Raw genomic sequence first — 57,325 nt, forward strand, 5'->3', positions numbered from 1 at the left:
CGGGAAGGATTCACCGAATGCGAGCGAACTCGCGATTCTGCTATTAAAGTGCTTCGCTTCAGGTTGGCATTCAAGGAAGCCGGTGACGTAATTTCATTACACCGACCTAAAAGAGGCCATTTAGCCGCCCGCTGGCGGCCCTGAACGCTATTTTGCCGTGCTCTTGCGGTAAACGCTGTTGAAGCGCACGTTCATCCCGCCGCAGTTGCTGTTATCGCGCACCACCAGATTGCCGTTAATCAACAGCATTTCACCGCCGCATTCGTAGCTCTGTGAATCCGGTTTGCCGAATGTCAGACGGTTGCCGTCCACCGTGGCGTCATCATCGATTTCACCGATATGCACCACTTGTTCACCATAGCTGTTGATGCCGCCGTGCCAGTTCGCAGTGCCGCTGACATGCAGTTTGTCGCCACTGCGTGAAAGGGTGATGGCATCGGATCCTTCTACCGGCAGCCACAGGCCCAGCCAGTCATCGGGCTGCACCGCGCGTGTCGGGATTGCGGTCAGGCTGGCTGTGGGAACCCAGCTGGTAAAGTCGCGTTTCTTAGCGAAGTACCAGACGCAGCTCCAGCCGGGTTTGGTCTGCGCCACCAGCACCTGGTTGCCAGGGACCAGATAGGCTTTACGTGCGCAGCTTGCCCCTTTTTCCGGGCAGCCGTTGTCGTCATCATAGAAATGCACATTACCTGCGCCAGCACCGATCGCTGCCTGGTGATACTCTCCCAGGAAGCTGGGGAAATAGCCGTTACGGCAGCTATCCTCTTCAGCGGCAAAGGCGTGGGTGCTGGTCAGCAGCGTGGTCAGTGTTAAGGCGAAGATCCCTGTTTTCAATGTCTTGTTCCCGGATGGTCAATATTGTCCTGATAATAACTGACTGCGGGCCTCCTCACGAACTTCCTTGCGTGATATTGACGACTTGAAATTTTTTAGCCAATCTATACCTCTTTGAAAATAAAGTTTCACACAGGCCGACTGAACGGCACAGGCTGTGCTGTAGGTTTCCCCAGGAGAAGTTTGCCATGTCCAGTTGCATTGATGAGACCCGGAAAGCGGGTACCCACGCTCTTGCACGTATTTCCTTCGCGGTATTTCTCACTTATCTGACGGCAGGCCTCGCGCTGCCGGTGATCCCGTTGTATGTCCACCAGGAGCTGGGGCTGAACAATGTCATGGTGGGAATTGCCGTCGGCATTCAGTTTTTTGCCACGCTGTTGACGCGCGGTTATGCCGGGCGGCTGGCGGATCAGCGCGGGGCAAAACGTTCAACGTTGCAGGGCATGATGGCGCTGGCACTGGTTGGCGTGGCCTATCTGCTGGCGGCGTTGCTGCCGCTGCCGATCATGGGGAAATTTGCCCTGCTGGTGGCGGGCAGGCTGCTGCTGGGCTTCGGTGAAAGTCAGCTGCTGACCGGAAATCTTACCTGGGGAATGGGGCTGGTCGGGCCGAAGCGCGGCGGGCAGGTGATGTCGTGGAACGGCATGGCGATTTATGGATCGCTGGCTGCCGGGGCACCGCTGGGCTTGTGGTTACACAGCCAGTGGGGATTTATGGCGCTGGGCGTGGCAACGATCCTGCTGCCGCTGGTGGCGCTGTTGTTCAATACCGGCATACGTCCGGTGCCGATCCACGGCGGCGAGCGCCCGTCGCTGTGGAAAGTGGTGGGGCAGATCACCCAGCCGGGCCTGGCGCTGGCGTTACAGGGCACCGGGTTTGCGGTGATCGGAACCTTTACGTCGCTCTACTTTGCCGATCGGCAGTGGGGCAATGCCGGGTTTGCGCTGACCGCATTCGGGCTGGCGTTTGTGCTGGTGCGCGTGTTGTTTGGCGGGCTGCCGGATCGGCTGGGAGGCGTTCGCGTGGCGCTGATTTCCCTGGGCGTGGAAGCCTGCGGGCTACTGCTGCTGGGGATGGCATCGAACGGCTGGGTGGCGCTGGCGGGCGCGGCGCTGACCGGCTGCGGCTGTTCGCTGGTGTTCCCGGCGCTGGGCGTGGAGGTGCTGAAGCGTGTCGCGCCGCAGGTGCGTGGCACGGCGCTCGGTGGTTTTTCGGCGTTTCAGGATATCGCTTATGGCGCCAGTGGCCCGCTGGCCGGGATCCTGGCGACCAGCCTTGGCTACGGTTCGGTGTTTGTCGCCGGGTCGATCTGTGCGCTGGCGGGGATTGCCGTGACTTTCGGCTTCTCGCGCAGTGCCGTCAGTAACTCAGACGGCTGAGTTTCAGTACCGCCTGCACAATCTCGGCGGGTTGCAGCGCAGAGAATCCCAGCAGCCAGCCTTCCTGTGCAGGCTGCCGCTGATACAACGGCGACAGGCGCGGCAGCAGCAGCCCATTCTGCGCCGCCTGCTGCGTCAGCCGTTGTTCACCGCCGGATGTCAGGCGTATCGTCAGCTGTAGCCCGCCCTGGTGAGGAAACAGCGTCAGCCGATCCGCCAGCTTGTCGTTTAACTCCGCGATCAGCAACTGACGGCGGCTGGCATAGAGCTGGCGCATCAGGCGCAGGTGGGCGGCAAAATGGCCGTGCCGGATAAAATCCGCCGTCACCGCCTGCATTAACTGGGCGCTGTGCCCATCCATCACGCTGCGCAACCGCCGCAGCGGTTCAATCAGTGCATCGGGCACCACCAGATATGCCAGCCGCAGCGAGGGGAACAGCACTTTGGAAAAGGTGCCGAGATACAGCACCCTTGCGCGATCTTCCAGCCCCTGCAACGCCGGTAGCGGGCGGCCGTCATAATGAAATTCACTGTCATAATCATCTTCAATCAGCCAGCTTTGATGGCGGCGCGCCCATGCCAGCCATGCCAGTCGCCGCTGGCCGCTCATCGTCACGCCGGTTGGATACTGATGCGCAGGCGTCAGATACACCAGGCGCGGAGCCGGGCCTGCGGGCGGTACGGCACCCTGCTCGTCAGTGGCGATGCTGCTGACCTGCGCCCCGGCATAGCGGAAAGCATGCCAGGCACCCCGGTAACCCGGATCTTCCATCCCGACCGGATCGCCTGCATCGCACAACAGCAGGGCGATCATTTGCAGCGCCTGCTGAGAACTGGTGAGGATCATTACCTGGTCTGCCGAACAGCGCACGCCGCGCGACTGCCCCAGGTAATGCGCCACCGCCTGACGCAGATCGGGCAGGCCGAGTGGATCGCCATACTGCATCAGGGAGGTGCTGTCGGCGCGCAGGCGCTGCTGGGTTAAACGCCGCCACAGCGGCTGCGGGAAGGCACGCAGATCGGGGGAACCTGCCGCAAAGGCATGGGGAAACAGCGGATCGTCACAGCCGCCTCCCGCGACCATCTGCCCGCCGCGTGCTGAAAGCTGTGGTGCCGCAGAAGCAGGACGATGGCGGCCTGGCGACCGCGTGGCACTGATGGCAACAAAAGTGCCGCGCCCGCTTTGACGTGAGAGATATCCCTCGCTTTCCAGCTGGCTGTAAGCGGCCTCAACGGTCACGCGAGACAGTGAGAGATCGCTGGCGAGCAGGCGGGAAGAGGGCAGCCGGGTATCTGCGGGTAACGTCGCGCTGGCTATCGCCTCCCGCAGCATGGCACACACTTTTTCCCGCAGGGTCGCCCCATTCTGGCGGGCAAACAGGGCGGAAAAGGGAACGGGAGTGGGGTGCATTGTGGTCTTATCACTGTCTGAGAATGGGTCTTATGATTAAGACCCATCCATTCTATGATGGCAATACCAATAATGATCGGGAGTGCATCATGAGTTCGTTTTCTGCGGTTTTACAATTTCCTCCGGCTGCACCTGAGCAGAGTGAAGCGTGGCTGCGCCAGAAGCTGTCACTCTATGCGGATGCCTGGGATGTAGCGCAGGATCTGGCGCACGGCGTGACGGAGATTGTGGTGATTGATACGCGCTCAGAGCCGCAGTATCACGCCGGGCATATCTGCGGTGCCGTCAGCTTTCCTCATCGTTTAATGAATGCCGATACGCTGGCGCAATGGGACCGGGAGAAAGTGTATATCACGTACTGTGACGGCATTGGCTGTAACGGCTCGACAAAAGGCGCGTGGAAGCTGGCGGCGGCGGGCTTCAGGGTGAAAGAGTTGATTGGCGGGCTGGATTTCTGGCGGCGCGATAACCACCCGGTCACGCAGGGTGACGAGCCGGGCAGCTGGCCGCAGGCAGAGACGTTACCTGACTGCGGATGCTAATTTACAGCAAAATCCACAACACAAATACTAGCGCAAACAGCACGGCAAACGCGGTAAATACCGGGCGATTAGCCAGCGGTTGCAGCACCGGCGGCAGTGCGCCCCACAGTGGCACGGTGATCGGACGTGGGTTGAGTTCGTTGTCGGCCAACTGCTGCTCTTGCAGGCGTTCGGCACGGCGGCTGAACAGCTGGTTCAGCAGATCCTGCGTCTGGGTTGGCGTCAGCAGCGTTTGTGGTGCGGCGTTAAAGCGCTGCTGGCTGTAATCCTCCAGCATCCGCTGTTCACCCGCATCCGGCGGCTGTTTCAGGGTGGCCGTTAACTGCGTCAGCGTCGGTGCAGCATGCTGGCTCAGGGTCTGGCTGGCCTGAAGATACTGGTTCATCAGCGGGAAGAAACGCGATGGGATTGGGTCACCGCTGTGCAGGTTAACCACTTTCAGCAGCGAGGCCCACAGTTTGGTCGGCTGCTCCCCGGTGGCGGCGGCAAGACGTGAGATCTGCTGATTCAGCGTCTGATGCTCGGCTGGCAGCAGAGAGCGATCGGTCACGCGGTTCTGCTGTGGCTGCGGAATGGCCATCTGACCATTTTGCAACATTGTCAGTACCTGGTGAAGCTGGTCAGGATTCAGCGAGCTAAGCACCGTATGACCAAACTGCTGACGAATGAAATCACTCACCGCCTGGCGGTTATTGCCGGTCGGTAACAGGTCGGTCAGCTGTTGCAGAAGCTGGCGTGTGGCGTGGGTATTTTGTACCTGCGACAGGCGGGTATTCAGAAACTGTTCCGCCGGGGGAAAGTGGCGCGCCTGAAGCCCTGCATCGTTTTTAACCCCCACTTCATGACGTAACCCGGCCCACAGCTCGGCAGATTTCAGCGAACTGAGCGACATGATCTTGACGATCAGGCGCTCCAGCGTGGTGCGCTGCGCGGGTGTCAGAGGCTGTTCGCCCGTCCCGGTGCTGGTGACCGGGCGTGTCGTGCCGGTTCGGGCATCGATCGCCGGGCGATCGCCGGGTAACGGCGCACCGGGGCCGCTTATAGGTTGCATGGCGAAGTCCTTCAGTCAGAGTCAACGTCCGGGGGGCGCCGGAACAGAATGGTCATCGCTATGATAACAATCCCGTCCGGTGATAGGTAGAGGAACGGGGAACAATCCTGATGCTTTCCCGCTTTTTTTTCATGGTGGAGAGTTAAAGGTAGTTAAGGGTCCAGGTCAGGGTGCTGTTGGCCTTACCGGGGGTGATGCGTTCCGCCGTCTGATAATAGCGCGCCAGAAATGAGACAGTGAGAATGCGGTCGGCCAGCGGATAGCTGGCGATTTGCCAGCGCTGGCCAATATTCACCGGCGTGCCGCTGTCAGCATGTACGATTTGCAGTGCCACACCAGTGGCGCTGTTTGTCTCGTCGCTGAGGGCAATTAAACTGGTATTGACCGAACCCGCCGGGGTTGTTCCATCAAGTTGCATCAGTACGGTGAAGTCCCCGGATACATCCGTATCGCAGAGAAAATTCAGTGAGAAGGTTTTACCTGTATTGGTTGAACCGATGCCAGAGCCCAGCCCCTGATCGCGACGTGTTCTCACCGGGCCAAGCGGGACATTAAACGAGGCAAGCCCCTGCACCTTGCAGCTCTGAGCGATAAACGTCAGTCCTGTCGTGGCATCCAGCATCACAAAATTCGCGTTCTTTATCCCGGTTTCCGACCCAACATGGAAAAGGGGAATACGTGAGTTGATTGGTGTGACCTGCTCAGGACGTTCAGGTGTCTTTGCCGTTTTGACGATTTCAACGCTGACATTGAGCGAAAAGCGCTGCCAGGTGCGTGACGGCAGACTGGCGGCGGCATTACGGTTATCAATGATCACCCCGGTACTGACCACGCTGTTTTCGCTGTCACGGTTGCCGTTAAAGGTGGTGAACAGGGTTAAGCCATTGCCCAGCGTGTGCCTACTGGTTTGGCGAATCAAAAACGCCATTTCGGCCTCCTGCTGGCCAGGATCGCTGATACTGCACCAGACATCAATGCTGTAACTCTGGTGGAAAACCGTCTTGCCAATCGGCAGGGAGGAGGAGAGTTTGATGCCGTTGCTGCCGTTGAACGCCACCAGAGGGAAAGCCTCGTTGGTGGCGGCGGCACATTTAAGAGAACCCGCCTGCGCGTTGAGGCTGAAAAATGACAGCGCCATGAGCATGGTTGATATCAATAAAATCAGAGGGCTAATCATGTTGTACGCTCATCATCAATGGGAGGAGGTGGGTAGGCAGGGTTGACTAAAACGTTCAAAACCGTTTTCCAGGGCTGCATCAGGCATGAGTTGCAGCGAGAGCGAACACACGGTGACCTCACCCGATCTGATCTTCAGGTGTGAACGGCCAGCGGGCAGGCGGACATAAATCAGATCGCCCTGCGCCACCAGCCCAAGGTGATTACCCTGTTCATCCTGCACGGCTGCGCCAAAGGGCAGGCTTTTTCCATTGGGCAGCGTTGAGTGAATCAGCACGGCCCGCCCGCGTGAGGTGGAAAAATTAACTTTGACCAGCGCCCCGGTATGAGGCGCGGTCTGCTGGCGTGTGCTTTTCAGTTCAACATCGGCGGGCATTCCTTGCGGATCGAGCATGATTTCATTCAGGCGATATGGGAGCAAATAAGGCACCAGCGCGCGTCCCTGTGGGTTCAGCGTCAGCCCAGAATGACCTTCAACTTTGGCACCTGAGGCGTGAGGTGCATCGACCAGAGCCATGGTTTCACTGTACCAGGGGCTGGTAACCACGCCGTCAGCAAGTGCGACCAATGAACCATTCAACCCACCAGACCATGACTGACTGTGTCCGCCTTGCTCTACACTTCCCTGTAATGAGGTGTAAGACGTGTGCCAGTTTGCCGCCAGATTCGCGCTGGTGCGTTGCTGGCTGTCATGACGCAGACCCAGGGCGTAATCAAACTGCTGTCTGGCACCCAATGTGCTGTTGAGACTGGCCTGGCTGGTCATACCCTCTGCATCGTGGCTCAGGTTCATATTCAAATGGGTATGGCGTTCGCCGCCGCCCAGTGGGACAGACAGGCCCAACGTATATTGTGTTTCGGCGCCATCAAGTGCATTGACCCGGTTTACGGAGAGAGACCAACTCAGGGAACCAAAGGCATTGCTGTAACCGGCCTGTAGCTGATTATTTTTACTTCGGTTCCCCCAGTAACTCTGCCGGATAGCGGTCAGGTAGAGTTGTCCCCATTTAGCGGGGAATCTCTGTGCCAGACTGGCGGAGAAGCGGCTGCGAGGCGACTGTAATATAAAGCCAGGAGAGCCCGATTCAGGGTGTCTGGCATTATCAATCGCATACATCGCGTCATTCAGGCCGAGATAACCTGAAGAGGAAAATCGCCAGGCGCTGATTGACATCGTACTGCTGCTGGCATTGAACTCTTTGCTGTAGGTGGCGCGGTAGCTCTGCCCGGAAAGATGACGCTGCTGAGTGACGGTCTGTGCCTGTGTTGCATCCAGTGCCAGCGCCCCCCATGAGCTGCCAATGGCCCCACCCAGCAGGAAAGCATGATAATCGCGTGTGGTTAATACGCCGCCGTAGCCAGTCAGCAGATTATTGATCCCCCGTTGTAGCGTGAGTTGTGTCACGGCGTCCTGTTTTGACCGGTTCATATTGCGCAACGTGCCTGCACTCAGGCTGTATCGGGTTATCCCGGGCCTTACCAGCTGTGGAACCGCAGCATAAGGCACCATAAATTGACTCTCCCGGCCGTCGGACTCGCGGATGGTCACGGTAAGATCGCCGCCGTAACCCGTGGGATAAAGGTCGTCAATACTGAAGGGGCCGGGGGAAACGGTGGTTTCATACAGCAGCACGTTATTTTGCCGTACGCTGACACGCGCATTGGTTTCGGCCACACCCCGGATCATCGGGGCATAACCACGCCGGGAATCTGGTAGCATATTATCGTCGCTGTAGAGCATGACGCCACGCAAAGAAAAACTGTCGAACATGTTGCCGCTGGTATCCGTATCGCCGACGATAATGCGCGATCGTAGCGTACTGATGCCATGTTCAATATAATTACGCAAACTCTGGTAGTGGGTTCCACTGTTATTCTGCCAGTTCATTGAGCCACGATGGCGGAACATAAATCCCCATAAATTCAGACCGATGTTATTTCCGTTATAGAACGAGCGATATACGTTACCTTCTTGTTTTGATTGATAATAATTCGTGTCGTACCCGAGGATTAGCGCGTTCACACCGTCATCCCACTGCGCGGGGTCAACTTCATTTTGGGCGCGCTGCATCAGCAAAACCTGAGGGACAGAAATGATCATCTGCAATGTCGAAACATCAATATAAGCTCGGGCGCTGGGGACCCAGTAATCCAGACTGCGGCAGCGGCCGCTATCATCAAGTTCTGCCATTTTTTTGCTCTCAATCTCACCCGCTTTCATGGGGATCAAATTGATCAGTGAGCGGGTGGTGCATACCACTGACTTATCATGGTTATTTTTAACCATCAGTCGTGTAAATCCGACGTATTTTTCGTTCAACATGACCCCGACATCATATGAGCCGGGAGGAAGGGCATGGCGGTGGTTGAACTGAGTGACATCGATTTTCTCATCCAATGGGTGGCGTAACATGTGGGCATCAAAGCTGGCGTATCCGTCAGCTGGGGTGGCGAAGGCACTCAGCTGAATATCACATCCCAACAGTCCGGCCAGCAGCAGTCCGGGCATTGAACAACGGGAAAAAGGAATGCGCCTTGTCCTGGGCATCTTAGATCTCCATATGAGATGTCATCTCACTCGCGACGATGCATCTGGCTTACTGTGTGTTTTTTATTGTGGTGACACTGCCGTAGTCATTAATGACTTCATAACGTAATGCGGCATCATCAATTTTTTCAGGAAGCGCAGTAAACCTGAACTCAGCGGAACTTTTCGGCGCAATCATTTCGCTTTTCAGGCTTTTTATCTCCTTATTACGCGTTTCAATTTTGATATTGGAAACATTAATAAAGTAGGCAGAGGGGTTATTCACCAGTAACACCGTACCTGGCGCGGAAGGGGAACGTTGCCACTGCAGATCGTGGAATGCCTGAATAGCGCCAGTGGCGCTAAGTGCGGGTGGACGGAAGAAAATTTTCAGGCGGCTGCGGATCGCCATTTGTAGTATATCGGCGTTGAGGGTGGTTGCACTTCTTGGCGGAATATCCAAAACATTCAGCCAGAATAGAGATTCTTTATCCTGTGGCAACGCGGTGCCTGTCCAGGTGATCCTCAGCGTTTGTCCACTATTCGGTTCAACACGTACGATGGGGGGTGTGAGGACGAAAGGAACGGATATTTTATCCAGCGAAGTGTTTTCATCGCCATCGTCAATCCAGGACTGAACCAGAGCAGGATCATCACCATCATTATTCAGTTGAATATTCACTTCATTTTTTTGTTGGGGATAGATAACACGTGTTCCATTAATAATGACATTGGCATTGACCTGGTGAGGAAGTAATAAAAATAGAAGGTAAAAAATCGGGTATTTCCCTGCTGACAGATGCATATCGCTTACAACAGACATGATGGTGGCTCGGCTTGGCAGTAAAAATAAAAGTGCAAGAGTGAACTCTTGCACTGGGAGATAAATTAGAAATAGCTTAACGAGTAATTGACAACCGTACTGACATCACCCGCATCCACTTTGTCTGTGGCGTAGTAGCGAGCGAAGTAACTCAGGGTCGCCATATCGTTGACGATGTTGAATGACGGGCCATTGACCTGTGAACCATCACCTAACCTAATCGGCTTACGGCTGTTATCCATAAGCTGTACCTGAACATTGGTGGCAGACCCTTTGTTTTTCAAATTGCCTGTAATACTGTCGGTTTCAGTGCTGTCAAAGAGGGCACGAACGTGTTCAGTTGGGTTCTGGCAATTAGTCAGCGACATGGTAACAGGAAGCTCATTGGCAACCTCACCGGCCTTAGAAAGTGCGGAGGCCGAGATGGGTTCAAATACGATGGTCGTGCTGCTATTACGCCCATTGACGCTAATGTTACAGGTGGTATTCGATATATCTCCTGTGAACGTAATCGTGCCGTTTGCAGCTATTGTTGACGTGGCAGAGAGGGCCAGGGCAGCGATTATTGAGTTTGCCAGTAGTCTTTTTTTCATCTGTATATCCTTATTGAGTAACGTGGTTTATTCCTGAAATACAAGGATTATTCCTTGTGTGGGCATTCCCGTTTAAAAAAACGGGGGTTTAACTGCAAGCAAGACAACTAAATCAAACTTTAGTGATAAATGGATAATGTCAATAAATAAAAATAAGGAGCCTGCTGACGGAATATTGCTCTTCGAGGATAGTCACTGATTACAGGTGTTTTGCTATCGGTGCAATAAAATTCAGACTCGTTACGTGTCTTGTTTTAATTTATATCACTGGTTTTTATTGTGGTTGTTCATGTAGAGAAGAGTAGCTTGTGAATAAAATTGGTAAATAGTAAATAAGCCAAAAGAAATTATATCTACTTATAAATTTAATCCTAAGTCTGTTTTTTTAATATGAATTAAGTGAGTTCAGGTTTGGAGTATTTGATTATTAGAATAATCTTAGCGGCTAAAAAATAGCCGCTGGGGGAAGGGGTGGACAATATTTACAGTTTGTAACTTTCTACTTTTTGTTCATCATCAATGGCTTGCGTAGATTTTGTGCGAGAGCAACGCCAGCGAGCGTGATACCCCCGCCGATGAAATGATAGCTGTGCAGGGATTCATGCAGAAATGTGACGGCAATAATTGCAGTAAATATCGGAGCCAGATTCATAAAAATACTGGCTGTGCTGGCTCCCATCCTCATCACGCCCTGCATCCAAAGGAAAGGCGCAATGATCGATGCAGGGATAGCGGCAAACAGAATGAGCGGTATATTGTGCGTGTTAAGTGATACGTCGGGCGCCATAAGAAAGTTGGGGGTCAGCAGCAGGACGCCAAAGAAGATCTGCATCCACAGGCTTTGCCAGATCGGTAGCGGGATGGCCCAGCGTTTGGTCAGTACGCCGTATAGCGCATAGGAAGCGGATGCGGCGAACATCATCATCTCACCTTTACCTAACCCGTGGGACAGCAGCTGCGCCGGGTTGCCTTCGCTGACCAGCCACACCAGGCCGGAAAAGGAGAGCAGGCTGCCCAGCAGGATGCCCAGCGTAGGGGCCAGCCGCATTATCACCACGCTTAATAACACCGTCAGTAAGGGGATCAGGGCATTAAGAATCCCCATAAACAGTGCGCTGACACTGTGTGCGGCGTAATACGCCAGGCTCTGATACAGCACCATACCGAGCAGGCCAAGCACCAGCAGTTTCCACCATGATTGCCTGATCTGCTGGCGGTGGCGCCAGACGCCAGGCAGGGAAAAGGGGGCCAGAATCAGCAGGGCCAGCAGCCAGCGATAGAAGGAGATCGCGGCAGGATCGATTGCTGCCGCCGACATTTTGCTGACAATCGCGTTGACTGACCAGATCAGTACGGCCAGCAGGGGAAACAGAAAACTCATCAGTATTCTCTTAAGGTTAGCGTGAGGGTTTCAGTGTAAACTTGTCCTGTTTAATACAGATAACGAAAATAAGACAAATGTACGCCGGAACCGGACAACATGATCCAGCAACTGACTTACCAGGCCCCTGAGGATGCCGAGCGGCTTCCCCTCTTTTTCCGTTATGAGCTGGCAAATGCCCGCACAGAATACCTGCCGCATCAGCATCCCTGGGGACAGGTGATTTTTGTGAAGTGCAATGTGCTGGAGATGCAGGTGGAGGGCGAACGCTTGCTGACACCGCCTAATCTGCCGATCTGGGTACCGCCCAACCATCAGCACGCCTGCTACAACCATAAAGCAGCATCTTTTCGCACGCTGAATATTACGGCGGATGCGTGCCAGGGCTTCCCCGATCGTGCCTGCCTGCTGCGCGTCAGCCCGGTGGTGCATGCGATTATCGAAGAGTGCGCCGCGCGCGACATGCGGGTGCCACAGACCGAGCAGGATCTCCGCCTGTGTGAGGTGCTAATCGATCAGCTACGGGTTGCAGAGCGCCAGCAAAGCTATCTGCCTTCCACCGATGATAAGACCCTTGCTCCGGTGCTTCAGGCGCTGGAGCAGAACCCCGCCGATAACACCACGCTGGCCCAGTGGGCGCAGCGGGTCTTCACCACCGAGCGCACGTTATCCCGACGCTGCCAGGCACTGTTGGGCATCTCGTTCAGCGAGTGGCGGCAGCGCCTGCGGTTTTTGCATGCGGTTTCTTTACTTGAGCGGGGAAAAAGCGTGCAGGATGTGGCGCTGGACTTAGGTTACAGTTCGGCTTCCGCGCTGATTGTGATGTTTCAGCAGCAGTCGGGCACCACGCCAGAACGCTATCGTCATCGCAGTGGGATATAGCAGGATGAAAGCGTTCGCGTTGATACCGTCCTGGTATCTCGTTAAAAAACTGCTGGCATAATGAACGTACAGGCATAGAGGTATCTCGTTGAATTGCTGGCACAATCAATAAGATCACAAAGCGCTATGCCTGTCTTGTTTTATGGGCATACCTCAGGGGCGACCACGACGTTTTTACCGCTGAGTGATGGGAATTATGACAGCTTGTCGCGCGCGATCAGGCGCTGACGACGCCAGCGTTTCCAGATGGGGGGCACCACTAAAACCCCAACAGCTAACACCAGCAGCAACTTGCAGATCAGGCTTTCCCACAGGATAGGCAGATTGCCATTGCTGATCGACAGCGCCCGGCGCAGGTTCTGTTCCAGCATACCGCCGAGCACAAACCCCAGAATGAGCGGGGACATCGGGAAATCCATTTTGCGCAGGATATAGCCGAAGATCCCGAGTCCCACCATCAGCAGTAAATCGAACGTAGTGCTGTGAACCGCATACACGCCGACAGCAGAGATGGCGGCAATTGCCGGAACGAGGAACCACAGCGGGATCGTCAGCATCCGCGCAAAGATATTGATCATCGGGATATTCATAATCAGCAGCATCACGTTGCCAATCAGCAGCGCTGCAATCAGCCCCCAGACAATATCCGGCTGTTCGGTAAACATCGCCGGGCCGGGAGTAATATTATACAGCGTCAGTGCGCCGACCATCACCGCCGTGGTGCCGGAACCGGGAATACCCAGAGTCAGCATCGGGATAAACGAGCCGCACGCTGAGGCATTATTGGCGGCTTCCGGTGCTGCCACACCGCGAATATCGCCTTTACCAAAGGTGTCTCCTCCTGCAATTTTCTTCTCACTCATATAGGCAATGGCGCTGGCAATGGTCGCCCCGGCCCCCGGAAGAACCCCCACAAAGAACCCCACCAGCGATGAACGCAGGGTGGCCCCGGTGCATTCGGCCGCTTCTTTCATATTGAACAGCATCCTTCCGCTGGCGCGCACGACTCGCTGTCCGGTGGTGGTGGACTCCAGCATCAGCAGAATTTCACTGACTGAGAACAGACCGATCACCACCACCACAAACTGAATGCCATCAGAGAGGTGAACGCTGTCGAAGGTAAAGCGGTAGACCCCGGTATTGGCATCCACCCCGACAGTGGCCATGCTGAGTCCAATCAGTGCCGAGAGGAAGGACTTCAACGGGTTCTGACTCATCATGCTACCGAGGCAGGCGATGGCAAACACCATCAGCGCAAAATATTCCGCCGGGCCAAAGGCCAGCGACCAGTTGGCGAGGATGGGTGCGAACAAAATAATCCCCAGGATAGCAATGGTAGAGCCGATAAATGAACTGACCGCAGAGATCGACAGCGCGACGCCCGCACGACCCTGCTTTGCCATCGGGTAGCCGTCGAGGGCGGTCATGATCGCCCCGGCATCCCCTGGAACGTTCAGCAGAATAGAGGAGATGCGTCCGCCATATTCACAGCCGATATAGACGGTTGCCAGCAGAATCAGTGCCGACTCTGCGGGCAGGTGCAGGGCAAAGGCCAGCGGCATTAAAATTGCCACGCCGTTGATCGGGCCAAGGCCTGGCAGCAGCCCGACAATGGTGCCGATAAAGCAGCCAATTAAGGCGATTAGCAGGTTTTCGGGCGTCATGGCGACGGCAAAACCCTGCATCAGAAAGGACCAGGTTTCCATTTCGTTCTCCGTTAGCTCAACCAGCTGCCGAGCGGTAAGGTCACATCAAGCAGGCGGTCGAAGGCGTAAAACAACGACATGCCCATCACTGCCCCAGATAAGGCGGCTGCCCACCAGGTCGCACCGAACAGCAGACCAATGACGAAGGTCAGCAGCGTGGTCGACAGCGGAAAGCCAAGGCTTTCAAACACCGCCCCGTACATGGCCAGGCTTACCATCAAAAGCAGCAGGCGTTGCAGGGTGCCCCGCGATGGCCACTGGATCATGTCGGGTTTGCGCAGCAGCAAACAGAGGGCACAGACAGCCATCAGTCCGAGTATTACCATCGGGAAAGGGCGTGGGCCCACCGGCTCATAACTGTACTCAGTCTGGATATCCCAGGCGATAAACAGGCCGCTGATGCACAGCAGCAGCCAGAACCCGGCAAAAATACGATCGCTCATTGTGGCCTCCGTTATTTTGCCAGGCCAAATGATTTGGCTTTTTCGCGGTAATCAGTGACCTGCTGCTTGACGTAACTGTCCAGCTCTTTGCCAAACAGATTGAATTCAAACAGACCACGTAGATCGCGCTGATGTTTAAATTCGTCGGTCTGCACCATCTTTTTAAAGGCCTCTTCCCACCACTGATATTCCGCCTCTGTCACTTTCGGACCCAGGTAGAAACCACGAATAATGGGCCATACCACATCCACGCCCTGTTCTTTTGCCGTCGGGACATCCGCCAGTACACCCGGCAGGCGCTTATCAGACATCACGGCCAGTACGCGGAGTTTGCCGGCCTGTAAGTGGGGAACCATTTCACTGATATCGCCGGAGACCACCTGAATATGGTTTCCCAAAAGAGCGGTGACCGGCTCGCCGCCGCCTTCAAAGGCGACATAGCGCATTTTGCGCGGGTCAACGCCGGCATTACGTGCCAGCAGGGCCGTCTTCATCCAGTCCTGACTGCCAATCGAGGCACCAGCGCCGATCACCACCTTGTCAGGATCGGCTTTCATGGCATCAAGCAGCGCTTTGAGGGTTGTGTAAGGTGAGTCGTTGCGCACGGCGATCATGCCGTAGTCGGTTCCCACAGCGGCGAGCCACTTCACATCGTCAACGGAGTAACGACCGAATTTGCCCTGGGACAGATTCAGCAGGGAGCCACCAGAAAACGCCACCACCGTTCCTGGTTCAGCCGGGCGCTGCGCCACGATGGCGTTATAGGCCACGGCGCCCACGCCGCCAGGCATATAGGTCACGCGCATCGGTGTTTCAATCTGGCGGGTGTCTTGCAGGCTGACCTGCAGCAGTTTACAGGTCAGGTCAAAGCCACCGCCGGGCTTGGCGGGGGCAATACATTCGGTACGGGCGGGGGCCTCAGCGGCGAAGGTAGCGGGCGAAGCCAGCATGAGCAGGGTGCAGGCTAAAGCGCTGCGGATCATTGTTTTCATTATTGCTCCGTTCTTATCGTTGAGTTTGTGAACCCCCCCATAAAAATGGGGTTGTGAAATTGTTAACGCAGCAACCTTTCATTTACCTTTCATCAGACGAAAAAAATAACAGGATGTGATATGCGTCTCTTACTGGTGGAAGATACGGCGGAACTGGCTTGCTGGCTGCAAAAGGCACTGACCTCAGCCGGGTTTGCTGTGGACTGGATGGCTGACGGACTGGCGGCCGATCATCTGTTACAAACTGAGCATTACGAGCTGGTGCTGCTGGATATTTCGCTGCCACGGCTGAGTGGTCTGGATCTGCTGGGGCGCATACGTAAGCGCGGCCAGACCCTGCCGGTGCTGTTGCTGACCGCGCGCAATGAGCTGACGGACAGGGTGCGTGGCCTGAATCAGGGCGCTGATGATTATCTCAGCAAGCCGTTTGAACTTGAGGAGCTGGAAGCCCGTATCCGGGCGCTGCTGCGCCGCAGCCAGGGACAGGTGCAGGAAGCACAGACCTTTGGTGAGCTGGTGTTCCACAATGAAGGTTATTTTGAGTTACAGCAAAAACCCCTGGCGCTGACGCCACGCGAATCCAGTGTGCTGAAAACCCTGATGCAGCGACGTGGCCGCCCGGTATCGCGCCAACAGCTTTATGAACAGATTTTTACCCTGGCGGATGACGCCAGCCCCGAAAGCATTGAGCTGTATGTGCACCGGGTGCGGAAAAAACTGTCTGGCAGCAATGTCTCAATTATCACGTTACGGGGACTGGGCTACAGCCTTGAACGTCACGGATGAAACTGGCATCGCTGCGCGCACACCTGCTGCTCTGGCTGGGGTTTCCACTGGTTATCCTCTGGGCGCTGTCGGTCTACACTCATTACGCCAGTGCGCTTCAGGCGGCCAATCAGGCTTATGACCGTTCACTGCTGGCCTCTGCGCGTACCGTGGCGGAGCGGCTACGCGTTCAGCATGGTCATCTGGAGGTTGATGTACCCTGGGTGGTGCTTGACAGTTTTGAACGCAATATGAATGACCAGCTTTATTATCAGGTTATCTCGCCGGAGGGTAAAACCCTCTCCGGCTATGATGATCTGCCGCCACTGCCGAAAAAGAGTGAACTGTCGCGCCACTATCCGGCGCTGGTCTATTTTTATGATGCTGACTATAACGGCCTGCCGATTCGTGTGGCGCAACTGTTGCAGCCAGTCAATGAAGACCATGTGGAAGGGATGGTTCGGGTGCTGGTGGCTGAAACCCTTACCTCGCGCCGCGATTTTGCCGGCCAGCTGCTCTATACCGCCATCCTCAGCCAGGGGGCACTGGTGCTGATCACGCTGCTGCTGGCGAGCTGGGTGCTGCATAAAGTCTTACGCCCGTTACGTCGGCTTTCCGGGGTGATGTTACTGCGCGATCCGGGCGATCTGACGCCATTACCCGCAGTGCTGCCCTGGTCTGAAATACAACCACTGATGGTGGCTGTGAACCGTTATATCGAGCGTCTGAGAGCCATGGGCTCGCGGCAGCAGCGTTTCAGTGCCGATGCCTCACATCAACTGCGCACGCCACTGACCATCTTGAAGATGCAGGTCAGCATGGCGCTGAAAAGTGATCATCCGGCAGTGTGGCAGGAGAGTTTGCAGGGAATGCGTCATACCCTTGACGACACTATCGTGCTGACCGACCGGTTGCTGCAACTGTCACGGATTAAAGCGATGCAGCAGAATCAGCCAATGCAAACGCTTGATCTGGCCGAGCTACTGCGTGAAGCCTGTCTGCTGCGCTATTCTCAGGCCCGGCGAAAGCAGATCGATCTGGGCTACGAAGGGGATGATCGCTGTCTGATCCGTGGCGATCACCATCTGCTGGGTGAACTCTGCGCTAACCTGCTGGACAATGCGATCAAATACACCCCGGAGGGCGGAGTCATTACTGCCAGCGTCCGTCAGGGCTGTTTATCCGTCGAAGACAGTGGGCCGGGGATCGCTGAATCTGAACGGCAGCAGGTGCTGCAACCTTTTTACCGGCTGGAACACAGCAGCCCGGTTTCAGGCACCGGCCTGGGGCTGGCGCTGGTGAAAGATATTACCCGCTGGCACGGCTGGTCGATCCACCTCATACACAGTACTGCCTTAGGCGGCCTGCATGTCACCATCCCTTTTGCTCCGGTTCCATCCGTGCGCTGAAGATGCCACTGTCCCCGGCTTTATGGCAGAATAGCGACCCTCACCGACCCGACTGGAAACCCATTGTGAAAATCCTCGTTGATGAAAATATGCCGTATGCGCGTGAACTGTTCAGCCGTACTGGCGATGTTGTGGCCGTGCCGGGCCGTCCGATCCCGCAGCAAGAGCTGGATGACGCCGACGGATTGATGGTGCGCTCAGTGACCAAAGTGAATGCAGAGCTGCTGAACGGCAAACCGGTGAAATTTGTCGGCACCGCCACCGCAGGCACCGATCATATCGACGAGAGCTGGCTCAACCAGCAGGGGATCGCGTTTTCAGCCGCACCCGGCTGTAACGCCATCGCGGTGGTGGAGTATGTGTTTTCCTCGCTGCTGTTACTGGCTGAACGTGACGGTTTCCAGTTAACCGATCGTACCGTCGGCATTGTGGGCGTGGGTAACGTCGGGGGCCGCCTGCAGGCGCGTCTTGAGGCGCTGGGGATCCGCACACTGCTGTGCGATCCGCCGCGTGCCGAACGCGGTGACGAGGGTGACTTCCTGCCGCTGGCGCAGATAGTGGCCGAAGCCGACGTGCTGACATTCCATACGCCGCTGTTTAAACAAGGGCCTTACCAGACGCTGCATATGGCCGATGAAGCCCTGCTGCTGGCGCTGAAGCCGGGCACCATTCTGATTAACGCCTGCCGTGGCCCGGTGGTGGACAATGCCGCGCTGCTGAAGGTGCTGGAACAGCGTGATGACCTCAGCGTGGTGCTGGACGTCTGGGAGCCAGAACCGGAACTCTCGCTGCCGCTGCTGGATAAAGTGGATATCGCCACGGCGCATATCGCGGGCTACACCCTGGAAGGGAAAGCGCGCGGCACCACGCAGGTTTTTGAAGCCTGGACACAGTTTATCGGCCAGCCGCAGCAGGTGGCGCTGGATACGCTGCTGCCCGCGCCGGAATTTGGCCGCATCACGCTGCGCGGTGAACTGGATCAGGCAACGCTGAAACGTCTGGTGCATCTGGTGTATGATGTGCGCCGCGATGATGCGCCGCTGCGCCATGTGGCAGCGATCCCGGGTGAATTTGACCGCCTGCGCAAGAATTATCAGGAGCGCCGCGAGTGGTCTTCGCTGCGGGTTGAGTGTGATAACGCCGACACCGCTGCGCTGCTGAACACGCTGGGCTTTAACGCGACCAGCCTTTAAGTCTTTATTAAGTAAACCTGTGTAGGGTGAATCCCATACCCAGGTTTATTCCCAAAATTCGGGCGGTGAACTCACCGCCTTCACTTTTTGTGTCATTGTCTGGAGTAAACCAACATGTCTGACGGCTGGAATATCGCAATCTTAGGTGCGACAGGCGCAGTAGGGGGAGCTTTACTGGAATTGCTGGCGGAACGCCAGTTCCCGGTTGGTGAGCTGTATGCGCTGTCAAGCGAGCGTAGCGCGGGTGAAGTGCTGCGTTATGAAGGTAAATCGGTACGCGTATCCGATGCGGCAGAGTTTGACTGGACGCAGGTGCAGTTGGCTTTCTTCGTTGCCGGGCGCGAAGCATCAGCACGTTACGCTGACGAAGCCGCTAACGGCGGTTGCCTGGTGATCGACAGCAGCGACCTGTTTGCGCTGGAGCCGGATGTGCCGCTAGTGGTGCCGGATGTGAATCCCCAGGTACTGGCCGATTACCGTAACCGCAATATCATCAGTGTGGCCGATGCGTTAACCAGCCAGCTGCTGTGCGCCATCAAACCGCTGGTTGATCAGGCGGGTCTGGGGCGTTTGCAGGTGACCAATCTGCTGGCGGCATCTTCCCACGGCAAAGCCGCGGTGGATTCGCTGGCCGGTGAAAGTGCGCGGCTGCTGAATGGCCTGCCTGCCGAAGACGGCTACTTTGGCCGCCAGCTGGCGTTCAACGTGTTGCCGCTGGTTGCTGATAAAGAAGGGAGCGTGGCGCAGGAACGTCGTCTGGTGGAGCAGGTGCGTAAAGTGTTGCAGGATGATGGATTGCCGATTGCGGTCAGCACCATTCAGGCGCCGGTGTTCTACGGTAATGCGCAGATTGTCTACATTGAAAACCTGCGCCCGCTCTCTTCGGAAGAAGCTCGTGACGCGCTGGGCCAGGTGGAAGATATCAACCTTACCGCAGAAGATGATTTCCCGACGCAGGTCGGCGATGCTTCCGGCAGCTCGCACCTGAGTATTGGTAGTGTGCGCAATGATTACGGTATTCCTGAGCTGTTGCAGTTCTGGTCCGTGGCCGACAACGTGCGTTTTGGCGGGGCATTAATGGCAGTCAAAACCGCTGAGAAGCTGGTGCAGGAGTACTTCTACTAATGTCCGACATCGCCGTGTCCCAGCCGACGTTAAAACTGGCGCTGGGCATTGAATATGATGGCAGCCGCTATTACGGATGGCAGCGGCAGCAGGAAGTCCGCAGCGTGCAGGAAAAACTGGAGATTGCGCTGACCAAAGTCGCCAATCATCCGGTGGAAGTGGTCTGCGCCGGACGTACCGATGCCGGGGTGCATGGTACGGGGCAGGTGGTGCATTTTGAGACCACCTCGCAGCGTAAAGATGCCGCATGGACGTTGGGCGTGAACACCCATCTGCCTGCGGATATTGCCGTGCGTTGGGTGAAAGCGGTGCCGGATGATTTTCATGCCCGCTTCAGCGCCACGGCCCGCCGCTACCGCTATATGATTTATAACCAGCGGCTGCGACCGGCGATCCTCGGCGGCGGTATCACGCATTTTTATCATCCGCTGGATGTGGAAAAAATGCAGCGTGCCGGGCAGTGCCTGCTGGGCGAGAACGACTTTACCTCGTTCCGTGCCGTGCAGTGCCAGTCACGCACGCCAATGCGCAATGTGATTCATCTGAACGTCAGCCGCTACGGTGCGTATGTGGTGGTGGATATTAAAGCCAATGCCTTTGTGCATCATATGGTGCGCAATATTGTTGGCAGCCTGATGGAAGTGGGTTGCGGAAATCAGTCTGAAGGCTGGATAGCCGAGCTGCTGGCGGCAAAAGACCGCAAACTGGCCGCCGCGACAGGGCGGGCAGAAGGCCTGTATCTGGTCGCCGTCGACTATCCCACACGTTTTGAAATACCCCGTCCACCGATGGGACCACTGTTCCTCGGGGATTAACCCTGGCCTGGAGTTTTAAAGGAAGCCCGTATGGAATTGATTCGTTTTGTTGTCGACTTCATTTTGCATATCGACGTCCACCTCGCGGAGCTGGTTGCCCAGTACGGTGTCTGGGTGTATGCCATTCTGTTTTTGATCCTGTTCTGTGAAACCGGTCTGGTGGTGACGCCATTCCTGCCAGGAGATTCCCTGCTGTTTGTTGCCGGTGCGCTGGCCGCACTGCCGGGCAATGACCTGAATGTGCATACGATGGTGGCACTGATGGTCGTGGCGGCTATTCTCGGGGATGCGGTGAACTACACCATCGGGCGGCTGTTTGGCGATAAGCTGTTCAGTAATCCCAATTCGAAAATCTTCCGTCGCAGCTATCTTGATAAAACCCATGCATTTTATGAGCGCCACGGCGGGAAAACCATTATTCTGGCGCGCTTCGTGCCAATCGTCCGTACTTTTGCCCCGTTTGTGGCGGGAATGGGTAAGATGTCCTATCGTCATTTTGCCCTTTACAACGTAGCGGGCGGGCTGCTGTGGGTGCTGCTGTTTACCTATGCGGGTTACCTGTTTGGTAATTTCCCGGTGGTGCAGGAAAACCTTAAGCTATTGATTGTGGCGATTATCCTGCTGTCCGTATTGCCTGGGGTGATTGAAGTCGTCCGTCATCGCCGTGCGGCACGTCAGCAGAAACAGCAATGAAATAAATCCTCAGGCCAGCGCCGTCCTACCAGATTTTTATCCACAGTGACGGGCGGTTATGGTTTAATGAGCGATAAATTATGGTTTGCGCTGCGGCTTCAGGTCGCTGCGTGGAAAAAGAAAAACTGGCGCGCCCCAGCAGGCGCGCCAGGTTCAAACAGAAAGGTCATCAATGAGCTGGATTGAACGAATTCTCAATAAGAGCACCATCACCCCATCGCGTAAAGCAAGCATTCCTGAAGGGGTCTGGACCAAATGTGACAGTTGCGGGCAGGTTCTTTACCGTGCCGAGCTGGAACGTAATCTGGAAGTCTGCCCGAAATGCGACCACCACATGCGTATGCATGGTCGCGATCGTCTGCACAGCGTGCTGGACGAAGGCTCACTGATTGAGCTGGGCAGCGAACTGGAACCAAAAGATGTGCTCAAGTTCCGGGATTCAAAAAAATACAAAGATCGTCTGGTCGCGGCTCAGAAAGAGACCAACGAAACCGACGCGCTGATTGTGATGAAAGGCACCCTGCACGGGATGCCGGTTGTTGCTGCCGCGTTTGAGTTCTCCTTTATGGGTGGCTCAATGGGTTCCGTGGTTGGCGCGCGCTTCGTGCGTGCGGTTGAGCAGGCGCTGGAAGATAACTGCCCGATGATCTGTTTCTCTGCATCAGGCGGTGCCCGTATGCAGGAAGCATTGATGTCGCTGATGCAGATGGCAAAAACCAGTGCAGCGCTGGCGAAGATGCAGGCACGTGGCCTGCCGTATATCTCCGTGCTGACCGACCCGACAATGGGCGGTGTTTCTGCCAGCTTTGCGATGCTGGGCGATCTGAACATTGCTGAACCTAAAGCCCTGATCGGCTTTGCGGGTCCACGCGTGATCGAGCAGACCGTGCGCGAAAAACTGCCGCCGGGCTTCCAGCGCAGTGAGTTCCTGATCGAAAAAGGCGCGATTGATATGATCGTCCGTCGCCCGGTGATGCGCTTTAAGCTGGCCAGCGTGCTGGCGAAAATGATGAATCTGCCTGCACCACAGGAAGATGACGTCAAAGAAGCGCCTGCTGACGCATCCCAGAGCCACGAGGCCTGACCGATGATGAGAAAGGGACCTTGCGTCCCTTTCACCAATGAACCGTAAGGTTGTGAACGGGACACATGGATAATCTTCCTCAAGCCACGTCGCCTCTTGCCTCGTGGCTTTATTATCTTGAGCATTTGCACGCTCAGGCTATCGAACTTGGGCTGGATCGTATCCGGCGCGTTGCCTCTTCTCTCGACCTTCTGACACCTGCCCCTGTGGTTTTCACCGTAGCCGGAACCAATGGTAAAGGCACCACCTGCCGAACCCTTGAAACTGTGCTGATGGCGGCGGGCTATCGCGTGGGCGTTTTCAGTTCGCCGCATCTGGTGCGTTACACCGAAAGAGTGCGCATTCAGGGTGAAGAGCTGGCTGAGTCAGCGCATACCGCCTCCTTTGCGGCCATTGAGGCGGGGCGGGGTGACACCACGCTGACCTACTTCGAGTACGGCACGCTATCGGCGCTGTGGCTGTTTGCTGAAGCGAAGCTGGATGTGGTGATCCTTGAAGTCGGGCTGGGCGGGCGTCTTGATGCCACCAATATTGTCGATGCTGATGTTGCCGTGGTGACCAGCATCGCGCTGGATCATACCGACTGGCTGGGGCCGGATCGCGAAAGCATTGGCCGTGAGAAAGCCGGGGTGTTCCGCCCAGGAAAACCTGCCGTGGTAGGCGAGCCGGATATGCCACATACCATCGCTGACGTGGCAGCAGAGAAGGGCGCACAGTTGTTGCAGCGCGACCGCGACTGGTCATATAGCGTAACCAATGACAGCTGGTCTTTCCGCGATGCCCACGGCACTGTGGAGCAGCTTCCGTTGCCACAGGTGCCGCTGCCGAATGCGGCTACCGCACTGGCGGCGCTGCGTGCATCACCGCTTAACGTCGATGAGGCAGTCATCCGCCGTTCACTACACCTGGCCATGTTGCCCGGTCGTTTTCAGACGGTAGCTGAATCACCAAGGGTGATCCTCGATGTGGCACACAACCCCCATGCAGCAGGCTATCTGGCGGGGCGACTGGCAGAGGTGCCACGCAACGGCAAGGTTCATGCGGTGGTAGGGATGCTGCACGATAAAGATATCAAAGGTACGCTGGCCTGCCTCGCGCCGCAGGTGGATTACTGGTACTGCGCGCCGCTTGACGGCCCGCGCGGTGCCACCGCTGAACAGCTGATGGCGCATCTTGCGGATGCGCAGGCGTTTGGCTCGGTTGAGCTTGCCTGGCGACAGGCACTGCAACAGGCAACCGAACAGGATATTGTGCTGGTGTGTGGTTCGTTCCACACCGTGGCACAGGTCATGGAAACGATGGAAACGGAGAACGGCAGTGGCAAGTAAGTTTCAAAACCGTTTAGTCGGAACCATCATCATTGTGGCGCTGGGTGTGATTGTGCTGCCCGGCTTACTCGATGGTAAAAAGAAGCACTACAAAGAAGAGTTTGCGGCTATTCCGCTGGTGCCGAAGCCGGAAGATCAACAGGAAACCGATCTGGTGCCGCCAGTGACGCAGACCTTACCGTCACAGCCGCCGGAAGGGGCAGGTGCGGCGATGAGCGCGGGCAGTAATGCGACTGAAAACTCCTCGCAGGCCGACAGCGGCTCCACTGCGCCGCAGTCCTATAGCCCGCCAACGGTGGTGACGTCGCCGCCGGTGAAGCCAGCGCAGCAGCCGCCACCGAAAGTGGTGGAAAAACCGAAGCCTAAGCCGGTCGAAAAACCGATCGAGAAACCGATCGAGAAACCGATCGAGAAGCCTAAGCCTGTTGAAAAACCGAAACCGGTTGAGCCGCAACCGCCGAAAGTAGAGGCGCCTGTTGAGAGTAAGCCAGCGGCAACGGAAACAGCACCTTCAGGGCAGGCCTGGGTCGTGCAGCTTGGCGCGTTGAAAAACGCGGCAAAAGTGAATGAAATCGTCGCACAGCTTCGCCTGTCAGGCTACCGTGCCTTTACCGTTCCAGCCACGCCGGTTCAGGGGCAGATAACCCGTATTTACGTCGGGCCGGATGCCTCGAAAGCGAAAATGCAGGCTGCCGTTGGCACGTTGCAGGGGATCTCGGGGCTGGGCGGGGTGGTTAAACCGTACAGTGTTAAATAAGCCGTTCTGGTCCGTTGTTTCTTTAAGCCGCGGGCTATTATTGCGATAGCGATGATCACCCCGCGCCCGGAGCCGACACCACGTCACTCCGGGCGTCCTGCGTGATGCTGCTGGCAAATCAAGGTATTGCGTGGCGTGTCCGGGCCGGTGAAAACGGTGTCCGAAAGCGGTTTTTTTAAGCGTTCTCGTTTATTTAAATCACGTCAGGAAAACGCTACGCAAACGTTTTCTTTTTCTGTTAGAATTCGCCCCGAACTGAGGCAGTATCCCCTTGCACCTGTGCTTACAGGGGGAAACAGGCTGATACAGGGGCATGGTCACTGGAAGCGTTCATGGTCTGGATAGATTACGTCATTATTGCGGTTATTGGTTTTTCGGCTCTTGTTAGCCTGATCCGAGGGTTTGTTCGGGAAGCTCTTTCTCTCGTCACCTGGGGTTGCGCATTTTTTGTCGCCAGTCATTACTACTCCTTCCTTGCCGTCTGGTTCACAGGATTTGAAGACGAACTGGTTCGAAATGGGATCGCCGTGGCGGTGTTATTCATTGCTACCCTGATTGTTGGGGCCATTGTTAACTACGTTATTGGTTCGCTGGTTGAAAAAACCGGCCTGTCGGGAACCGACAGAGTCCTTGGCGTGTGTTTTGGGGCATTACGCGGTGTGCTGATCGTTTCAGCCATGCTGTTTTTCCTCGACACATTCACCGGTTTTTCTAAAAGTCCGGACTGGCAGCAGTCCCAGCTAATCCCTCAGTTCAGTAGTATTATCAGGTGGTTTTTTGATTACCTGAAAAGCACGTCGAGTTTTTTGCCCCGGTAATCGCACCGGGGTTGCGGCTTATGAGGAAATGTCAATATGTGCGGTATTGTCGGGATCGCCGGTTTTGCACCGGTCAACCAGTCGATTTATGACGCGTTAACGGTGCTTCAGCACCGTGGGCAGGATGCCGCAGGCATCGTTACCATTGATGCATTGAATTGCTTCCGTCTGCGCAAAGCAAACGGCCTGGTTAGCGATGTATTTGAAGCCCGCCACATGCAGCGTATGCAAGGCAATATGGGGATCGGCCACGTTCGTTACCCAACGGCAGGAAGCTCAAGCGCTTCTGAAGCCCAGCCTTTCTACGTGAACTCCCCTTACGGTATTACTCTTGCCCATAACGGCAACCTGACCAACGCCCACGAACTGCGTAAAGAGCTGTTTGAAACCGGTCGTCGTCACGTGAATACCACCTCTGATTCTGAAATCCTGCTGAATATCTTTGCGCAGGAAGTGGATCGTTTCCAGCATGACCCGCTGGAAGCAGAGAACATCTTCTCCGCCGTTGCAGCAGTGCATCAGCGCGTACGCGGTGCTTATGCCTGCGTTGCGATGATCATCGGCCACGGTCTGGTGGCCTTCCGCGATCCTAACGGCATTCGTCCGCTGGTGATCGGCAAACGCGCGATGGCCGATGGCCGTATCGAGTATATGGTGGCTTCAGAGAGCGTGGCGCTGGATACCCTTGGGTATGAGTTCCTGCGCGATGTGGCACCGGGCGAAGCGGTCTATGTGACCGTCAATGGTCAGCTGTCTACCCGCCAGTGTGCTGAAAATCCAAAGTGGAATCCGTGCCTGTTCGAGTACGTTTACTTTGCACGCCCGGACTCGTTCCTCAACAAGATTTCGGTATACAGCGCCCGCGTGCGTATGGGAACCAAACTCGGTGCCAAGATTGCCCGAGAGTGGGAAGATCTGGATATCGATGTGGTCATTCCAATCCCTGAAACCTCCTGCGATATCGCACTGGAGATGGCGCGTATTCTTGACAAGCCCTACCGTCAGGGCTTTGTGAAAAACCGTTACGTTGGCCGTACCTTTATTATGCCAGGTCAGCACCTGCGTCGCAGCGCGGTTCGCCGTAAGCTGAACGCAAACCGTGCTGAGTTCCGGGGTAAAAACGTGCTGCTGGTGGATGACTCCATCGTGCGCGGTACCACCTCTGAGCAGATCATCGAAATGGCACGTGAAGCCGGAGCGAAGAAAGTGTATCTCGCTTCAGCGGCACCGGAAATTCGCTTCCCGAACGTGTATGGAATTGATATGCCAAGCGCCACTGAGCTGATTGCTCACGGCCGCGAAGTGGAAGAAATCCGCCAGCTGATCGGTGCCGATGCCCTGATTTTCCAGGATCTGAGCGACCTGATTGAAGCCGTGCGTGAAGAGAATCCGGATATTGCCCAGTTTGAGTGCTCTGTATTTGATGGTATCTACGTGACCAAAGACGTAGACCAGCAGTACCTCGAGTATCTGCAATCTCTGCGTAATGACGATGCGAAAGCGATGCAGCGTCAGAATGAAGTAGAGAATCTGGAAATGCACAACGAAGGCTGATTTTGCTCGTCATACTTCGAGCTGCCTGTGCGTTGGCTGCGTCTGTTCGCCCCGGTCACATAGTTAGCTATGCTCCCGGGGACTCTCAGTCTTGCCGCCTTCATGCACCAACAGTAGGCCCCATGAGGGGACTCGAATTATTTAGAGCAAATAGGCTGCTTTCGAGCTGACTTTGCGTTGATTGCATCTAACTCGAATGTATCAGGGCAAATAGGCTAAGATGGGCCGGAAGCAATTCCGGCCCATTTTTTTTGAAGGATTAAGTATGAAACGACTCATTATTGGCATCTCTGGCGCCAGCGGTGTGATTTATGGCATTCGCACCCTGCAAATTTTGCAGCAGGTTAGCGGTGTGGAAACCCATCTGATAATGAGCCAGGCAGCGCGGCAGACGCTGGCGCTGGAAAGTGACTATACGCTGCGTGAAGTACAGGCGCTGGCGGATGTGGTTCACGATGCGCGCGATATTGCGGCCAGTATCTCCTCCGGTTCCTATAAAACCGATGGCATGGCGATCCTTCCCTGCTCAATGAAAACCCTGTCGGGTATTGTTCACAGTTACAGTGATGGCCTGCTGACCCGTGCCGCTGATGTCGTGCTGAAAGAGCGGCGTCGACTGGTGCTGTGTGTGCGTGAAACCCCGTTGCATCTCGGCCATCTGCGTATGATGACCACCGCGTCAGAACTGGGGGCGATTATTATGCCGCCAGTGCCCGCTTTTTATCATCGCCCACAGACGGTGATGGATATTGTCGATCAGACCGTTAACCGGGTGCTCGACCAGTTTGATATTGAACTGGATAACGATCTGTTTACGCGCTGGCAAGGTGCATAACGGGGAATTTTCTGCACTGTTTTGGTGCGCTTATTGGTGCTGAATCGCTTTTCGTGCAAGTTGCGCACCAAAATGAAACATTGTTGCTTCGGTATGCCAACAAACCTGCTATAAATTTTCCTGCAAACTGAGTAATCACAGTGCCTGAGGCATCTTGCGGTATAAACAGCGATTTGCCACAAAATGTGGCACGGAACCTGCTAATTGTATTGTGTAAGTCACTGTGCAAACACATCACGAACCATTAAAAATAATATTTAAATTGGGGTAATGTATGAAAAAGCAGGTCCTGGCTCTCTCCCTGTTAATGTCAATTACAGCTGCAGGCAGCGCATTTGCTGCGGGTCCAAAAACGCTGCGTATTGGTACTGACCCAACGTATGCGCCGTTCGAAATGAAAAATGCTCAGGGGCAGCTGGTCGGTTTTGATATCGATCTGGCGACCGAAATTTGTAAGCGCATGGAAACCAAATGTACGTTTGTTGAAAGCGACTTCGATGCGTTGATCCCCTCTCTGAAAGCGAAGAAGATCGATGCGATCATCTCTTCCCTGTCGATCACCGAAAAACGCCAGCAGGAGATCGCCTTCTCTGAAAAACTGTATGCGGCTAACTCGCGTCTGATAGCACCAAAAGGTTCGAAAGTTAAACCAACGCTGGAAGCGCTGAAAGGCAAAACCATCGGTCTGTTGCAGGGCACCACTCAGGAAACTTATGCAAACGAAAACTGGCGTCCAAAAGGTGTGACCGTAACGCCATACGCGAACCAGGATCTGGTGTATCAGGATCTGACTGCGGGCCGTATTGATGCTGCATTCCAGGATGAAGTTGCTGCCAGCGAAGGCTTCCTCAAGCAGCCTGCGGGCAAAGAGTATGCGTTTGCCGGCTCTGCCGTTAAAGATGAAAAAATCTTTGGTGTCGGTACCGGGATTGGCCTGAGCAAAGAGAATCCTGAGCTGAAAGCCGCTATCGATAAAGCCTTCGATGAAATCCGCAAAGATGGTACTTACGACAAGTTAGCGAAAAAATACTTCGATTTTGATGTGTACGGCGGTTAAGTAAAACCCTGTCTGCAGGCCTCACTGTGCCATGCGGTGAGGCCGCGTTTTATGCTGCTGGCGTAAACGTGAAGTTAGAATCATAAGAACAGGATATTGCCTATGCTGTACGGCTACTCTGAAGTGATATTTAAAGGCGCAATGGTAACCCTGGAGCTGGCCCTCAGCTCAGTGGTGTTTGCCGTCGTGCTTGGATTGATTGGCGCCGGGGCCAAGCTTTCCAGCAACCGCCTGCTGGTGATTATTTTTGAAGGCTACACGACACTGATCCGCGGCGTGCCGGATCTGGTCCTGATGCTGCTGATCTTCTACGGTTTGCAAATTGCGCTGAATCAGGTGACCGACTTCTTCGGCCTCTCACAGTTTGATATTGATCCGATGGTGGCCGGGATAATCACCCTGGGCTTTATCTACGGAGCTTACTTCACCGAAACATTTCGCGGCGCCTATATGGCGGTGCCAAAAGGGCAGATTGAGGCCGCGACCGCCTTTGGTTTCACCCGTTCTCAAACCTTTCGCCGTGTGCTGTTCCCAGGGATGATGCGCTTCGCGCTACCGGGTATTGGCAACAACTGGCAGGTGATTCTGAAAGCCACGGCGCTGGTCTCGCTGCTGGGGCTGGAAGATGTGGTGAAAGCGACGCAGCTGGCAGGGAAATCGACCTGGGAACCCTTCTATTTCGCCATCGTCGCCGGTGTCATCTATCTGATTTTCACCACGCTCTCCAATGGTGTGCTGTGGTGGCTGGAACGCCGTTATACGGTGGGTGTAAAAAGGGCTGACCTATGATTGAGATTATTCAGGAGTACTGGAAAGCCCTACTGTGGACGGACGGTTACCGCTTCTCTGGCGTGGCGATCACGCTGTGGTTGCTGGTGGTGTCCGTCGTACTGGGCGGATGTATGGCGGTGCTGCTGTCGATTGCCCGCGTGTCTCCCATCAAGGCGATCCGTTTTCCGGTATGGCTGTTTACCTACGTGTTTCGTGGTACGCCACTGTATGTGCAGCTGCTGGTGTTTTACTCCGGCATGTACACGCTGGAAATCGTCAAAGGCACTGACCTGCTGAATGCGTTCTTCCGCAGTGGACTGAACTGTACGCTGCTGGCTCTGACGCTGAACACCTGTGCCTACACCACGGAAATCTTTGCCGGGGCGATTCGCTCGGTGCCGCATGGTGAGATCGAAGCCGCACGCGCTTACGGTTTCTCCACCTTTAAACTGTATCGCTGCATTATCATGCCTTCCGCATTGCGCTCTGCGCTGCCTGCTTACAGTAATGAAGTGATTTTAATGCTGCACTCCACGGCGCTGGCCTTTACCGCGACGGTGCCGGACCTGCTGAAAGTGGCCCGCGACATTAACTCGGCCACCTATCAACCGTTTATTGCCTTTGGCATTGCGGCCGTGCTGTATCTGATTATTTCCTATGTGTTGATTAGTCTGTTCCGTAAAGCGGAAAAACGCTGGCTGGCGCACGTTAAACCTTCATCGTCACATTGAGTAACAACACTATGGCTGATAATAAATTAAGCGTCACCGAGCTGCATAAACGTTACGGTGAACATGAAGTGCTGAAGGGTGTTTCGCTGCAGGCGAACGCCGGGGATGTGATCAGTATCATTGGTTCATCCGGCTCCGGGAAAAGTACCTTCCTGCGCTGCATTAACTTCCTCGAAAAACCGAGTGAAGGCACCATTTCGGTGAATAACCAAAATATCACTCTGGTACGTGATGTTGACGGCCAGCTGAAAGTCTCCAACAAAGAGCAGCTGCGTATGCTGCGTACCCGCCTGACGATGGTGTTCCAGCATTTTAATCTGTGGAGCCATATGACGGTGCTGGAGAACGTGATGGAAGCGCCGGTGCAGGTGCTGGGGCTGAGTAAAACAGAAGCGCGTGAACGCGCCATTCGCTACCTGGATAAAGTCGGTATTGACGAGCGTGCACGGGCGAAATATCCGGTGCATCTGTCAGGTGGTCAGCAGCAGCGCGTGTCTATCGCCCGTGCGCTGGCGATGGAGCCTGAAGTGCTGCTGTTTGATGAGCCAACATCCGCGCTGGACCCGGAGCTGGTGGGCGAGGTGCTGCGCATTATGCAGAAGCTGGCGGAAGAGGGGAAAACCATGGTAGTGGTCACCCATGAGATGGAGTTTGCCCGCCATGTGTCGAGCCATGTGATCTTCCTGCATCAGGGCAAGATTGAAGAGGAAGGGCCACCGGAAGAGGTATTTAATCATCCGAAGAGTACGCGCCTGCAACAGTTTTTGTCCGGCGCTCTGAAGTAGGGGTCGTTCATCTTTTCCAATCGACCCGTGCAGAAAGTTACAAAGCGATGCCTGCATAAATCACGTAGGGGTCGATCATTTTTTTCGATCGACCCCTGCTGAACTGGCAATGGGATTCCCTGCCTGAGGCTCAGTAATATTCAGTGAATGGGCCGCATCAGGGCGAAGCCCCATGATCACAAACTCACCGGTTCCTAAAGCGAATCCCCCCGAGAGCAAGTGTCAGCAGGGTGAAACCTGGATTCCCGTTGATGACTGCATTGTGATTTTTCCATGTGAAATGGACAGTTAATTCTTTGAATTTTGAAGCTAATATTCACTCACTCTACTTACATACTGGATAAACAACGAAAATTGGCAGGCTATCTTGCCCGCTGAGAACTGGCTGCATAACATACAAAAGGAGACCATTAGTCAAAACAAGGACGAACCATGCTTTATATAGATGCCTGGCAGACACAGGAAATTTCTGACAGAGAAAGAAAAAAAAACTGGCCCGACCGCTTTCCGGCAAACACAGATTCAATTGGCATTGAGATTGTTGGAGAGGCTTTTAAGACTGAGGACCTGAAAAAATATCCTGATGGCAGAGTTTATGAAACCGTAAATCAGCAACAGGCTGAATCACTTAAGTGGCTAATTAGAGAATTAAGAAGCACGTTGCAGGTGAGCACGAGTGAAGTTTTCAGGCACCCTGAAATTGCCAGGAAAAATATCACTGAAGCGAGTTCAGCTAAATGGTAAGTCAACCTTTTAACTTAAAAACCAGTGTGTTACTGGTGTCTTTTTTTCTTGTCGGCTTCAGTCACGCTAATTCGGTTAAATCCATCAACATAATCAGTAATGGGCAGGCATTGAAAGAGGTTACCAATATCGCTGAGATTAATGCCTGTAAAAAATTCAGCCCTACCAAAGAACAGGTAATCAACTTCTTTAATCATGCCTACCCGGTGGAAAATCATTTTGCTACAGATACCCGCTACTCGTCCTGTTACGCGCAAGGCGATATCAAATATGGTGAGCAGTTACCTGGGAAGTGGATGTTATATTCCAGTGGGATTGCAACGTTGGTCCTGAACGATGGGCACTCAGTAAACCTCTTCTATGAACACAATAAATGGTACGACCCTAATGCGGGCGGTTATGATGAGAAATGATTGAAGATCATCATGCGCGACCGGATAAAGGTCGCGCATGATGATAAATTCCTCCGTCATTCAAACCACATCCGCCAGCGCCTTATCTAACTCATACCAGCGAAAACGAAAACCCGAGGCCTCCAGCCGCTGCGGCAGCACATGCTGCCCTCCCAATACCAGTATCGCTGACTCGCCCATCATCAGTCGGATCGCCGTGGCAGGTGTGCGCATAAATGCCGGGCGGTGCATGACTTCACCCAGTGCCGCAGCGAACTGCTCATTGCGCACCGCGTAGGGTGCCACCAGATTAAACGGGCCGTCCAGCGTTGGGGTGTCCAGCAGCCACAGAATGCCGCTTATCGCATCCTCCAGATGTATCCACGGGAGATACTGTTTACCGTTACCCAGTGGGCCGCCAATGCCTAATTTAAACGGCAGTTTCATTTTTTCCAGCGCACCGCCCCTCTTCGACAGCACCACGCCCGTGCGCAGCAGGCACACGCGGGTACGATCGCTTTGTGCCTTTAATGCCAGCTGTTCCCAGCGAGCACAGAGTTCATGGGTAAACTCGGCATGACCGGGGTCATCCTCGGTCACCACCAGGTCGCCGGTGTCCCCGTAAAAGCCGGTGGCGGAACCGGAAATCAGCACCGCAGGTGGTGTGCTGCTGGCTTCAATCAATTCAACCAGACGTTGGGTTATTTGCCAGCGGCTATCGCATAACAACTGCTTTTGCGGCTCGCTCCAGCGCTTTGCCGCGATCGGCTCTCCCGCCAGATTGATAACGGCATCAATACCGTTCAGATCTTGCTGCTGGTCCAGCCCAGACCACAGGCTGACTTTTTCGCTCAGGGTACGGCGCGCTGCCGCGACATCGCGGGTGACCACGCTGATCTGGTGACCAGCCTGAAGTAATCGGGTCGTTAACGGGCGACCAATCAGCCCCGTACCGCCGGTAATCAGAATATGCATGCGGATTATCCTTCAGAATGAGTCAGCACAGTATGCTGCTTTCAGCATAGGCGAAGATGCCCGGATTGCGTGTGACACGGCGCACGTGCAGGTGTTGTTGTGGTTGTTCTGAAATGATAAATTGCCCCGCTGTAGAGATTGCCATCGGCATAAAAAGTCGGTAAACAGGATGTTCCAATCCGTGAACGTCAGAGGACGTCCTGATGAGTTATCCCACCATCCTGTTGTGGTCAGATTCCAGCTTTTTCAGCCCTTATGTGATGTCGGTCTATGTTGCCCTGAGTGAAAAAGGGATACCTTTTTCCCTGAAGCGTGTTGATCTCGGCAGCGGCGAGCATCAGCAGCACGCCTATGGCGATGTGTCGTTGACGCGCCGGGTGCCCACATTACAGGTCGATAATTTCCACTTGTCTGAATCCTCGGCCATTACGGAGTATCTGGAAGACCGCTTCCCGGCACCAGACTATGAGCGCCTTTATCCGCGTAATATCGAAAAACGCGCGAAAGCCCGTGAAATTCAGGCCTGGCTGCGCAGTGATTTTATGCCGATCCGCCAGCAGCGCCCGACAGAAGTGCTGTTCGCCGGTGCGCGTTTTGCGCCGCTGGATGAGGCCGGTCAGCAGTCGGCCGCGAAGCTGATTAGCGCCGTGGAACGCCTGTTGCCGGAAGGCCAGCAGAATCTGTTTGGTGAGTGGTCAATAGCGGATACTGACCTGGCGGTGATGCTGAATCGTCTGGCGCTACATGGTGACACATTACCGCCACGGCTGGCCGATTATGCCCATTTTCAGTGGCAACGCGCGTCTGTGCAGCTGTGGCTGTCAGAATCATCAAAAACCGCATAGTGCATCAGCACAAATTGATGATTGCGTCCTGCGGCGTTAAACATTAATTTAGGCGGATCGCGCAACCTTGTGCGACTACGTTTGATTCAACTGTGCGCCAGGCGCCAGAACAAAAAGGGTTACGGATGGTGGAGCAAGAGCAGGGCACGGAGTGGGTAGATATCGTTAACGAAGATAACGAGGTCATTGCACAATCCAGCCGTGTACAGATGCGTGCGCAGTGTTTGCGCCATCGCGCAACCTACATCGTGGTTCACGATGGCATGGGCAAAATTCTGGTGCAGCGTCGTACTGAGACGAAAGACTTTATGCCGGGAATGCTGGATGCGACCGCCGGAGGCGTGGTGCAGACCGGTGAAGAGATGCTGGGGTCGGCACGACGTGAAGCCGAAGAGGAGCTGGGTATTGCTGCGGTGCCGTTTGCCGAACATGGCCAGTTCTACTACGAAGATGAACATTGCCGCGTATGGGGGGGCTTGTTCAGCTGCGTGTCTCACGGTCCATTTGCTATGCAGGAAGAAGAAGTGGATGAGATTTTCTGGATGACGCCGGAAGAGATCACCGCCCGCTGTGATGAGTTTACCTCAGACTCGCTGAAAGCATTATCGCTGTGGCTGACGCGCAATAACGAATCAGGCCGCTACGACTGATCCTCGCTGTGGCGCAGTATTCCTGCGCCACACATCAAACCTGTCATACCAAACGATCAATGTGCCGGGCTGGACTGGCGCATCTTCTCACCACGTCGACGCAATATCTCCATCACGACCAACAGAATCAGCGATGCGCCTATCATCAGGCTTGCCGCTGCGGCGATCGTCGGGTCAAGGTTTTCGCGGATACCTGCAAACATCTGGATCGGCAGTGTGCGCTGGCTTGGGCTGGCCAGAAATAGCGTGACGACGACTTCATCAAACGATGCGGCAAAGGCAAACAGCGCACCGGAGAAGACGCCGGGGGCGATCAGCGGCAGCGTGACTTTACGGAACGTCAGCAGGGGGGAGGCACCCAGACTGGCGGCAGCGCGGGACAGATTGGTATCGTAACTTTTTAGCACCGCCACCACGGTGATCACCACAAACGGCACGCCAAGCAATGCATGGGCCAGCACCAGACCGAGATAGCTGTTAAGCAGCGACAGTTTGGCAAAGAAGAAGAACATGCCAACGGCAATAATCACTACCGGCGCGACCATCGGCGAAATGATAATTGCCATCACAATGCCTTTCCCACGAAACTCACCGCGCACCAGACCCATTGAGGCCAGCACGCCCAGCACGGTCGCCAGCAGCGTAGCGAGCGGGGCAATCAGCAGGCTGTTACCCAGCGCCCCCAGCCATTCTTGCGAATGAAAGAAGGTCTCGTACCAGCGCAGTGAAAAACCACTGAGCGGATAGCTGAGAAACGAGCTGCTATTAAATGACAGCGGCACAATCACCAGCACCGGGACGATAAGAAAAAGCAGTACCGCCGCCGCATAGAAGTTAAACAGGCCTTTCCACAGGCGCAGGATCAGTGTTCCCTGTTGTCTCATTATCATCTCCTTAGTGAGCTGCCGCTTCGGCAGAGGTACGTGTGACACGGATATAGACGATATACAGCAGCAGGACGATAACCAGTAACTGGCTGCCGAGTGCCGCGGCCATTCCCCAGTTCATGGTGCTGTTGGTAAAGAAGGCAACAAAGTAACTCACCATCTGGTCGTTAGGGCCGCCCAGCAGGGCAGGGGTAACGTAGTAACCAATCGCCATCATAAATACCAGCAATGCACCTGCGGCGATCCCGGCATAGGTTTGTGGAACATAAACACGCCAGAAGGCAAGGAACGGGTGGGCGCCCAGCGAAATCGCGGCACGGACATAGCTGGGGGAGATGCCTTTCATCACCGCATACAGCGGCAGCACAATAAACGGCAGCAGGATATGGGTCATCGAAATAAACACCCCGATGCGGTTAAACACCAGCGTCAGCGGAGAGTCAATAATGCCCATGCCCATCAGCGCGCGGTTAATCAGGCCACCGGACTGCAACAGTACAATCCAGCTGGCAGTGCGAACAATCAGTGACGTCCAGAAGGGCAGTAGCACCAGTATCATCAGCAGGTTGGCGCGGTTGGCGGGTTGTTTCGCCAGCCAGTACGCCAGTGGATAACCAATCCCCACGCACAGCAGCGTCACCACCGTGGCCATCCACAGGGTACGCAGCAGTACATTGACATACAGCGCCTGATCAGCCGGCAACGCCTGGATATCACCGCTGGCCGCATCCACTTTGCGGTCAAAGGCCGACAGCAGATAGTAGCTGGTGACAGGGCTGGAGGCGCGCTTCAGCGTTTGCCAGGTACTCAGTTCACTCCAGGCAGGTTGCCCGGCAGTCAGCGCCGCTTTCACATTTTCACCTGAGGCCGGAACAAGGCGAGGTGTTGTGGTGATCAGGCGGCGAAATGCCGAATTTTCATAGCTCAGACGTTTAGCAACGGCGGCAATCTGGCCGCGTTCACGGGCGGCGAGCAGCTCTTTTCCCAGCGTGGCGTACAACGCCTCGTCCGGTAACGCGTTGCCTGGCCAGGATGCCAGCGCAGCTGAAGTTTCCGGCAGGTTATCGTGGAACTCCGGGTTTTCGACGCTTTTACTCAGAATGGAGACGATAGGGAACAGGAAACAGACCACCACGAAAATCAGCAGCGGCGCAATCAGCAGCAGAGAACGACGGGTTTTGCTGCCCTCGACCTGACGCAAACGCTGGCTTAACGACGCCCTGGCGGGTGCTGAAGGTAGGGGGGATTCCATCACGGGATTACTCATTGCAGTCTCCATTAATCGTATTGGGGCAGATCGCTATCACGGTCGGCGAAAATCATCGGCCCGCCCACAGGGCGTCAGTGGTCGCCCCAGATCGCGTAGGGGCGGACCTTCTGTTCCGGTCCGCCCGCAGGGCAGTTACTTCGCGGCCCAGGCGTTAAAGCGCTGTTCCAGGTCTTCGCCGTGTTCCAGCCAGAAATCACTGCTTACCTGCAATGAGGTGGCAAGGTTATCCGGTGCGGTTGGCAGTTTGCTTAACCGTGCCGGATCAAGCAGCTTGCTGGTGTTGATGTTGGTCGGGCCATAAGGAATGTTTTCCGCATACACTTTCTGGTTCTCAGGTTTATTCGCAAATGCGATAAACTTCTCCGCCAGTGCTTTGTGTTTTGAGCCTTTCACAATCGCCCAGTTGTCGAGGTCGTACAGCGCGTTGTCCCAGACGATTTTGAAGTCATGGCCTTCATCCTGCGCGGCGCCGATACGGCCGTTATACGCGGAGCTCATCACCACATCGCCGGAAACCAGCCATTGCAGCGGCTGTGCGCCGGATTCCCACCACTGAATGTTTGGCTTTAACTGATCCAGTTTTTTGAAAGCACGTTCCACGCCGGCGGGCGTTGCCAGCACTTTATAAATATCTTCACGTTTCACACCATCGGCCATCAGGGCGATTTCCAGGGTATATTTCGCGCTTTTGCGCATCGCGCGTTTACCCGGGAATTCCTTCACGTTCCAGAAGTCTGTCCAGCTTGCCGGGCCTTTTTTCAGTTTGCTCGCGTCATAGGTGAGTACCGTTGACCAGACGAAGATCCCGGCACCACATTCGGTCACGGCGGCAGGAATAAAGTCGGCTTTATTGCCCAATTTGCTCCAGTCCAGCGGCTCAAACAGGCCTTCTTCACAGCCGCGTTGCAGCTCAGGTGTTTCCAGCTCCACCACATCCCAGCCTATCTGGCCGGTTTCGACCATGGCACGGATTCGTGCCATTTCGCCGTTAAATTCACCGGCTTCAATGGTGCCCAGCCCAGCGGCAGTAAAAGGTTTATAGAAGGCTTTATCCTGCGCATCTTTATTGGTGCCGCCGAAAGAGATGACTGTCAGGCTTTCCGCCTGTGCCTGGAGAGTAAAGGTTGCGAGAATCAGTGCTGCTAAAGTCTTCACCATGCCAAATTCCTCATTATCTGTAGATTGTTATAAGCATAAGTTGTGCCACATCCTTGTGGCCGGCAGAATGATTCAATCAGCCGCGTAAAAGTGATGCCAGCAGGCTGAGTGCAGTCTTAAACTGCGTATCAGGAATAGTGAGTGGGTAAAGGAAGCGAATGACATTGCCGTGCACACCGCAGGTCAGCAGAATTAAGCCCTGTGCCAGTGCGCGCTGCTGGATATCGCGTGCTATCGCGGCAGAGGGTTTTCCGGTGGCCGGGTCATTAAATTCAGCGGCCACCATCGAGCCGCGTGCGCGCACGTCCACCAGCGCCGGGTTTCCACTGGCATTCAGCGTTTCCACCAGTTCCGCACCAAGGCGCAGGGCACGGGCGCACAGCTGCTCTTCTTTAATGACTTCCAGCACGGCCAGCGCCCCGGCCACGGCCAGCGGGTTACCGGCATAGGTTCCACCAAGGCCGCCAGGCTCCGGGGCATCCATCAGCTCAGCGCGGCCGGACACGGCCGAAATCGGCAGACCGCCGCCCAGACTTTTCGCCATCGTCATCAGGTCGGGTTTTGCGTCCGGATAGTATTCGCTGGCAAACAGTTTGCCGGTACGGGCAAAGCCGGTCTGGATTTCGTCGGCGATCATCACAATGCCGTGCTGGTCGCACAGGGCGCGCAGTGCGGTGACAAATTCTGTCGGCGCGATGTTAAAACCACCTTCCCCCTGAATCGGTTCATAGATAATCGCGGCAACCTGCTGCGGGCTGATATCACATTTGAACAGCGTTTCCAGGCTTTCCATGGCGTCGTCCACGCTGAAACCGTGCAGGGCATTCGGATAGCGGGCATGGAATACGGAGCCTGGGAAGGGACCAAAGCCGGTTTTGTACGGGGTGACTTTGCCGGTCAGTCCCATTGTCATCAGCGTGCGGCCGTGGAACGCTCCGCTGAAGGCAATCACGCCAGGGCGTCCGGTGGCGGCGCGGGCAATCTTCACCGCATTTTCTACCGCTTCAGCACCGCTGGAGAAAAAGGTGGTTTTGCATGGCCCGGTAACAGGCACCAGTTCATTCAGCTGCTCGGCCAGGGCGATGTAGTTTTCGTAGGGAATAACCTGGTACGCAGTGTGAGTGAAGCAGGCCAACTGGGCGCTGACGGCGGCCATGACTTTCGGGTGGCGGTGGCCGGTGTTCAGCACGGCAATCCCCGCAGTGAAGTCGATATACTCACGGCCCTGATGATCCCACAGCGTGGCATTTTCTGCTTTGGTGGCGAAGAAATCACACATCACACCCACTCCACGTGGGGTGGCGTTCAGACGGCGCTGCTGTATTTCACTGTTGCTCATGGTGTAACCTCGTTATGAATTTTGCATACTCTCAGCTCTCCTTGCTTTGTAGCCTTTTCGGGGTTTTATAAGCCAGAGCCAGTTTTTTTTATTTCAAGGAGCCAATTTTGCGAACGTTACTTGGTGACCTGCTCGCGCATCGCCTTGCACTGGCTCCTGAGGGCGCGCTGGGCAAGCGTTTATACGATGTATTGCAGTGCGCAATTCAGGATGGATCCATTGCCACAGGCAGCCGTTTACCCGCCACGCGCGATCTGGCAAAAGACCTGTCGGTGTCGCGGAATACTGTGCTGGCGGCGTATGAGCAGTTGCAGTCAGAGGGCTATCTGCAAACCCGTACCGGCAGCGGCACCTTCGTCAGTGATGCGCTGCCGGAAAGCATGCCCGAAGCCGAAGGTGCGCCGATCAGCGTCGGGCGACCGTTTAATTTTGTTCGCCTCTCCAGCCGGGGATCGCGGCTGCTGACGCGCAGTGGGGCCGGAGCGCATCAGTGGGGGGCGTTTATGCCCGGCGTGCCGGACGTCAGCCATATGCCGCATGATATCTGGCGCAAGATCCACCTGCGTCTGAGCCGCCGCATGCCGGTGGAGGCGCTGAGTTATTCCGGCCACGGTGGTTGCCTGCAACTGCAGCAGGCGCTGGCTGACTATCTGCGGGTGATCCGCTCGCTGAACTGCACGCCAGACCAGATTTTGGTGACGGCCGGGACGCATCAGTCGCTGGATTTGCTGGCAAAAATGCTGTGCGACCCCGGCGACCGTGCGTGGGTTGAGGAGCCAGGTTACTGGGGCATCCGTAACGTACTGGCCGTCAACGGCATTGAACTGCTGCCGACAGCGGTAGACGACGAAGGGATGACACTGCCCGATTTGAGCGGCGAAGCCCGTCCGCCACGCCTGATTTGTGTGACGCCCTCACACCAGTATCCACTGGGGTCGGTGATGAGCCTGCAACGACGGCATCAGCTGCTGGCGCTGGCGAAAAACGCCGGAAGCTGGGTGGTGGAGGATGACTATGACGGTGAGTTTCGTTTTACCGATTCACCGATACCCGCGTTGCAGGGGCTGGCCCCGGATGCACCGGTAATTTATCTCGGTACCTTCAGCAAAACGCTGTATCCCGGCCTGCGCCTGAGCTACATGGTGGTGCCAAAACCGCTGGCGGCACGAATGAAGATGGCCCATTCCGAGCTGTACCGTGGCGGTAACGGGCTGGTGCAGTTGACGCTGGCGGAGTTTATCCGCGAGGGGCATTACGCGGCCCATGTGCGCAAAATGCGCCAGCTGTACAGCCGACGCCGCGCTGAACTGGTGCGGGTGATCCGCGAAAGTCTGGGGGATAAATTTATCGCCCAGCAAAGCAATGCCGGGCTGCATTTGATTCTGTCGCTGCCCGATAACATCGACGATGTGGCACTCAGTGCCGAGCTGGAGCAGAACGGCGTGCTGACGCGCCCGCTGTCGGCCTACTACCTGCAGGGTACCACGCGACGTGGGCTGCTGCTGGGCTATGCCTGTGTTGACGAGCTGCAGATGGCGGAGAAGTTTGCCCCGATCCTCGCCTGTCTGGCACGGCGCATCACGCCGGGTGAGTTGCCCTTTCATGGTGCGTAAGGCGATGATTGCCTGATTCTGTTGTGTTTTTATTGGTGTATTTTGGTGCAATTCCAAAAATACAATAGAAAACAATAGCCTGAAAGAAACCCTTTCATGCTTTTTTTTCGTCTTTTTGTCAGATTCTACTTGTCGAAGCGAAATTTGTTGTGGTAGAGCTAAAAAAGAGCCACCCAACAGATGCACCTCGTGTGAGTTATGCACAAAGCGTGCCTGGGACGTTTTTTGCCCGTTTGACGAGAGAATACTATGAGATCCCTGGTGAGTTTTAAGAACATCAAAAAGAGCTACGACGGCGAAAAGCTGGTGGTTCGCAATCTGAATCTTGACGTACAGGAGGGGGAATTCTTAACCCTTTTAGGTCCATCTGGTTCGGGTAAAACGACCAGCCTGATGATGCTGGCCGGGTTTGAAACACCGACCGATGGCGAGATTTTCCTGCGTGATAAACCCTTGCATACTCTGCCGCCGCACCAGCGTGATATTGGCATGGTGTTCCAGAATTATGCGTTATTCCCGCATATGACGGTGGCGGAAAACCTGGCATTTCCGCTGTCGATCCGCCGGATGAGCAAGGTCGATATCAAAGAGCGCGTGGCGCGTATTCTGGATATGATCAAGCTCACCCCACTGGCCGATCGTTATCCGGCGCAGATGTCGGGTGGACAACAGCAAAGGGTGGCCCTGGCGCGGGCGCTGGTGTTTGAACCAAAGCTGATCCTGATGGATGAACCGCTGGGGGCGCTGGACAAGCAACTGCGTGAGCATATGCAGCTGGAAATTAAACAGCTCCATGAGATGCTCGGTCTGACGATTGTTTATGTGACGCACGATCAGAGTGAAGCCATGACCATGTCCAATCGGGTTGCCGTGTTTAACGACGGTATGATCCAGCAGATGGACAGCCCTGGTAAGCTATACGAGCAGCCAGCCAATGCCTTTGTGGCGCAGTTTATAGGCGAGAATAACAGTCTGCTCGCCACGCAGGTCGCAGCACAGGGCGATTACTATCGCGTTAAGCTGGACGACGGTTATGAGCTGGATGCGCTGAAAGTGCGGCCAAGTTCACCAGGGAAAAAAATTCAGCTCAGCATTCGCCCGGAGCGCATTAACGTCAATGCCCCCGAACAGGGCGATCAGCAGGTGAGCGCACGTATCCAGCAGTTTATCTATCTGGGCGATCATGTGCGCATGCTGACCGAGGTGGCGGGGCAGGGTAACTTTATGGTCAAGCTGTCACCGGCTAAAATGGACAGCCGCTGGCAGCCGGGCAGTGAGGTTAAACTCTCCTGGCAGCCCGAGCATCTGCGTGCGCTGGATGTGGTGATCCAATAAAAAAGGGCCAGGCATGCCTGGCCCCTACGGGTATGGTGCTTTGTAGGGGTCAGGCATGCCTGACCCTGATACGTTATTAGCCTTCAGCCTGCTTAGACTGAATCGCCGTCAGGGCGATGGTGTAAACGATATCGTCTACCAGTGCGCCACGTGACAGGTCGTTGACTGGCTTACGCATACCTTGCAGCATTGGCCCAATCGAGATCAGGTCAGCAGAGCGCTGTACGGCTTTGTACGTGGTGTTACCGGTGTTCAGGTCTGGGAAGATGAACACGGTCGCACGGCCAGCAACCGGTGAGTTTGGCGCTTTTGATTTGGCCACATCAGCCATGATCGCGGCGTCATACTGCAATGGACCATCGATCACCAGGTCAGGACGTTTTTCCTGCGCGATGCGCGTGGCTTCACGCACTTTCTCAACGTCACTACCAGCACCTGAGGTTCCGGTGGAGTAGGAGATCATCGCCACGCGTGGCTCGATGCCAAACGCCAGTGCAGAATCGGCGGACTGGATAGCGATCTCTGCCAGCTGCTCAGGGTTGGGATCCGGGTTGATCGCGCAGTCACCGTAGACCAGAACCTGCTCAGGTAACAGCATGAAGAACACTGATGAAACCAGTGAGCTGCCCGGTGCGGTTTTGATCAGCTGTAACGGCGGACGAATGGTGTTCGCGGTGGTGTGAACCGCACCGGAAACCAGACCGTCAACTTCACCGCTCTCCAGCATCATGGTGCCGAGCATCACGTTGTCTTCCAACTGCTCCTGCGCCACCACTTCGGTCATGCCTTTGCTCTTACGCAGCTCAACCAGACGGGCAACGTAGTTTTCGCGTGCAACAGACGGGTCAACAATCTCGATGCCTTTGCCCAATTCAACGCCCTGAGCGGCCGCTACGCGCTGGATCTCTTCCGGGTTACCCAGCAGAACACAGGTGGCGATGCCGCGTTCAGCACAGATGGCTGCGGCTTTCACTGTACGTGGCTCGTCGCCTTCTGGCAGGACGATACGTTTGTGTGCTTTGCGTGCCAGTTCGGTGAGCTGGTAGCGGAAGGCCGGTGGAGACAGACGACGGCTGCGCTCAGATTCAGCGGTCAGCGATTCGATCCAGTCTGCATCGATGTGGCTGGCCACATATTCCTGCACGCGTTCAATACGCTGGGTATCGTCGCTTGGGACTTCCAGGTTGAAGCTTTGCAGGCTGAGAGAGGTCTGCCAGGTATTGGTGTCGACCATAAATACCGGCAGGCCAGTCTGGAAAGCACGGTCACACAGCTTCTGAATCGGTGCGTCGATAGCGTAACCACCGGTCAACAGAATGGCACCGATTTCCACGCCGTTCATCGCGGCCAGGCAGGCGGCAACCAGTACGTCAGGACGGTCAGCAGAGGTTACCAGCAGGGAACCCGGACGGAAGTGCTCCAGCATGTGTGGCAGGCTGCGTGCGCAGAAGGTCACAGATTTTACGCGGCGAGTGGTAATGTCGCCTTCGTTGATCACACGTGCATTCAGGTGACGGCACATATCGATGGCGCGAGTGGCGATCAGCTCGAAGCTCCACGGCACGCAGCCCAGCACCGGCAGCGGGCTGTTAGCGAACAGCTGCTTAGGATCGATATTGGCAACGTTGGCTTTGGTTGAGTCGTCGAAGATCTCAGACAGATCCGGGCGTGTACGGCCCTGTTCGTCAACCGGGGCATTGAGTTTGTTGATGATAACGCCAGTAATGCTTTTGTTTTTGCTGCCACCGAAGCTGCTCTGCGTCAGCTCGATGCGCTCTTTCAACTGTGCCGCTGAGTCATTACCCAGTGACATCACGAAGACGATTTCAGCATTCAGCGTTTTGGCGATTTCATAGTTCAGCGCATTGGCGAACTGATGTTTACGCGTTGGCACCAGGCCTTCTACCAGCACCACTTCAGCATCTTTGGTGTTTTCGTGGTAGCGCGCAATGATCTCTTCCATCAGCACATCTTGCTGGTTAGAACCCAGCAGAGATTCCACGCGGCTCATTGCCAGCGGTTCAGCGGCAGGGATGCTCGAGTTTTTGCGAATGATGGTGGTGGTCTGGTCTGGGCTGTCGCCGCCAGCACGTGGCTGGGCGATCGGTTTAAAGACGCTGAGACGCACGCCTTTACGTTCCATAGCGCGGATTACGCCCAGGCTGACGCTGGTCAGGCCGACGCTGGTACCGGTAGGGATGAGCATGATAGTACGGGACACGATAGATTCTCTCCTATAGCGTCATTTTTCACGCTACAGGTGTGTTGGCTGCCTTCGCTCACCCCAGTCACTTACTTGAGTAAGCTCCTGAGGATTCACTCAGTTGCCGCCTTCCTGTAACGCGAAATATTTAGCTATATAAAATGCTGTCTAAAACAACACCGTCAGCCTGGGCTGACGGTTCGTTGCGGAATTATGCAGTCAGGCGACTGGCGTCCTGCGCGATAACCAACTCTTCATTGGTTGGGATAACAATCGCTGCGCGGGTGCCTTCTTTGTTGATAAAGCCTGATTTGCCGAAGCGTGCGGCCAGGTTGCGCTCGTGGTCAACGTCGAAGCCCAGCAGCGCCAGCTTGCCCAGTGACAATTCGCGAACCATTGCCGCATTTTCACCAATACCACCGGTGAAGATCACCGCATCCAGGCGGCCGTCCATCAGCGCAGTGTAAGAACCGATGTATTTCGCCAGACGGTGGCAGAACACATCCATCGCGCGTTTTGCATCTTCTTTGGTGGTGTAGTTGTCTTCAACGTAACGGCAGTCGCTGGTGACTTCAGTCAGACCCAGCAGGCCAGACTCTTTGGTCAGCAGTTTGTTGATCGCATCAACGCTCATGCCCAGGGTGTCGTGCAGGAAGAAGATGATCGCCGGATCGATGTCACCACTGCGGGTGCCCATCACCAGACCTTCCAGCGGAGTCAGACCCATTGAGGTATCCACACACTCGCCGTTACGGATAGCTGAAACAGAACCACCGTTGCCAAGGTGGCAGGTGATCACGTTCAGTTCAGAAACCGGTTTGTTCAGGGCTTTGGCCGCTTCCTGAGTCACATAGTAGTGGCTGGTTCCGTGTGCGCCGTAACGACGAACGCCGTGCTCTTTATACAGTTTGTACGGCAGGGCGTAGAGATAAGACTCTTCCGGCATTGTCTGATGGAAAGCGGTGTCGAAAACAGCCACATTCTTATCTGAAAGGTGTGGGAAGTTTTTCAGCGCTTCATCAATACCGATCAGGTGAGCCGGGTTATGCAGCGGTGCAAAAGAAGAGGCGTCTTTGATGCCCTGGATAACAGAAGCGTCGATAACCACAGACTGAGTTAACTTTTCGCCGCCGTGTACGATGCGATGACCAATTGCAGCGATTTGTGCCGACAGTTCTGGTTTTTGTGCCAGAATAGTTTTAACCATGAAGTTCAGTGCTTCACTGTGAGCTGCACCGGCACCCAAAGCCGCTTCTTGTTTAGCGCCGTCCTGCTTCCATTTGATACGGGCTTCCGGAAGGTGGAAACATTCAGCTAAACCTGACAGGTATTCGTCGCCGTTTGCCGGATCGATGATGGCAAATTTCAGGGAAGAACTACCGCAGTTCAGAACCAGTACTAACTTACTCGACATGGAAGGTCCTATTTGTTTAAAGTGGCGAAATTAAAGTCAACAGTCTATCAGCGTAGTGCATGAAAGCTGGTACATTAATGATGAAGGTCAGGCTTTCGAAAAGTTTTGTCCGAAAGCAAATTTTTTGGAAGAATTACGAGATTTTTTTAAATCCTATCTATTTTTTTTATAAGTTGGTCGATTGTTGACCCGGATCGCTCGTTATTCACTGCCAGTACCCGAAATAAGGGGTATAAATCGCGCACAGGATAACCAGGGTCACTCGCAAAGACAAAATATTTTGAATCATGTTAGGTAAAGTTGTTGAGTTGCGATTTTTTTTTAATATTTATCTCCGAAGTTGAGGTCAGACATGGCGAATGAGTCCGGCAGTATCGGTTGGTTCAAGTTGTTCCAGCATGGGCAGCACTATATGAAGACGTGGCCTGTCGATAAACGCCTGGCTCCTATGTTTCCTGAAAACAGAGTGACGCGCGCCACGCGGTTTGCTATCCGCATTATGCCTCCGGTCGCTATTTTCAGCCTCACCTGGCAAATTGCCCTCGGCGGGCAGCTTGGCCCGGCAGTGGCCACGGCGCTGTTTGCCTGTAGCCTGCCGATGCAGGGGCTGTGGTGGTTGGGCAAACGTTCGGTCACACCGCTACCTCCTTCTTTACTGGGCTGGTTCCACGATGTGCGCGAGAAACTGCAAGCGGCCGGGCAGGCGATTTCCCCGGTTGAAGGCAAGCCGACGTATCAGTCGCTGGCCGATGTCCTGAAGCGTGCGTTCAAACAGCTGGATAAAACGTTCCTCGACGATCTCTAAATGCAGGCGGGTTTTCCTCACTGAAGTGAAGGGAAACCCGCTTTGCGTCAAAGAAGACTTTCCCCTCGCTGTGCGATCCTTTTGCGACTTTCAGCTTGCCCCCGTGGCCGAGGAGCCCCAAATGGATATGACCCATGCACAGCGTTTAATTCTTTCCAATCAATACCAGCTAATGGCGATGCTTGATCCCGATAACGCTGCGCGTCATCGTCGCTATCAGACCATTGTCGAACGTGGTTACGGCCTGCAACTGCGCGAGCTGGATAATGAATTCAGCCAACTGCCGGAAGCGGAATGCCGCACGCTGGTCGCGATGATGGAGATGTACCATGCGCTGCATGTTTCCTGGACTAATCTGAAAGAGCCACAGGTAGTTGAGGCGCGCCGCCTGGTTTTCCTGGGTTTTGATGCTGCCACAGAAGGGCGTTACCTCGGCTATGTGCGTTTCCTGGTGAATGTGGAAGGGCGTTTTGGGCATTTTTCAGCGGGCAGCCATGAGTTTAATGCTCAGGTGCCGATGTGGGAAAAGTATCAACGGATGCTGGCTGTGTGGCACAATTGTCCCCGACAGTACCATCTGAGTGCGAATGAGATCGCGCAAGTTATCAACGCCTGAGAAGGAAGATGCAGTGAAGTGTAAAGGTTTTCTGTTTGATCTGGATGGCACGTTAGTCGACTCACTGATGGTCGTTGAACGTGCCTGGAAAAACTGGGGTAAGCGCCACGGGATTGCCCCGGACGAGGTGCTTGGCTTCATCCACGGTAAGCAGGCGATTACCTCACTGCGCCATTTTATGGCCGGGGCATCAGCGGACGCTATTCAGCAGGAGTTTATCGCGCTGGAAAAACTGGAAGCCGAAGACACGGACGGGATTGTCGCACTGCCGGGCGCGTTAGAACTGCTGGCAACGCTTGATGAGCTGGAGATCCCGTGGGCCATCGTGACTTCGGGTTCGGTGCCTGTGGCCAGCGCTCGCCACGCGGCGGCCGGGCTGCCAGCACCTGCGGCGTTTGTCACCGCTGAGCGCGTGGAGCGCGGTAAACCTGAGCCTGATGCTTATTTGCTCGGCGCGCAGCTGCTGGACCTGGAGCCAGAAGAGTGTGTGGTGGTAGAAGATGCCGCCGCGGGTATTCTCTCCGGTCTGGCCGCAGGCTGCCATGTGATTGCCGTCAACGTCCCTGCCGATGCACCCCGTCTGGAAGATGTGGATATGGTGCTCACCTCGCTGGATGAGCTTATCATCCATAAAAATGCCGATGGCAGCGTCAATATTCACCGTAAACATTAATTCTTTTCAGCCCTGCTCTCGCGGGGCTTTTTTATGTCCCCTTTTCTTTCCCTGTCGTTAAAAAACACAACATAGGTGAAAAGTCACCCAAGCTGGGCTGTACAGCGACGATCGTAATGATGCGAGCTTGAAACGGGAGTCTGCCTGTTAGTGCCTCTTGTAAAGGCGGGCGAGGCACGATGAGATCACAATGAATCCTGGCTTATCTCGTCCAGCGACAGGCTGAAGCTCGGGACGAAGACCTCCACGAAATAGTCCATCTCCGGGCTGTGACGCTGTGTCAGCGTCTTCTCCAGCCGCGCTTTTGCCAGCAGAAACTCATTATTCCCCGCTGACAACTCTTCCAGACATTTCAGATAGGCACAGAGGGCATCAGCCTGTTTGACGATGGCTGTTTCCGCTTCGCTGTGCTGATGTTCATCAATCAGCGGCGCATAGGCAGAACGCAACTCTTCCGGCAGCATTTCAATCAGCTTTTGCTGGGCAATCTTTTCAATCTTCTTGTACTCATGGGCAATCTGCGCGTTGTAATACTTCACTGGCGTGGGCAGATCGCCGGTCAGCACTTCGCTGGCATCGTGATAAATCGCCATCATCGCGATACGTTCAGCATTGAGATTGCCGTTAAATTTCTTATTTTTGATCAGGGCCAGCGCATGGGCGACCATCGCCACCTGTAAGCTGTGCTCCGAGACATTTTCGGTACGCACATTACGCATCAGCGGCCAGCGGTTGATCAGTTTCAGGCGGGAGAGGTGGGCAAAGAAGTGGCTTTGGGTCATGGTCATTTTCCCTTACGTCAAAATGCGAAGAGCGGCCTCGGCCGCTCTTCAGGGAGAACATTACAGCTGGCGATAACCGCTAAGGAAGCGGCCAAACTTGTTAATCGCCATATCCAGTTCATCCACGCGCGGCAGGGTGACAATACGCACGTGATCCGGCCACGGCCAGTTAAACGCCGTACCCTGCACCAGCAGCACTTTCTCCTGCAGCAGGAAGTCGAGCACCATTTTCTGGTCGTCGTGGATGTTGAACTTTTTCGCGTCGATTTTGGGGAACATATACAGTGCGCCATCCGGCTTCACGCAGCTGACGCCAGGGATCTCATTGATCAGCTCCCAGGCACGGTTGCGTTGTTCATACAGACGGCCGCCAGGCTGGATAAATTCGCTGATGCTCTGATAACCACCCAGTGCAGTCTGAATCGCATGTTGCGCGGGAACGTTGGCGCACAGGCGCATTGAGGCCAGCATTTCCAGCCCTTCAATGTAGCCTTTCGCATGTTTCTTCGGCCCGTTCAACACCATCCAGCCCTGACGGAAGCCCGCCACACGGTAGGTTTTTGACAGACCGTTAAAGGTGATGGTCAACAGATCCGGTGCCAGCGCGGCAATAGAATGATGTTGTGCGGCGTCATACAGGATCTTGTCGTAGATCTCGTCGGCAAAAATAATCAGGTTATGCTGACGTGCCAGTTCGACCACTTCCAACAGCAGTTCTTTGCTGTAGACCGCGCCGGTCGGGTTGTTCGGGTTAATGATCACAATGCCGCGGGTGCGCGGGGTGATTTTGCTGCGGATATCGTCCAGGTCCGGGAACCAGCCAGCAGACTCGTCACACAGGTAGTGCACGGCTTTGCCGCCAGAGAGCGACACGGCCGCTGTCCACAACGGATAGTCCGGTGCCGGCACCAGCATTTCGTCGCCGCTGTTCAGCAGCGCCTGCATGGATTGCACGATCAGTTCAGACACACCATTACCGATATAGATGTCTTCTACCGTCATATCGCGCACGCCGCGCGCCTGGTAGTGCTGCATGATCGCTTTTCGGGCGGAATACAGACCTTTTGAGTCACAGTAACCCTGGGCGCTTGGCAGATTACGGATGACATCGACCAGAATTTCATCCGGGGCTTCAAAACCAAACGGGGCAGGGTTACCGATGTTCAGTTTGAGGACTTTATTACCTTCTTCTTCGAGGCGCTTGGCTTCTTTTAATACCGGGCCGCGAATGTCGTAACACACATTATCCAGTTTGCTGGATTTATCAATTGGGGTCATCTCTGTCGCCTTGACTGGCAGAAGTTCATTCCTGCCGTGGAAAACTAAACATTGCACAATGTACTCCTCTCCCGGTTCCTTTTGAAGGGTGGCGGCAGGCTTTGGTGTGTTAAAGGATGTTTTTTCATTCAGATGGCAGGCGAGCACGCCGGAACGTCATTTTGTGATATTTCATGCTGTTATTTGAGTGTAATCCGATGTGAACGACTGTTCAGATGTTTTAAGATTTTGTGGTGACGCCTTATTCATCATGCTTTTTCAATGTAATTATTAAATTATTTAGTAAATATTGATGTACTGATGATGGCTGAAACAGTCAAGTGATGCTTATTTGGCTGTATGTTTTTTGTACAAAGTGGGCTTTGCATGAAGATTGACCAGTGAGGGCTGATCCGCGTGCTGTCTGGACTGAGTGTGATAATCGTGCTGTGGGAATAATAAATTTTGCAGTGTCAGGGCCTGTGCTGCGGGCTGCTGCCAATAAAATCTTACTTTAGTGATAAGAATAATCAGTTTTGGGCTTAAAAAGTAAACGACAGTATGTCAGGATAACCTTCAGGAGACTTTGCACCGGGTGTGCAGGTTCTTCCGGTAATAAAAAAAAGATCTTTATTACCCTAAACAATAAGTAATGCTTAACATTTTTCGCTGTTTCTACAGCGTGTTGGTAACTTAATTTTCAAGGGTTGTTTTAGACTAACGACACCGCAACTCGTCTCTTTTTGAGTTTTGTCGGCGTTAATTAACTATAACGACGCGGCTTCCTGCAACTTATGGGTTAGTGCAGCGTGCATTAGTAATGTATCAGACGGAAGAACCTTTTCTCTGCAATCCCGCCATTAAGCCTTGGCGAGAATTACCAGAGTAGAAATTACTTAATACCCAAATTAATTCGAGTCCCTTCATAGGGCCTACTTTTGGTGCAGAACGGCGGTAACTGGATGCATCGCGATGAGCTTACTCAGGTGAGTGATTCGGGTGAGTAAAGGTAGTCAACACCTCTGCAGCTTGAAGTATGACGGTTAGAGTCGTCTGCCAATGTAAGTAATGCATCGGGTAATTATTTTTTTATTGCTTAACACTGTAGCCATTATGCAATTGTTATCATTTTATCCCATTGATAAAAAGGTAATAACACCAGGGTAGCTGTTTGTAAAAAACTTATAAAGTGAAGAAAAAAACATGACTAGTGCAAATCGTCCAGTACTCAATCTCGACCTCGATCTGCTGAGAACCTTCGTGGCTGTTGCCGATCTGAACACCTTTGCGGCCGCTGCCGCTGCCGTGTGCAGAACGCAATCCGCCGTGAGCCAGCAGATGCAGCGTCTGGAACAATTGGTAGGCAAAGAGCTGTTTGCCAGGCATGGACGCAACAAGTTATTAACGGAACATGGTATTCAGTTACTGGGCTATGCCAGAAAAATACTGCGCTTCAACGATGAAGCCTGTACTTCTCTTATGTACAGCAACATCCAGGGTGTACTGACCATCGGCGCATCTGATGATACCTCTGATACCATTTTACCGTTCCTGCTCAACCGCGTGACCTCGGTTTACCCGAAACTGGCTATTGATGTCCGTGTGAAACGCAATCCTTTCATGATGGAAATGTTAAACCAGGGTGAGGTCGATCTGGTGGTGACCACCTCCAGTCCGATGAACTTCGCCTGGCAGGTTCTGCGTACTTCTCCAACATTGTGGTACTGCGCGGCGGACTACATCTTCCAGCGTGGGGAAGCTATTCCTCTGGTTCTGCTGGATGAGCCAAGCCCATACCGTGATATGGCGATAGACCATCTTAACGAAGCGGGTATTCCTTGGCGCATCTCGTATGTGGCCTCAACGCTGGCTGCGGTTCGTGCTGCGGTGAAAGCAGGCCTGGGTGTCACGGCTCGCCCGGTTGAGATGATGAGCCCGGAACTGCGCGTAATGGGGGCTGCTGAAGGGCTGCCAATGCTGCCAGATACCGAGTATTTGCTGTGTCGCAACCCGGACAGCGATAACGAACTGGCGCTGGCAATCTTCAACGCGATGGAGTCGGGCAATGACCCGTACCGTCTGACTCCTGCAGCTCCAGATAGTGCAGCTTTTGCAGACGAAGAAGAATAACCAGTAAACGCAAACGATTACTCTTATCATTAATTGTCGCGTAATTTAGGTTTTACTGAGTAAAAAAGGCTTTTCAGGTTATTTTTAATCTGAAAGGTCTTTTTTTTACCCTTTACCTCCTTCTGTATCCGCTTTTTTTGGTTCTAATTAACAGCATGGTGTCAAAAATTCATCAATCCGTGTTTCAGAGAATTTTCACGCCTACTTGAATCATCTGGTCCGATCAGTGAATTGATTCCGCAGTTAAAAAACTGACTGTTTTCTTAACTAAAAACACCAAACTGTGTCCTGGATCAAAAAAATAACCCCATTAAGGGGCAGGAAAAGAGAACGAATCCTGCCAAAATAGTCCTTGTTAAATACACGATCCAAACAAGATTTTAACCGCTACACTTTGATCACATGGTGTCACTGACTCGATTTAGCCCACTTTTTGAGCATCAAGTGTTAAATAAATGTTGCGAGTGTAAATTAATGTGCGGATGGTTTTGTCAAAGTTGACAAAAGGTTAGTTAAAGGAGTAAAAAACCACATAAAATTACTGCCTAATCGCTAAAGACGGTAAGTTTTATAAGGTTTTTCATTCTTCCCTTGAATCGATGTGGTGTGTTAACTGCCAAATAATAGAGCAGGACGCAAAACGCCACTTTTGGTGAGTAAGCAAGAGTATGTCAACAACCACAGAAGTCGTCGCCCATCACTGGGCATTCGCTGTTTTCCTGATCGTCTCGATTGGTCTCTGCTGCCTGATGTTGGCCGGAGCATGGTTTTTGGGCGGAAAAGCCCGTGGAAGGCATACAAATACACCTTTTGAATCCGGTATAGCCTCTGTAGGCAGCGCAAAACTGCGTTTGTCGGCCAAGTTCTACCTGGTTGCCATGTTCTTCGTCATCTTCGACGTTGAAGCCCTCTATCTCTACGCATGGTCGACGGCTATTCGCGAAAGCGGATGGGTCGGCTTTGTCGAAGCCGCCATTTTCATTTTGGTCCTGCTTGCTGGTCTGTTTTATCTGGTTCGCATTGGCGCACTGGATTGGGCTCCTGCCCGTCGTCAGTTTGACGTCAAACCTACCACCATCTCGCACGCCAATCGTCACAAGCAGTAACAGCGAGGCAAAACACATGGACTATACGCTCACCCGCGTAGACCCGAACGGTGAGAATGACCGTTACCCACTGCAAAAACAGGAGATCGTGAGCGATCCCCTGGAAAAGCACGTTCATCAAAACGTCTACATGGGCAAGCTGGAACATGCCATGCACGACATGGTGAACTGGGGTCGCAAGAACTCCCTTTGGCCGTTTAACTTCGGTCTTTCCTGTTGCTACGTTGAGATGACGACGTCGTTCACATCTGTGCATGACGTGGCACGTTTTGGTTCTGAAGTTATTCGTGCTTCGCCGCGCCAGGCTGACTTTATGGTGGTTGCAGGAACCTGTTTCACCAAGATGGCTCCGGTTGTTCAGCGCCTGTATGACCAGATGCTGGAACCGAAATGGGTGATCTCAATGGGTGCCTGTGCGAACTCCGGCGGCATGTACGATATCTATTCCGTCGTACAGGGCGTGGATAAATTCCTGCCGGTTGACGTGTACATCCCAGGCTGCCCACCGCGCCCTGAAGCGTATATGCAGGCGCTGCTGCTGTTGCAGGAGTCCATCGGAAAAGAACGTCGCCCGCTGTCGTGGGTGGTCAGCGATCAGGGCGTTTATCGCGCCAATATGCAATCTGAGCGCGACAGAAAAAACGCCGAGCGTATCGCAGTCACTAATCTGCGTACCCCTGACGAAATTTAAGACAGCAGTTTATGGATGTGGTCATTAAAAGCGCAATAAAAACACAATGTAATCTGCGCTGACCCACCTGACGCCAACACTGAGTGCCTGTCTGACAGGCCAGAATGGTGAACAACTTATGACAGATTTAACCACGCAAGATCTCGCTCAGCCGTTATGGCAAACCCGAGATCACCAGGATGACCCGGTGATCGGCGAGCTGCGTAATCGTTTTGGGCCTGATGCCTTTACAGTGCAAGCAACCCGTACCGGCGTGCCGGTAGTCTGGGTGAAACGTGAGCAGTTGCTTGAGATTATTGAGTTCCTGCGTAAGCTGCCTAAACCCTATGTGATGCTGTATGACCTGCATGGCATGGATGAGCGCCTGCGTACCCACCGTGCCGGATTACCGGCGGCGGATTTTTCCGTTTTCTATCACTTCATCTCCATTGAACGCAATCGCGACATCATGCTCAAGGTGGCGTTGTCTGAAAACGATTTGAATGTGCCGACCATCACCAAAATTTTCCCAAATGCCAACTGGTATGAGCGTGAAACCTGGGAGATGTTTGGTATCAACGTTGAGGGCCACCCGCACCTGACGCGCATCATGATGCCGCAAACCTGGGAAGGGCACCCATTACGTAAAGACTATCCGGCGCGTGCGACCGAATTCGATCCTTTCGAGCTGACTAAGCAGAAAGAAGATCTGGAGATGGAATCCCTGACCTTCAAACCAGAAGACTGGGGCATGAAGCGTTCGACCAACAATGAGGACTTCATGTTCCTCAACCTGGGCCCGAACCACCCATCAGCGCACGGGGCTTTCCGTATCATCCTGCAACTGGACGGCGAAGAGATCGTCGACTGCGTGCCGGATATCGGTTACCACCATCGTGGTGCGGAAAAAATGGGCGAACGCCAGTCCTGGCACAGCTACATTCCGTACACTGACCGTATCGAGTATCTCGGCGGTTGCGTCAACGAAATGCCTTACGTGCTGGCGGTTGAAAAACTGGCAGGTATCAAGGTGCCAGAACGCGTTGAAGTGATTCGCGTGATGCTTTCAGAGCTGTTCCGTATAAACAGCCACCTGCTGTACATCTCTACGTTTATTCAGGACGTCGGTGCCATGTCTCCGGTGTTCTTTGCCTTTACCGATCGCCAGAAAATTTATGACGTGGTTGAAGCCATTACCGGTTTCCGTATGCACCCGGCCTGGTTCCGCATTGGCGGCGTCGCGCATGATCTGCCAAAAGGTTGGGAACGCTTGCTGCGCGAGTTCCTCGACTGGATGCCAAAACGTCTGAAAGCCTACGAGCAGACCGCGCTGAAAAACTCCGTGCTGATTGCCCGTTCCAAAGGTGTATCTGCCTACAACATGGAAGAAGCACTCGCCTGGGGCACCACAGGTGCTGGCCTGCGCGGCACGGGCCTGGACTTTGACGTGCGCAAATGGCGTCCGTATTCCGGTTATGAAAACTTCGATTTCGAAGTGCCAATCGGAGACGGCGTAAGCTGTGCTTACACCCGTGTCATGCTGAAGATGGAAGAGATGCGCCAGAGTATGCGCATTCTGGAACAGTGCCTGAAGAACATGCCAGCTGGCCCGTTCAAAGCCGACCATCCGCTGACCACGCCGCCGCCGAAAGAGCGCACGTTGCAACATATCGAAACCCTGATCACTCACTTCCTGCAAGTGTCGTGGGGCCCAATTATGCCGGCCAACGAATCTTTCCAGATGATTGAGGCGACCAAAGGGATTAACAGTTACTACCTCACCAGTGATGGCAGCACCATGAGCTACCGCACCCGCGTGCGTACGCCAAGCTTCCCGCACTTGCAGCAGATCCCTTCGGTGATCAACGGCAGCCTGGTATCCGATCTGATCGTATACCTCGGTAGTATCGATTTTGTTATGTCAGACGTGGACCGCTAATTATGCACGATCAACGAATTGCGATCGAAACGATCGATGAAACCGGGGCTTTTGTGCTGAGTGCGGCAGAGCGCGACGCCATCGAGCATGAAAAGCACCACTATGAAGACGCGCGTGCTGCTTCAATTGAAGCGCTGAAAATCGTGCAGAAACACCGTGGCTGGGTACCGGATGGTGCAATCCATGCCATTGCTGAGGTGCTGGGGATCCCGGCCAGTGATGTGGAAGGGGTGGCAACGTTTTACAGCCAGATCTTCCGCTCTCCGGTGGGCCGCCATGTGATCCGCTACTGCGACAGCGTGGTTTGTCATATTACGGGCTTCCAGGGGATTCAGTCGGCGCTGGAAAGCAGCCTGAATATCAAACCGGGCCAGACCACAGAGGACGGTCGCTTTACGCTGCTGCCAACCTGCTGCCTCGGTAACTGCGACAAAGGGCCGGTGATGATGGTGGATGAAGACACCCACGTTCATCTGACGCCGGAAGGCATCGCCAACTTACTGGAGCAGTATCAATGAGACAGATCGTGCGTACTGCCGAAATGCATCCGCTGACCTGGCGCATGCGTGATGACAAACAGCCGGTATTCCTCGAAGAGTACCGCAGTAAGAATGGTTATGCCGGTGCTGAAAAAGCGCTGAAATCCCTGTCGCCAGACGAAATTGTCAGTCAGGTCAAAGACTCTGGGCTGAAAGGGCGCGGCGGCGCAGGCTTTTCCACCGGACTGAAGTGGAGCCTGATGCCTAAAGACGAATCCATGAACATCCGTTACCTGCTGTGTAACGCCGATGAAATGGAACCGGGCACCTATAAAGACCGTCTGCTGATGGAGCAAATGCCACACCAGCTGGTGGAAGGTATGCTGATCAGTGCGTTCGCTTTGAAAACCTACCGTGGCTACATCTTCCTGCGCGGTGAGTACATTGAAGCGGCCGTTAACCTGCGTCGTGCCATTGCGGAAGCGACCGAAGCCGGTCTGCTGGGCAAGAACATTCTCGGTACGGGTTTTGACTTTGAGCTGATTGTGCATACAGGCGCGGGTCGTTATATCTGCGGCGA

General features: G+C 54.5%; 53 protein-coding genes and 1 pseudogene (1 of these 54 cut by a window edge). 34 read left to right on the top strand and 20 right to left on the bottom strand.

All coding sequences use genetic code 11. From position 1 onward, the window contains the following. Positions 1-147: 147 nt before the first annotated feature. Entirely contained in the window at positions 148-834 is a 687-nt protein-coding gene (locus tag ACFL9S_RS09705; protein ID WP_405261653.1) for a hypothetical protein, read from the bottom strand. Positions 835-1,022: 188 nt separating this feature from the next. On the opposite strand from ACFL9S_RS09705, the gene ACFL9S_RS09710 reads away from it, so the two are divergent. After that, positions 1,023-2,216, top strand: a complete 1,194-nt coding sequence (locus ACFL9S_RS09710) for an MFS transporter (RefSeq protein ID WP_405261654.1) — start codon at positions 1,023-1,025, stop codon at positions 2,214-2,216. Here the strand turns inward: ACFL9S_RS09710 and ACFL9S_RS09715 are convergent. Further along, complete coding sequence (locus tag ACFL9S_RS09715; RefSeq protein ID WP_405261655.1) at positions 2,197-3,627, bottom strand: PLP-dependent aminotransferase family protein; 1,431 nt, start codon at positions 3,625-3,627, stop codon at positions 2,197-2,199. The two genes, ACFL9S_RS09710 and ACFL9S_RS09715, sit on opposite strands and share 20 nt — an antisense overlap. A gap of 89 nt (positions 3,628-3,716) precedes the next feature. On the opposite strand from ACFL9S_RS09715, the gene ACFL9S_RS09720 reads away from it, so the two are divergent. Then, on the top strand, positions 3,717-4,169 hold the full coding sequence (locus tag ACFL9S_RS09720) for a rhodanese-like domain-containing protein (RefSeq protein WP_405261656.1): 453 nt from the start codon (positions 3,717-3,719) through the stop codon (positions 4,167-4,169). Position 4,170: 1 nt separating this feature from the next. Here ACFL9S_RS09720 and flk read toward each other — a convergent pair whose 3' ends face one another. The 6 genes from flk to ACFL9S_RS09750 all read right to left on the bottom strand — a co-directional run bounded on the left by flk (position 4,171) and on the right by ACFL9S_RS09750 (position 11,720). Further along, on the bottom strand, positions 4,171-5,220 hold the full coding sequence (gene flk / locus ACFL9S_RS09725; protein WP_405261657.1) for a flagella biosynthesis regulator Flk: 1,050 nt from the start codon (positions 5,218-5,220) through the stop codon (positions 4,171-4,173). A 142-nt stretch (positions 5,221-5,362) separates the two neighbouring features. Next, positions 5,363-6,397, bottom strand: coding sequence for a fimbrial protein (locus ACFL9S_RS09730; RefSeq protein ID WP_405261658.1), 1,035 nt, complete (start codon positions 6,395-6,397; stop codon positions 5,363-5,365). Positions 6,398-6,412: 15 nt separating this feature from the next. Further along, positions 6,413-8,944 carry a fimbria/pilus outer membrane usher protein gene (locus tag ACFL9S_RS09735; RefSeq protein ID WP_405261659.1) on the bottom strand — a complete coding sequence of 844 codons (2,532 nt, stop codon included), beginning with the start codon at positions 8,942-8,944 and terminating at the stop codon, positions 6,413-6,415. Between the two features lie 49 nt (positions 8,945-8,993). Then, on the bottom strand, positions 8,994-9,746 hold the full coding sequence (locus ACFL9S_RS09740) for a molecular chaperone (RefSeq protein ID WP_405261660.1): 753 nt from the start codon (positions 9,744-9,746) through the stop codon (positions 8,994-8,996). A gap of 65 nt (positions 9,747-9,811) precedes the next feature. After that, a complete protein-coding gene (locus ACFL9S_RS09745) occupies positions 9,812-10,339 on the bottom strand; it encodes a fimbrial protein (RefSeq protein WP_405261661.1) in 528 nt (175 codons plus the stop codon). A 499-nt stretch (positions 10,340-10,838) separates the two neighbouring features. Then, positions 10,839-11,720, bottom strand: coding sequence for a DMT family transporter (locus tag ACFL9S_RS09750; protein ID WP_405261662.1), 882 nt, complete (start codon positions 11,718-11,720; stop codon positions 10,839-10,841). 99 nt (positions 11,721-11,819) lie between these two features. On the opposite strand from ACFL9S_RS09750, the gene ACFL9S_RS09755 reads away from it, so the two are divergent. Beyond that, on the top strand, positions 11,820-12,602 hold the full coding sequence (locus ACFL9S_RS09755; protein ID WP_405261663.1) for an AraC family transcriptional regulator: 783 nt from the start codon (positions 11,820-11,822) through the stop codon (positions 12,600-12,602). A gap of 194 nt (positions 12,603-12,796) precedes the next feature. On the opposite strand, the gene ACFL9S_RS09760 is transcribed toward ACFL9S_RS09755, so the two are convergent. Genes ACFL9S_RS09760 through ACFL9S_RS09770 form a run of 3 tightly spaced genes read right to left on the bottom strand, consistent with a single transcriptional unit; the run spans position 12,797 to position 15,743 of the window. Continuing rightward, positions 12,797-14,308, bottom strand: a complete 1,512-nt coding sequence (locus tag ACFL9S_RS09760; RefSeq protein WP_405261664.1) for a tripartite tricarboxylate transporter permease — start codon at positions 14,306-14,308, stop codon at positions 12,797-12,799. 11 nt (positions 14,309-14,319) lie between these two features. Beyond that, positions 14,320-14,751 (bottom strand): tripartite tricarboxylate transporter TctB family protein, encoded by a 432-nt coding sequence (locus ACFL9S_RS09765; protein WP_405261665.1) that lies wholly within the window; start codon positions 14,749-14,751, stop codon positions 14,320-14,322. 11 nt (positions 14,752-14,762) lie between these two features. Continuing rightward, entirely contained in the window at positions 14,763-15,743 is a 981-nt protein-coding gene (locus tag ACFL9S_RS09770) for a Bug family tripartite tricarboxylate transporter substrate binding protein (protein ID WP_405261666.1), read from the bottom strand. 120 nt (positions 15,744-15,863) lie between these two features. Between ACFL9S_RS09770 and tctD the strand changes: the two genes are divergently transcribed. From tctD to ACFL9S_RS09860, 18 genes are all read left to right on the top strand, one after another. Next, a complete protein-coding gene (gene tctD / locus ACFL9S_RS09775) occupies positions 15,864-16,529 on the top strand; it encodes a transcriptional regulator TctD (RefSeq protein WP_405261667.1) in 666 nt (221 codons plus the stop codon). After that, positions 16,526-17,917, top strand: a complete 1,392-nt coding sequence (locus ACFL9S_RS09780) for a sensor histidine kinase (protein ID WP_405261668.1) — start codon at positions 16,526-16,528, stop codon at positions 17,915-17,917. The genes tctD and ACFL9S_RS09780 overlap by 4 nt, the downstream gene beginning before the upstream one ends. 65 nt (positions 17,918-17,982) lie before the next feature. Next, positions 17,983-19,110, top strand: a complete 1,128-nt coding sequence (gene pdxB / locus ACFL9S_RS09785; RefSeq protein WP_405261669.1) for a 4-phosphoerythronate dehydrogenase PdxB — start codon at positions 17,983-17,985, stop codon at positions 19,108-19,110. 114 nt (positions 19,111-19,224) lie between these two features. After that, the gene (locus ACFL9S_RS09790; protein WP_405261670.1) at positions 19,225-20,235 is read left to right on the top strand and encodes an aspartate-semialdehyde dehydrogenase; all 1,011 of its coding nucleotides are present in this window, start codon (positions 19,225-19,227) and stop codon (positions 20,233-20,235) included. Then, the gene (truA, locus tag ACFL9S_RS09795) at positions 20,235-21,050 is read left to right on the top strand and encodes a tRNA pseudouridine(38-40) synthase TruA (protein ID WP_405261671.1); all 816 of its coding nucleotides are present in this window, start codon (positions 20,235-20,237) and stop codon (positions 21,048-21,050) included. The genes ACFL9S_RS09790 and truA overlap by 1 nt, the downstream gene beginning before the upstream one ends. A 30-nt stretch (positions 21,051-21,080) precedes the next feature. Beyond that, positions 21,081-21,743 (top strand): DedA family protein, encoded by a 663-nt coding sequence (locus ACFL9S_RS09800; RefSeq protein ID WP_405261672.1) that lies wholly within the window; start codon positions 21,081-21,083, stop codon positions 21,741-21,743. Between the two features lie 172 nt (positions 21,744-21,915). Further along, complete coding sequence (gene accD / locus ACFL9S_RS09805; protein WP_405261673.1) at positions 21,916-22,827, top strand: acetyl-CoA carboxylase, carboxyltransferase subunit beta; 912 nt, start codon at positions 21,916-21,918, stop codon at positions 22,825-22,827. 65 nt (positions 22,828-22,892) lie between these two features. After that, positions 22,893-24,155, top strand: a complete 1,263-nt coding sequence (gene folC, locus ACFL9S_RS09810; RefSeq protein ID WP_405261674.1) for a bifunctional tetrahydrofolate synthase/dihydrofolate synthase — start codon at positions 22,893-22,895, stop codon at positions 24,153-24,155. After that, entirely contained in the window at positions 24,145-24,912 is a 768-nt protein-coding gene (gene dedD / locus ACFL9S_RS09815) for a cell division protein DedD (protein ID WP_405261675.1), read from the top strand. Before folC ends, dedD begins: the two co-directional genes overlap by 11 nt. A gap of 332 nt (positions 24,913-25,244) precedes the next feature. Further along, complete coding sequence (gene cvpA, locus ACFL9S_RS09820; RefSeq protein WP_133841368.1) at positions 25,245-25,730, top strand: colicin V production protein; 486 nt, start codon at positions 25,245-25,247, stop codon at positions 25,728-25,730. A 36-nt stretch (positions 25,731-25,766) separates the two neighbouring features. Then, complete coding sequence (purF, locus tag ACFL9S_RS09825) at positions 25,767-27,284, top strand: amidophosphoribosyltransferase (protein ID WP_405261676.1); 1,518 nt, start codon at positions 25,767-25,769, stop codon at positions 27,282-27,284. 265 nt (positions 27,285-27,549) lie between these two features. After that, positions 27,550-28,119: a UbiX family flavin prenyltransferase gene (locus ACFL9S_RS09830; protein WP_405261678.1), complete on the top strand. Its 570-nt coding sequence runs from the start codon at positions 27,550-27,552 to the stop codon at positions 28,117-28,119. Between the two features lie 274 nt (positions 28,120-28,393). After that, positions 28,394-29,176 (top strand): lysine/arginine/ornithine ABC transporter substrate-binding protein ArgT, encoded by a 783-nt coding sequence (gene argT, locus ACFL9S_RS09835; RefSeq protein ID WP_405261679.1) that lies wholly within the window; start codon positions 28,394-28,396, stop codon positions 29,174-29,176. Between the two features lie 102 nt (positions 29,177-29,278). After that, positions 29,279-29,965, top strand: a complete 687-nt coding sequence (locus tag ACFL9S_RS09840; RefSeq protein WP_405261680.1) for a histidine ABC transporter permease HisQ — start codon at positions 29,279-29,281, stop codon at positions 29,963-29,965. Continuing rightward, on the top strand, positions 29,962-30,678 hold the full coding sequence (locus ACFL9S_RS09845) for an ABC transporter permease (protein WP_405261681.1): 717 nt from the start codon (positions 29,962-29,964) through the stop codon (positions 30,676-30,678). Before ACFL9S_RS09840 ends, ACFL9S_RS09845 begins: the two co-directional genes overlap by 4 nt. Before the next feature lie 11 nt (positions 30,679-30,689). Beyond that, a complete protein-coding gene (hisP, locus tag ACFL9S_RS09850) occupies positions 30,690-31,463 on the top strand; it encodes a histidine ABC transporter ATP-binding protein HisP (protein ID WP_405261682.1) in 774 nt (257 codons plus the stop codon). A gap of 432 nt (positions 31,464-31,895) precedes the next feature. Then, entirely contained in the window at positions 31,896-32,207 is a 312-nt protein-coding gene (locus ACFL9S_RS09855) for an N-acetylmuramoyl-L-alanine amidase (protein ID WP_405261683.1), read from the top strand. Further along, entirely contained in the window at positions 32,201-32,620 is a 420-nt protein-coding gene (locus tag ACFL9S_RS09860; RefSeq protein ID WP_405261684.1) for a hypothetical protein, read from the top strand. Before ACFL9S_RS09855 ends, ACFL9S_RS09860 begins: the two co-directional genes overlap by 7 nt. 60 nt (positions 32,621-32,680) lie before the next feature. On the opposite strand, the gene ACFL9S_RS09865 is transcribed toward ACFL9S_RS09860, so the two are convergent. Continuing rightward, positions 32,681-33,574: a TIGR01777 family oxidoreductase gene (locus tag ACFL9S_RS09865; RefSeq protein WP_405261685.1), complete on the bottom strand. Its 894-nt coding sequence runs from the start codon at positions 33,572-33,574 to the stop codon at positions 32,681-32,683. A 203-nt stretch (positions 33,575-33,777) separates the two neighbouring features. Between ACFL9S_RS09865 and yfcF the strand changes: the two genes are divergently transcribed. Together yfcF and yfcD are read left to right on the top strand one after the other, a co-directional pair. Further along, positions 33,778-34,419 carry a glutathione transferase gene (gene yfcF, locus ACFL9S_RS09870; protein WP_405261686.1) on the top strand — a complete coding sequence of 214 codons (642 nt, stop codon included), beginning with the start codon at positions 33,778-33,780 and terminating at the stop codon, positions 34,417-34,419. A 125-nt stretch (positions 34,420-34,544) separates the two neighbouring features. After that, positions 34,545-35,069 (top strand): NUDIX hydrolase YfcD, encoded by a 525-nt coding sequence (gene yfcD / locus ACFL9S_RS09875; protein ID WP_405261687.1) that lies wholly within the window; start codon positions 34,545-34,547, stop codon positions 35,067-35,069. Between the two features lie 56 nt (positions 35,070-35,125). Here the strand turns inward: yfcD and ACFL9S_RS09880 are convergent, their stop codons facing one another. From ACFL9S_RS09880 to ACFL9S_RS09895, 4 genes are all read right to left on the bottom strand, one after another. Beyond that, positions 35,126-35,953, bottom strand: a complete 828-nt coding sequence (locus tag ACFL9S_RS09880; protein WP_405261688.1) for an ABC transporter permease — start codon at positions 35,951-35,953, stop codon at positions 35,126-35,128. Positions 35,954-35,963: 10 nt separating this feature from the next. Further along, entirely contained in the window at positions 35,964-37,223 is a 1,260-nt protein-coding gene (locus ACFL9S_RS09885; RefSeq protein ID WP_405261689.1) for an ABC transporter permease, read from the bottom strand. A 135-nt stretch (positions 37,224-37,358) separates the two neighbouring features. Next, the gene (locus ACFL9S_RS09890; RefSeq protein ID WP_405261691.1) at positions 37,359-38,384 is read right to left on the bottom strand and encodes an ABC transporter substrate-binding protein; all 1,026 of its coding nucleotides are present in this window, start codon (positions 38,382-38,384) and stop codon (positions 37,359-37,361) included. A 76-nt stretch (positions 38,385-38,460) separates the two neighbouring features. After that, on the bottom strand, positions 38,461-39,723 hold the full coding sequence (locus tag ACFL9S_RS09895) for a 4-aminobutyrate--2-oxoglutarate transaminase (RefSeq protein WP_405261692.1): 1,263 nt from the start codon (positions 39,721-39,723) through the stop codon (positions 38,461-38,463). A gap of 107 nt (positions 39,724-39,830) precedes the next feature. On the opposite strand from ACFL9S_RS09895, the gene ACFL9S_RS09900 reads away from it, so the two are divergent. Together ACFL9S_RS09900 and ACFL9S_RS09905 are read left to right on the top strand one after the other, a co-directional pair. After that, positions 39,831-41,336 carry a PLP-dependent aminotransferase family protein gene (locus ACFL9S_RS09900; RefSeq protein ID WP_405261693.1) on the top strand — a complete coding sequence of 502 codons (1,506 nt, stop codon included), beginning with the start codon at positions 39,831-39,833 and terminating at the stop codon, positions 41,334-41,336. Positions 41,337-41,585: 249 nt separating this feature from the next. After that, on the top strand, positions 41,586-42,671 hold the full coding sequence (locus ACFL9S_RS09905) for an ABC transporter ATP-binding protein (RefSeq protein WP_405261694.1): 1,086 nt from the start codon (positions 41,586-41,588) through the stop codon (positions 42,669-42,671). Positions 42,672-42,747: 76 nt separating this feature from the next. Here the strand turns inward: ACFL9S_RS09905 and pta are convergent, their stop codons facing one another. After that, positions 42,748-44,892, bottom strand: a complete 2,145-nt coding sequence (gene pta / locus ACFL9S_RS09910) for a phosphate acetyltransferase (protein WP_405261695.1) — start codon at positions 44,890-44,892, stop codon at positions 42,748-42,750. 193 nt (positions 44,893-45,085) lie between these two features. After that, positions 45,086-46,288, bottom strand: coding sequence for an acetate kinase (ackA, locus tag ACFL9S_RS09915; RefSeq protein WP_405261696.1), 1,203 nt, complete (start codon positions 46,286-46,288; stop codon positions 45,086-45,088). Positions 46,289-46,640: 352 nt separating this feature from the next. On the opposite strand from ackA, the gene yfbV reads away from it, so the two are divergent. The 3 genes from yfbV (at position 46,641) to ACFL9S_RS09930 (ending at position 48,382) form a co-directional block, all read left to right on the top strand. Continuing rightward, the gene (yfbV, locus tag ACFL9S_RS09920) at positions 46,641-47,093 is read left to right on the top strand and encodes a terminus macrodomain insulation protein YfbV (RefSeq protein WP_405261697.1); all 453 of its coding nucleotides are present in this window, start codon (positions 46,641-46,643) and stop codon (positions 47,091-47,093) included. A gap of 121 nt (positions 47,094-47,214) precedes the next feature. After that, entirely contained in the window at positions 47,215-47,709 is a 495-nt protein-coding gene (locus tag ACFL9S_RS09925) for a YfbU family protein (protein ID WP_405261698.1), read from the top strand. A gap of 13 nt (positions 47,710-47,722) precedes the next feature. Continuing rightward, on the top strand, positions 47,723-48,382 hold the full coding sequence (locus tag ACFL9S_RS09930; RefSeq protein WP_405261699.1) for a sugar phosphatase: 660 nt from the start codon (positions 47,723-47,725) through the stop codon (positions 48,380-48,382). Between the two features lie 185 nt (positions 48,383-48,567). Here the strand turns inward: ACFL9S_RS09930 and yfbR are convergent, their stop codons facing one another. Next, positions 48,568-49,164 carry a 5'-deoxynucleotidase gene (gene yfbR, locus ACFL9S_RS09935; protein ID WP_133841395.1) on the bottom strand — a complete coding sequence of 199 codons (597 nt, stop codon included), beginning with the start codon at positions 49,162-49,164 and terminating at the stop codon, positions 48,568-48,570. Positions 49,165-49,224: 60 nt separating this feature from the next. Next, on the bottom strand, positions 49,225-50,442 hold the full coding sequence (locus ACFL9S_RS09940; protein WP_405261700.1) for a pyridoxal phosphate-dependent aminotransferase: 1,218 nt from the start codon (positions 50,440-50,442) through the stop codon (positions 49,225-49,227). Positions 50,443-51,624: 1,182 nt separating this feature from the next. On the opposite strand from ACFL9S_RS09940, the gene lrhA reads away from it, so the two are divergent. The 6 genes and pseudogenes from lrhA to nuoF all read left to right on the top strand — a co-directional run. Next, a complete protein-coding gene (lrhA, locus tag ACFL9S_RS09945; RefSeq protein ID WP_405261701.1) occupies positions 51,625-52,551 on the top strand; it encodes a transcriptional regulator LrhA in 927 nt (308 codons plus the stop codon). A 668-nt stretch (positions 52,552-53,219) separates the two neighbouring features. Beyond that, positions 53,220-53,657, top strand: a complete 438-nt coding sequence (locus ACFL9S_RS09950) for an NADH-quinone oxidoreductase subunit A (protein WP_133841398.1) — start codon at positions 53,220-53,222, stop codon at positions 53,655-53,657. A 16-nt stretch (positions 53,658-53,673) separates the two neighbouring features. Continuing rightward, positions 53,674-54,348, top strand: a complete 675-nt coding sequence (locus ACFL9S_RS09955) for a NuoB/complex I 20 kDa subunit family protein (protein ID WP_405261702.1) — start codon at positions 53,674-53,676, stop codon at positions 54,346-54,348. A 104-nt stretch (positions 54,349-54,452) separates the two neighbouring features. Further along, positions 54,453-56,266: pseudogene (nuoC, locus tag ACFL9S_RS09960) on the top strand (NADH-quinone oxidoreductase subunit C/D). A gap of 2 nt (positions 56,267-56,268) precedes the next feature. After that, positions 56,269-56,784: an NADH-quinone oxidoreductase subunit NuoE gene (nuoE, locus tag ACFL9S_RS09965; protein WP_405261703.1), complete on the top strand. Its 516-nt coding sequence runs from the start codon at positions 56,269-56,271 to the stop codon at positions 56,782-56,784. After that, positions 56,781-57,325, top strand: the 5' end (the start) of a protein-coding gene (nuoF, locus tag ACFL9S_RS09970) for an NADH-quinone oxidoreductase subunit NuoF (RefSeq protein WP_405261704.1). It continues 796 nt past the right edge of the window; the window shows 545 of its 1,341 coding nt (coding positions 1-545); its start codon is at positions 56,781-56,783; the stop codon falls past the right edge of the window. The genes nuoE and nuoF overlap by 4 nt, the downstream gene beginning before the upstream one ends.

The sequence above is a fragment of the Erwinia sp. AnSW2-5 genome, assembly GCF_045107195.1.
Classification (GTDB): domain Bacteria; phylum Pseudomonadota; class Gammaproteobacteria; order Enterobacterales; family Enterobacteriaceae; genus Erwinia.

Excerpts from the sequence above, each read along its gene's own strand:
- ACFL9S_RS09710 (WP_405261654.1), top strand. The coding sequence starts at position 1,023 with ATGTCCAGTTGCATTGATGAGACCCGGAAAGCGGGTACCCACGCTCTT.
- ACFL9S_RS09715 (WP_405261655.1), bottom strand. The coding sequence starts at position 3,627 with ATGCACCCCACTCCCGTTCCCTTTTCCGCCCTGTTTGCCCGCCAGAAT.
- ACFL9S_RS09720 (WP_405261656.1), top strand. The coding sequence starts at position 3,717 with ATGAGTTCGTTTTCTGCGGTTTTACAATTTCCTCCGGCTGCACCTGAG.
- flk (WP_405261657.1), bottom strand. The coding sequence starts at position 5,220 with ATGCAACCTATAAGCGGCCCCGGTGCGCCGTTACCCGGCGATCGCCCG.
- ACFL9S_RS09730 (WP_405261658.1), bottom strand. The coding sequence starts at position 6,397 with ATGATTAGCCCTCTGATTTTATTGATATCAACCATGCTCATGGCGCTG.
- ACFL9S_RS09735 (WP_405261659.1), bottom strand. The coding sequence starts at position 8,944 with ATGCCCAGGACAAGGCGCATTCCTTTTTCCCGTTGTTCAATGCCCGGA.
- ACFL9S_RS09740 (WP_405261660.1), bottom strand. The coding sequence starts at position 9,746 with ATGTCTGTTGTAAGCGATATGCATCTGTCAGCAGGGAAATACCCGATT.
- ACFL9S_RS09745 (WP_405261661.1), bottom strand. The coding sequence starts at position 10,339 with ATGAAAAAAAGACTACTGGCAAACTCAATAATCGCTGCCCTGGCCCTC.
- ACFL9S_RS09750 (WP_405261662.1), bottom strand. The coding sequence starts at position 11,720 with ATGAGTTTTCTGTTTCCCCTGCTGGCCGTACTGATCTGGTCAGTCAAC.
- ACFL9S_RS09755 (WP_405261663.1), top strand. The coding sequence starts at position 11,820 with ATGATCCAGCAACTGACTTACCAGGCCCCTGAGGATGCCGAGCGGCTT.
- ACFL9S_RS09760 (WP_405261664.1), bottom strand. The coding sequence starts at position 14,308 with ATGGAAACCTGGTCCTTTCTGATGCAGGGTTTTGCCGTCGCCATGACG.
- ACFL9S_RS09765 (WP_405261665.1), bottom strand. The coding sequence starts at position 14,751 with ATGAGCGATCGTATTTTTGCCGGGTTCTGGCTGCTGCTGTGCATCAGC.
- ACFL9S_RS09770 (WP_405261666.1), bottom strand. The coding sequence starts at position 15,743 with ATGAAAACAATGATCCGCAGCGCTTTAGCCTGCACCCTGCTCATGCTG.
- tctD (WP_405261667.1), top strand. The coding sequence starts at position 15,864 with ATGCGTCTCTTACTGGTGGAAGATACGGCGGAACTGGCTTGCTGGCTG.
- ACFL9S_RS09780 (WP_405261668.1), top strand. The coding sequence starts at position 16,526 with ATGAAACTGGCATCGCTGCGCGCACACCTGCTGCTCTGGCTGGGGTTT.
- ACFL9S_RS09790 (WP_405261670.1), top strand. The coding sequence starts at position 19,225 with ATGTCTGACGGCTGGAATATCGCAATCTTAGGTGCGACAGGCGCAGTA.
- truA (WP_405261671.1), top strand. The coding sequence starts at position 20,235 with ATGTCCGACATCGCCGTGTCCCAGCCGACGTTAAAACTGGCGCTGGGC.
- ACFL9S_RS09800 (WP_405261672.1), top strand. The coding sequence starts at position 21,081 with ATGGAATTGATTCGTTTTGTTGTCGACTTCATTTTGCATATCGACGTC.
- accD (WP_405261673.1), top strand. The coding sequence starts at position 21,916 with ATGAGCTGGATTGAACGAATTCTCAATAAGAGCACCATCACCCCATCG.
- folC (WP_405261674.1), top strand. The coding sequence starts at position 22,893 with ATGGATAATCTTCCTCAAGCCACGTCGCCTCTTGCCTCGTGGCTTTAT.
- cvpA (WP_133841368.1), top strand. The coding sequence starts at position 25,245 with ATGGTCTGGATAGATTACGTCATTATTGCGGTTATTGGTTTTTCGGCT.
- purF (WP_405261676.1), top strand. The coding sequence starts at position 25,767 with ATGTGCGGTATTGTCGGGATCGCCGGTTTTGCACCGGTCAACCAGTCG.
- ACFL9S_RS09830 (WP_405261678.1), top strand. The coding sequence starts at position 27,550 with ATGAAACGACTCATTATTGGCATCTCTGGCGCCAGCGGTGTGATTTAT.
- argT (WP_405261679.1), top strand. The coding sequence starts at position 28,394 with ATGAAAAAGCAGGTCCTGGCTCTCTCCCTGTTAATGTCAATTACAGCT.
- ACFL9S_RS09840 (WP_405261680.1), top strand. The coding sequence starts at position 29,279 with ATGCTGTACGGCTACTCTGAAGTGATATTTAAAGGCGCAATGGTAACC.
- ACFL9S_RS09845 (WP_405261681.1), top strand. The coding sequence starts at position 29,962 with ATGATTGAGATTATTCAGGAGTACTGGAAAGCCCTACTGTGGACGGAC.
- hisP (WP_405261682.1), top strand. The coding sequence starts at position 30,690 with ATGGCTGATAATAAATTAAGCGTCACCGAGCTGCATAAACGTTACGGT.
- ACFL9S_RS09855 (WP_405261683.1), top strand. The coding sequence starts at position 31,896 with ATGCTTTATATAGATGCCTGGCAGACACAGGAAATTTCTGACAGAGAA.
- ACFL9S_RS09860 (WP_405261684.1), top strand. The coding sequence starts at position 32,201 with ATGGTAAGTCAACCTTTTAACTTAAAAACCAGTGTGTTACTGGTGTCT.
- ACFL9S_RS09865 (WP_405261685.1), bottom strand. The coding sequence starts at position 33,574 with ATGCATATTCTGATTACCGGCGGTACGGGGCTGATTGGTCGCCCGTTA.
- yfcF (WP_405261686.1), top strand. The coding sequence starts at position 33,778 with ATGAGTTATCCCACCATCCTGTTGTGGTCAGATTCCAGCTTTTTCAGC.
- yfcD (WP_405261687.1), top strand. The coding sequence starts at position 34,545 with ATGGTGGAGCAAGAGCAGGGCACGGAGTGGGTAGATATCGTTAACGAA.
- ACFL9S_RS09880 (WP_405261688.1), bottom strand. The coding sequence starts at position 35,953 with ATGAGACAACAGGGAACACTGATCCTGCGCCTGTGGAAAGGCCTGTTT.
- ACFL9S_RS09885 (WP_405261689.1), bottom strand. The coding sequence starts at position 37,223 with ATGAGTAATCCCGTGATGGAATCCCCCCTACCTTCAGCACCCGCCAGG.
- ACFL9S_RS09890 (WP_405261691.1), bottom strand. The coding sequence starts at position 38,384 with ATGGTGAAGACTTTAGCAGCACTGATTCTCGCAACCTTTACTCTCCAG.
- ACFL9S_RS09895 (WP_405261692.1), bottom strand. The coding sequence starts at position 39,723 with ATGAGCAACAGTGAAATACAGCAGCGCCGTCTGAACGCCACCCCACGT.
- ACFL9S_RS09905 (WP_405261694.1), top strand. The coding sequence starts at position 41,586 with ATGAGATCCCTGGTGAGTTTTAAGAACATCAAAAAGAGCTACGACGGC.
- ackA (WP_405261696.1), bottom strand. The coding sequence starts at position 46,288 with ATGTCGAGTAAGTTAGTACTGGTTCTGAACTGCGGTAGTTCTTCCCTG.
- yfbV (WP_405261697.1), top strand. The coding sequence starts at position 46,641 with ATGGCGAATGAGTCCGGCAGTATCGGTTGGTTCAAGTTGTTCCAGCAT.
- ACFL9S_RS09925 (WP_405261698.1), top strand. The coding sequence starts at position 47,215 with ATGGATATGACCCATGCACAGCGTTTAATTCTTTCCAATCAATACCAG.
- yfbR (WP_133841395.1), bottom strand. The coding sequence starts at position 49,164 with ATGACCCAAAGCCACTTCTTTGCCCACCTCTCCCGCCTGAAACTGATC.
- ACFL9S_RS09940 (WP_405261700.1), bottom strand. The coding sequence starts at position 50,442 with ATGACCCCAATTGATAAATCCAGCAAACTGGATAATGTGTGTTACGAC.
- lrhA (WP_405261701.1), top strand. The coding sequence starts at position 51,625 with ATGACTAGTGCAAATCGTCCAGTACTCAATCTCGACCTCGATCTGCTG.
- ACFL9S_RS09950 (WP_133841398.1), top strand. The coding sequence starts at position 53,220 with ATGTCAACAACCACAGAAGTCGTCGCCCATCACTGGGCATTCGCTGTT.
- ACFL9S_RS09955 (WP_405261702.1), top strand. The coding sequence starts at position 53,674 with ATGGACTATACGCTCACCCGCGTAGACCCGAACGGTGAGAATGACCGT.
- nuoE (WP_405261703.1), top strand. The coding sequence starts at position 56,269 with ATGCACGATCAACGAATTGCGATCGAAACGATCGATGAAACCGGGGCT.